This window comes from Pseudoalteromonas sp. SR44-8, assembly GCF_014163635.1.
GTDB lineage: Bacteria > Pseudomonadota > Gammaproteobacteria > Enterobacterales > Alteromonadaceae > Pseudoalteromonas > Pseudoalteromonas rhizosphaerae.
In genome coordinates this window covers 115,344-166,593 of record NZ_JACJDS010000006.1, presented here as the reverse complement: position 1 = coordinate 166,593, position 51,250 = coordinate 115,344, and the positions used below count along the sequence as shown (strand labels likewise).

Sequence of the window (51,250 nt, the reverse complement as noted above, 5' to 3'; positions counted from 1 at the left end):
GGTTCTAGGTTCTAGGTTCTAGGTTCTAGGTTCTAGGTTAAAAAATAAAACCGCACAACAATAAGTTAGTGCGGTTTTTTATTTCAATAAACGCTATTTAAATAAGATTATTTACAAACATCTGCAACAGCATTTGCAAAGTAATCGATATTAGCTTGACTGATACCCGCTACGTTAACGCGGCTTGAACCAACAATGTAGATACCGTATTCTTTTTGCAGGCGCTCAATTTGTTCTTTATTAATACCTAAGAAAGAAAACATACCGTGTTGACGGTCAATAAATGAGAAGTCTTGAGCAATCTCTTTTGCCGCTAGACTGTCTTTGATCAAAGTACGTAGGCCATTGATACGGTTACGCATTTCATCAAGTTCACTGTGCCATTGTTGTGTCAGTTCTGTACTGCTTAAAATGGTATTTACAATGTCAGCACCGTGCGCAGGTGGCATTGAATAAATGCTACGTACCACACTTAACATAACAGAGTTTGAAATGTCTGCTGTTGCACTGTCTTTAGCAATAATTGAACATGCACCAATACGCTCGCGGTATAAACCAAAGTTTTTCGAACATGAAGAACAAATGATTAACTCATCAACTGCATTGGCTAAAATACGTAAACCATTTGCATCTTCTTCAAGGCTTGAACCAAAACCTTGGTATGCAATATCAACCAGCGGTGTAAAGCCAACATCTTTTGCCAGTTCAGCAACCGTGTTCCACTGTGCTTCGTTTAAGTCCATACCACTTGGGTTATGACAACATGCGTGCAGTAATACCACATCACCTTTTGGCACTTGGGTAAGGGTTTCGATCATTTCATCAAATAATAAGTCTTTGTTTTCATAATCGTAGTACGGGTATTCTTTAACTGTTAGGCCAGCGGCTTCAAACAAGCTAATGTGGTTTGCCCAAGTAGGATTAGTAACCCATACTGTCGCACCTGGATTACAGCGAACTATAAATTCAGCTGCAACTCGCAGTGCACCTGTACCGCCAGGAGCTTGTGCTGTACGAACACGATTAGCTAATAACGCTTGGTGCTCACCTAATAATAGGTTTTCCATTTTTTGGCAGTAATCTAAGTTACCCGCCAAACCAATGTATGATTTGCTAGTTTCGTTTTCAAGACGAAACGCTTCAGCTTTTTTAACTGCTTTTAATACCGGCGTATTACCGAATTCGTCTTTATAAACACCAACCCCTAAGTCAATCTTATTTGGGTTAGTATCTTGCTTATAGGCCGCCATAAGGCCAAGAATAGGATCAGTGGGTAATGGTTTTAATACTGAGAACATTGACTATCTCTTTCATTATTTAGGGGTTAGCTGTTGCACTTAGCTTAACATAAAAGCTCACTAGATTGACTAGTGTTATTTACACTAAAAAGTGAGGAATTTTAATACAGCACGCAATTAATAGCGCTAATGTTTGCTGGTTGAAAAAATCGTTATTAAAGGCTTCGCCATCAACAATACCAACGCAGCGATTTGCACTGTCAAAAAGCGGTAAACAGGCTTCTGATTTTACTTTAGGGTCACAGGTATAATATTCACCACCCGCAGCCAAATACTGCTCAACGTTGTTGATCACTCGCCCTTTACTACTCAGTGCCACCTGCACATTATTACTACCAGCAGCAAATGCTTCAGTAAGCGGAAAAAGCGGTCGGCTTGGCGCGCCAAAGTAAGTCAGTTTAAGTAATTGCTGACCCTCAGGTGTTGCTGTACTTTGGTAAATGCCGTACCAATCAACCTTAGTTTGCGCTACAACGTAATCAACAATTAGTTGTAATTGAGCAAGCTTTTGCGTGGTGTGCTGATCTTGCGGTAAAAAATCAGTGAGTTTAAACGGCTCATCTTGTAAATAGCCAAATAAACTGCACGCCCCGCCTTCACCCAGTTCTGGTATTTGATATTGCCAGCGTACCTCAGGAAGCGACTGATTTGATAAATAGCTTTCGAGCTTAGTAAGCTCAGCAGAGACTAACTGAGCAGGCACATCTAACTGCGCAAGAGATAAATAAGAAGAAACCATTTAGCCATCCAAACATCTAAAAAACGAATCATAGCATGGCTAAACAACCACGACTAGCTTTGTTGCTGCGCTAATCGATAACACATTTCAATTTGATTACCCGATGAGTTATAAGTCACCTGCTCTGCTATTTCTTCTAATATAGATAGCCCACGACCGTGCTCGCGATTATTACTGTTAGCATTACTGTCGGTGTTTGCAAAACCATTGCCTGAATCGCAAATTGTAAAATAAAGGCTCAATGTATCAGGACAATAACGTATATCTACAATGATCAATGCATCAACGAGTTTGGCTAATGTTGCCTCTCGAAGTTGATAATACTCAATAAAACCATCCTCTTTATTTTTAATCGCTGAATCGAGCCCTAATACACCGTGATCAAGTGCATTATTATATGCCTCAGAGAGCAGTAAAAAAATATCAGAGCGGTGCTCTTTTAGCCCGCCAACTTGGGTGATCACTTCGACGATTTCAAGCACTGGATCGGTTTGTTTCATTTGCTGTGAATTAAGCGTTAAAGAAAAATTGAACGGTAATCGAGAGTAAGCGGCTTGCTCTTCAGCCGCAGCAGGAACCGCCATACAGTTAAAAAGCACTAAACTAAGGTCGTCCTGTTGTTTACTGCCATGAGCAAACTTAGTAACTTGATTGATCACATCTTTACAGCTGACTTGGGGCTTGCTTGCAAGTGCCTTTATAAAGCGTTGCTCTGAAAAAAATTCATCGTCTGCATTGGTAGTTTCTATAATACCGTCGGTGGCCAGTGCCAAACGCATACTGCTATCGACTTCAAAATGAATTAATTCACGCTCAAATTCATCGCCTTCTAAAATCCCTAAAGCCATGTGCTGTGACTCTAAGGTTTTTAATACGCTTCCTTGTTGATCAATTAAATAAGCGTCAGGCAAGCCACCAAGCCAAGCAGAAACACTTTTCCCGGAGCTACTTAACTCAATAATTGTCGCGGCACAAAACATATGCCCGGGCAATAATTGTACTAATACGGCATTAACTTCTGCGGCAATATCACTGACCGCCATGCCTTTATTAACCATAGTGTAAAACACTTTCGACGCCGGCAATGCCCCTACCGCTGCCGCTAAGCCATGGCCGGTAAAATCCCCCAGCATACAATACAAACTACCAATAGGACTTTGCCCAACCAAACACATATCACCATTAAACATAGAAGCCGGTGAAAGATGAAAATCAATGTTGTTGGTAAACTTATGTTGGTTTTCTAAGGCATTATTAAAAATATGCTCAACGATTTCGTGCTCGCGCTCGGTTTGATTGTAATGATATTCTAATAATTTATTTTGTTCGTGGGTTTTTAAACTCAGCTTGCGGGTGCGGCTATGAGCTTTTATTTTCGCGGTTAAAATTACTTTATCAAACGGTTTATGAATAAAGTCATCACCACCGACCTCTAAACAACGTTCAAAACTGTTTTGATCTTCCAAAGAGGTTATAAAAATAATTGGTAGGTGAACATCGTTGTATAACTGCTTAATTTTTGTCGCTGTTTCATAGCCATCCATTACTGGCATTATTACATCGAGTAGAACAATATCAATGCTTTGCTGTGCTAATATTGCTAATGCTTCAACACCGTTAGCGGCAGTCGATACCTCGTAATTTTGTTGCACCAGCATTACTTTCAAAAGCGTACAATTAAGTGGCTGATCATCAACAACGAGAATATGCATTAATCAATATCAAACTTTTTATCAAAACGTGATATTTGCAGGATTTTTTTCAGTTGCGGCTGACAATTACTGATTTGAATTGCATCAACTGAGGTACCCAAGGTCTTTTTCATATTCAGTAACATACCAAGGGCGGAGCTATCCATGTAATCTGTTTCTCGCAAGTCAATTACGACCTTAGCGGTTTTTTCATTGATATCGGAATACGACTGTCGAAATGACTGCACTAAATTAAAGTCGAACTTCCCTTTAATTTGAATAGTCAGTGTAGCACCATCTGCTGATGCACTCTTACTTAGACCCATTAGTTAACTCCTGCTCAGATTATCCATTCTTAATTAGTATTAAATATAACTTGTTAATGATAAATCACCAAAAATAAAACACCCTATGCACAAATTTGTTTTAGATTTGATATTATCTAGGCCATTGTTTATTTAACTTTTTAAATGCAGGTTAAGCATGAGTGATAGTAATCTCGTTTATTCAACCGAAACAGGCCGTATCAGCCAACCAAAACCAAGCACAGCAGTGGCTAGTAAAGTATTTAAAGACGGCGCCCTGCGCATCGAACGCCAAACCAAAGGCCGTAAAGGTAAAGGTGTTATGTTGGTAACTGGTATTGACAGCGAGCAACACGATTTAAAAAAACTCGCCAAAACCATTAAAAGTAAAATGGGCCAAGGCGGCGCGGTAAAAGACGGCATCATTGAAGTACAAGGCGACGACCGCGAAAAACTCAAAGCCATCCTCGAAGCACTCAAATTCAAAGTGAAAATTGCCGGAGGGTGAGCCGCTGGGTTTATAGTATTAAATAATTTACGCTGTTCTAAAAGCGACCTTAGACAGATTGTAAACTCACTTCTGTTCTTCGATACTTTTTAACTATTCTACTTTTTGGAGCCGTAATGGAAAATTTTACTGAAAGATTCAACATTTTTTGTAAAGAAGTATGTGAGGAAAATAGGTTTTTTTATTCGCAAGAAAGCAATTGCTTCTTAAATGATTTTTATGAAGCTCTAACCGCAGATTCGAAGAAATTTGTCCAGAATATTCCAAGTGGTTCTACCTTCTATCGTGCACGCTCGCATGTTTATTCAAGTATTGATAATGCCTATAAAGAAGAACCTTTTAACTGTGATGAAATGAAACCCGTACCTAATATAAGATCTTCTGGAAGGCTAAATGCATACAACGTAAATGCTCTTTATTTAGCTTCCGACAAAGGTACTGCGATTTCTGAAGTCAGAGCGAATGCAGAAGCGCCCATTAGCGTTGCTCAGTTCAAAACTAATAAAGAACTAAAAATAGCTAGATTTGACTATATTTCTGACGTTGATGATTGGTACAGCTTATACTTCCCTAAGTTTACTTACTTCTTAGCCCATCGATTTTCACTGCCCCTTGATGCACCTGAGCATCAAGCAAGAGAGTATATTCCGACTCAAATTATTTCTGAGTTTCTAAAAAGTAAAGGTATCGATGGGATAGAGTACCCTTCTCAATTCATTTCATCTGATAAAGAGCATATTGAAGGTAAATCCGCTGATGAACTATTGAAAACGGAACAGCAATTTAATCTCTGCCTTTTTGATATTACAACTGCAGATTGTATTCCTGAAAGTATAGAAGTACTGCAACTTAGTAAACGTATTAATATTATCTCTAAATTTAAGGGCTCTAATTAAATTAATTGATTGCATTTGGTTAGCACTATCGCTCCAGTGCTTTATTTACAGACGAGATATTATGATGAAAAACAAAATTGAGAAAAACAAAATTGAGAAAAACAAAATAACAAAATTGACACCCATTATAAATAAATGCTGAAGTCATCAAACTTAACCGTGCAAAAAACTGCCTGCCCGCAATTACTCTTCGAGGAAATGTTGTTTGTAATAAATAACGTGACTAATGTCCGCTGAATACTGAATGTTAGACATAGAAAGGCTGCAAATTCGCAGTTTTTGAATTGCTTTAGATGGTTTACTATATCGCTCTATTTTATGCTAATAGCTTTTCACAATTTCTCACGTTTGCTCGCCGCTTTCTATTTAAATGTTCACAGTATCCTTTCTGCGATGTTGGCCTCCCGACTGCGCCATGAAACACCCGTGTAAAGTGGCTCGTGAGTTTTAACCAATTATCTGCTGAGATATGTATCCGCTCCAATAACCGTGAATGAGTATTATCTATATAACCGCGCTTATCTTCTCGTATACAACGACCTGTTAACTCTACAAGTTCTAAATAAGATTTTAACTCAAATGGTAAGCCCTTTGGCATGTGCTGCCTTGGCATACCTGCAAAGCGTAGTAATTGTATTGGTTGTTTACCGTCGGTTGCACTTTCAATCCGTTTTTGTACGCTCGTGTAATCCGATGTTTCTGGTGTGTGAGCTACCTTCGCTCTGATTGGGTTTAAATCAACATACGCCATACATGCAGCCAATGCGGCTTCATCTAACAGTGCTTGTGATTTGAAACGGCCTTCCCAAAATCGCCCTGTACATCCATCTTCTTTATTCGCCCTGCGAGCTATATCTTCATTTAATAATCGCATAAACCAGCTAATACTTGATAAACGCTCACGGTACTCATCGACGGTCTCATTTAAAAAGAAGCATTCTGCTTTCGTTAGCTTGTCCCCTTGAACATATTTATTTGTCAGCATGGTGCCTTTACATAATTTATGCCAACGGATAATAATGGCTTTATCGTTCAGTCGTTTCGCTTTTTTATCATCAACATACAACACTAAATGCGTATGATTACTCATCACTGTATATGCGCAAACATCAATACAAAACACGTTAGAAAGAGCCAATAGCTTCTCTTCAACCCAACACCTGCGATGCTCATATGATTGGCCAGTAAAACGATCTTCGCCACATAGATATGCTCGACGTACGCACCTAGAAATACAATGATAGTACTTTGTATCAGCCAAACTTATCTGACGCTTTCTCGCAATAGCCATGTGGCAACCTGCTCATTTATTGTGCTAATAATAAAATTAGTACGTAACTGATACATTGCAAATCATAAGATGGGTGTCTTCTTAGCACCCGCTCTAAATAGTCATTGCCTAGCGCAATGTTAATTCCTTTTGTTTTTGAGCTTCTACAAGGACCTTCGCTTCCAAGCGCCTACTTTTGGTATGGTGATACCGCATGCTATGGCCAGTCGCTCACTGCCCCCCCCAATTTCATTAAACTGCGTACTTTAGTGCATGCTATTCCTTTTATAAAGAGCGCCATTGCCGCCAGTAGCACATTCTTATCCTACGGCGGATACAATGATCTAAATCCATCGTTAGCTAATTAAAATGAAGGTCAAAATAGACAGCCCAATGGCGCGAAGACAGCTTTTTCTTGAAGGAATGGTAAAAGACTCGGTTGTATTGAGCCTGCTTTCCTTATGGTAAAAAGCGGAATATTACAGTTAACAAAGGCATGAATAAATTGACCTTACGCGGTCAAACGAAAGTGAATGCCTCACTTCATTCTGTGGCAACTGTATTGCTTAGTTCATAATATAGAAAAGCAGCAAAACACGATGCATTAATAAAAGTAAGCCCTTATCACCTCAAATAAGCCACTCAAACACCTTTGATACCTTCCAAAACGCCAATTAAAGCAACAGCAAATCCTCTTTTTATATTTTACGTAAAATCGAAGTAACTAATTGAATCAAAATAGGAACTCGGCTATGGTTAATGCATCAATAAAAATAAATTAAAAACGGGTTATTCTACAGGCTCGTTAGGGTTACTTGGAGATTTGGTGGAAAATTTAAAGGCGAAGCTCATCGAATTAGAAGAGCATTTATTTAAGGCTGAGACCAGAGCTTCATACGGCGAATTGGATGAACTAATTGCGGATGAGTTCACTGAAATTGGTGGCTCTGGAGTTCGATTTGGAAAAAAGAAGCTCTGGAGCGTCTGCCATCAGAATTGCCACCTAAGATCAGTGCATCTGAATATGAATTGAGACATTTAGCGCCAAATTGTGCCCAGTTACTTTATAAAGCTGTAATGGTAAAAGGTGGTGAAACAACCGCTATTTACTCATTACGATGTTCAATATGGTCTCTGATAAATGGGAGGTGGCAAATGATCTTCCATCAGGGCACCTTATGCAAAGCATTTTAGTAGTAACCCTAAAAATTAATATGCGGTTCTTTGGGTCCGCATCATTTAACAGTTAAGCAAACAAGGATAGTCCAATGAAATTTTTAATATCGTTAATTACCTTAATTATTTTCTCACTATCTGCTCTTGCAGATGAGACACTGTCTGAAAGTGTATTAAAACAAAAGGCTGAAGCATTCATACAAGCAAAAAATGCGAGGCAACAGCCAAACACTACCGTCGAAGACATAGATCATTTCATTTCATTTTTGGCTGATGAATTTATTGATGAACATCTGAAATTTAATGTCACTATCTCGAGTAAGGAAGAGCTTCGACAAGGGATGATTGCGAAGATGAAAGACAAAGTAACATTCAGTGAAATTAAAATTGACCAGATGATGATTGGAAGCAATGTGGTATTCGTCAAATATACGGAACACGCTAAAGTCAAACCAAGCCACATGGATAAGGTCATTGAGTATACAAGTACTAATATAATGTCTCTAGAGTTTGATGATAATGGTCTTATCAAACATATTCGTAGACATCATGCGTAAGTGTTTGCCTAATAAGTTAAATCATCGAAAAAACCACTCGCTGGCTGCGCCAAAACGCTAGCGTTTTCCGCTGTTTAAAGCGTTAGCTGTACAAGGAGTTACATTGAGCATTTTTAAACAATCAAGCCTATTTACATCGTTTCTAATAGTTTTCGGTTTTGCCTTTCGTTACTACGCGGTCTATAAATCGGATGTTGATATTAATATTTTAGGTGTAGCATTAAGCGTTATAGTTGCTGGTTTAATTGGCGGTGTAGGTTTTTATTTTGGTCAGCTTAAAATACAAGAAACATTACCCGTAAAATACTTAGCATTTTCTGCGTTATTTGTTTTCTTTATGTCACATAATTTAAGTAATTTACTCGGTTTATACCAATTATCATGGTTTGCATATTTAGCAGTTGTTTGTTCTTTGGCTTTTGTAATGGCACTACGTGTACCTAAAATACTTAACAAAGAAAAGTACAACTAATCGGGTAGCCGGAGGTCTCTAACCTCCAGCCCTCACACCACCCATCATGCGCTTTTCATTAGCAAAAAGTGCAATGGGCGGTTCATCTCCCGTTATCAATATTGATCCAAATATCTTTCAATGACACTAAACCTTGTGAAGCTAAATAGTTATTGCTCAGCGCAATGTTAATTCCTTTTGTTTTTGAGCTTCGACAAGGGTCTTCGCTTCCAAACGCCTACTTTTGGTGCTGGTGATACCACATGCTACGGCGAGTCGTTCGTTTACACCCAATTTCATTAAACTGCGTACTGCGCGAGGTAAACTCGCGCCTACGAGTCACTCCCCTAACACCTAGTTACCTAGCTCCTAAAACCTTTTTGTAATTGGGCTTCGTTACCCTCACCCCAACTACAATCGCTTGATTTATCACCAAGCAATCTTACAACTTATGACTTACCGCTAAAGCTGCAATCAAAACACCATCGCCTTACCGCGCCCTGACGCTTCTGAGCCGGCATCTAGTTTGCCATCACGTTCGATGATCACATGCATATCACCAAAATGGCGCTCGTCTAAGGTGTAGCCCATTTTCTCTAGTGCTTTAACAACGCTTGCATCTAACCCTGCATGATGACGTATGACATTTTTAGGCCAAAGTTGATGATGAAAACGCGGGCTATTTACCACTTCATCGGCGCTCATATTAAATTCAACCGCGTTTAAAATAGATTCGTACACCGAGCTTATTATGGTGGTGCCGCCAGGTGAGCCGGTAACCATTTTAACTTTATTGCCTTTGAGTAAGATAGTTGGCGTCATTGAACTAAGCATACGCTTATGCGGCTGGATTTCATTGGCTTTACCACCGAGCGCGCCAAATACATTCATCACCCCTGGTTTGGCACTAAAGTCATCCATTTCATCGTTAAGCAAAAAGCCCGCGCCAGTAACGACTACACCACTGCCATAACCTAAATTAATGGTGGTGGTATTCGATACTGCATTACCCCATTTATCAACTATAGAAAAATGCGTGGTTTGTTCGCTTTCATATAACCCTGGTTTAATGTTTTCAGTCGTCGATATTTTATCGAGTGTGATGCTGCTACTGCGCTTTTTAAGATAATCCATGGCGATTAATTCGCTCTTTGGCACGTCAAAAAAGTCTGGATCACCTAAGTACTCTGCTCTATCAGCAAATACGCGTTTGCCAATTTCTGCTAATAAATGAATATATGCTGTGGAGTTGTGCTCAAGCCCTGCTTTGGGTTTAGTCAGCTCGTACATTTTTAACCATTGTATTATTGCAATACCGCCGGAGCTTGGTGGTGGTGATGTGAGTACTTGGTAACCGTTCCAAGCGGCTTTCATCGGGGTACGTGATTTTGCTTGATAGGCTTTTAAATCCGCTTGCGTAATGATCCCGCCATGTTCAGCCATAAAATCGGCAATGATTTTAGCAGTTTCTCCTTCATAAAATCCTGCCTTACCTTGCTCGCGAATACGTTTTAACGTGGCTGCAAGCTCAGGTTGCTTAAAGTTTTGCTTCGCTTTAGCGCTGGCAAAATAATCAGCAAAGTTAATTGTTACGTCTTTTTTAGCCATGCGGGCAATGTAGCGCTCAATACTGCTGGCTAATTTCGGGTGAACAATAAAACCCTGCTCGGCTAACTTTACTGCAGGCTCAACAAGGGTTTTCCAATCAAGTGTGCCGTGTTTTTGATGAGCAAGCCACATACCAGCCACACTACCGGGTACCCCACTGGCGTGAATGCCGTATATCGATTTATTTGCAACCACATTACCTTTGTCATCCAAATACATATCGCGATAGGCGGCAATTGGAGCTGTTTCGCGGTAATCTATAAAGTCGCCTTGCCCGTCTTTTTGGATCAGCATAAAACCACCACCGCCAATGTTTCCCGCTTCAGGCAAAGTTACGGCTAATACAAACTGCGCAGCAATGGCTGCATCAACCGCGTTACCGCCCTGCTCCAAAATGGCTTTTGCTACGTCACTACTGTAACTATCGGGCATAGCCACTGCTGCTTGGGCTGTTTTGCCACTAGCTGCCAATGCAGTTATATGTAACTGCATTACAATGACACTAAAAATCAGTAAATGTTTTACACCTGCAAACATATTTAATTCCTTGTTGATTTTATTTTTTGATTATTTTATTAACCCCATTAATACACATTCAGTTAACAAGGGTCAAACTACAATAAACAGCTTTACACAAATTTTCGATATAACACGGCTGGTAACTCGCCGAACTCGTCGCTATGGGTATAGTGTTCAATAAACTGCAGACCCAGCTTTTCCATCACTTTAATCGAGCCGTTATTGTCTTTTAGTGCAGTGGCGCTAAGTGCCTTGATCTCAACATTGGCGGTGATCACATCGGCAACGGCTTGCGCGGCTTCACTGGCGTAACCTTTACCCCAACTTGTGCGTTTAAAACGCCAGCCAATTTCAATATCACTAAAATCAGGCTCTGCAGTAAAAAACCCCATTGGCCGAATTAATATCCAACCAATAAAGCTGTCATTATCATTAAGGTTAACTTGCCAAAGCCCCCAGCCCTTTTGTGGATTACGGTAGGCTTGCATGCGCGGAATAAAAACGTCTTTGATGGTGCTCATGGTCGTCGTCTTGCCACGAGTAAGGTACTCCATAACTTGTGGGTCGTTATCGAGTTCAAACAGTAGCGCACTGTCATTTTCATCCATTAATTTAAAATTAAGTCGTGCTGTTCGAGGTATATTCATTTTCTAGCCTGTATATTGCTTGTTTTAAGATTGCCATCAATACTGTACCAGAGGAAATATTCCTCGGGACATCATTATTATACAAAGGAACAAATATGAACAAATTAGCAAGTTTAGTTTTATTAGGCTGTGTAGCACTAACCGGTTGTGAAGATGCCAGCGAAGCAAAAAAAGATGCCGCAGAAGCTAAAACTGAGGTTAAAAAAGCACTTAATGATGCATGGGATGACGTAAAAGAAACCAGCAATCAATTTAAAGGTGATTCACTTGATGAGCTACTACAAGAAAGTAAAAAGCTTGGCCTTGATATGTATGATGATGGCAAAGAAGTTGCCCTTGATGCCTGGATTGAAAGTAAAGAAGCAGCAGGCGAGTTAACTGAAAAAACCAAGCAAAAAGCCCAACAGCTCGTTGACGAATTACAAGCTGCACGTGAAGAACATAACAAAGAAAGTAATAACTAAGCCCTGCACTTCAAACAGCTATTTTATTTAATTAGGCTGCCCTTAAGGCAGCCTACATTCGCAGTATAATTAAAGCAGTTCGGCTGATCGTACGAGTTGTTTTAAAGTTCCCCACCACACTCCCTCCATTTTTAAACTACATATATAAAATCATAAAGATACCGTTAAATTATCGATAATTCACATATTTACTCCTATACTCCAGCTGAAATCAACATACTAAAAACTTAGGATACACAATGAAAAAACTTCCTCTCGCAATTGCCTTATGTGCTGTATGCGCATCTGCAAGTTCATTTGCAGAAGTGCGTATTAATGGTTTTGCCTCTATTGTTGGTGGCAAAACATTGGATGATGACACAACTCGATACGGGTACGACAACGACATTTCATTTAAAAATGAAAGCGTTTTTGCTTTACAATTATCGGCTGATTTACAAGATAAGCTCAGTGCAACTGCACAAATTGTAGCCCGCGGTGAGAATGATTTTGATGCCGAATTTGAATGGGCTTATTTAACATACGAATTTACCGATGAGCTGCAACTCAGTGCGGGTAAAATGCGTGTGCCTTTTTATCGCTACTCTGACTTCTTAGATGTTGGCTATGCTTATCGCTGGGTAAGACCACCACAGTCTGTTTATAGCATTCCATTTTCTACCTATGAAGGCTTGAGCCTACTGCACACTTCACAAATAGGAGATTGGGATTCAACCTTACAAGTTATTTATGGTGGCTTTGATGGTGACATTGCAGCAGTTACAAACAATGATGAAGCCAAACTAAACGACATCGCAGGAGTGAACTGGACTCTATCGTATGATTGGTTTAGTGTACGTGCCGCTTACTTAGTTGCTGAAACCTCTATTGATTTAAGCAATGGTGAAGCTGGCGGACAAGCTATTAATGGCCTTGAACAATTACTGCGCGACAACGGCCTAATAACTCAAGCTGATGATATTGCTATAAATGAAGATGACGGTACATTTATTGGTGTGGGTTTTTCGATTGACTATAACAACATATTATTTGATGCCGAATATACACAGTTTGAAGTTGAAAAAAGTATCTTAGCAAAACAATCACAATATTATGCGTCGATTGGTTATCGTATGGATGAGTGGATCGTTCATTTTACTTATGAAGATAATGACGACAAACATGACAAATCGCGCTTTGATCAAGTAACCCAAGTGCCTCCTCTCAATAATGGGATTAATCAGGCACTCAATGGTGTTCGTGCACAAAGTAATGTATACACTATCGGAACTCGTTACGACTTTCACCCGTCTGCGGCACTAAAAGTTGATTTTAGCCGTTTTAATGATGATATCTCAGATACTGAAACGGATGTTATTGCCGTTGCTGTTGATTTGGTTTTTTAAGGGGATGGTTATGAAAAAACTAATTTTAGCGGGTCTTATGTCTGCCTGTTCATTTAGTGCGTTTGCAGGCGTTACTGTGATCGTAAATACAGGTAATGCCAACGCGATAGACCAAGATGAAATCAAAAAAATCTACCTTGGCAAAAGTAAGTCATTCGCGGATGGTGTGAAAGTAAATCCAGTAAATCAAAACGGCAACAGTATTGCTGATGAATTCAATGACAAAGTGGTTGGTAAATCAAGTAGCCAACTTAATGCCTATTGGTCAAAATTGGTTTTTACTGGTAAAGGTACACCGCCAGAAAAACTAGATAATGACCAAGCGGTAATCGACTTTGTTTCGAGTAATGCCGATGCTATTGGCTATATTGATAGCAGTAAAGTGAGTGATGCAGTGAAAGTAATCGCAACTTTCTAGCTGTTATAACTTAAATAAAAAACGCCTTGTGGTATCTAACCACAAGGCGTTTTTTATTATAACCACAAGGTTATTCGACTTTAAATTTAGCCGTCGCATCCAATAGATTATCAGACAAGTAATGTAAGTTCTTCGCCACATCACGAACTGCAGTAAGCGAAGCCATAGTATCTTCGAATGATGTATGCATATTAGATACATTTTCGACCACCATTGCCGCAACTGATGTTTGCTCTTCAGTGGCTGCTGCAATTTGTGAGTTCATACCATTAATTTCAAGCATTTGCTCTGCAATTTTTTCAATTGAAATACCTGTATTTTCTGCCGCTGTTGCATTATTACTGGCCATATCACGCGCCGATGTCATAGCGCTAACCGACTCGTTTGCAGCACTGGTTAAGGTGTTTAATAATTCACGAATTTCATTGGTTGATTTAGCCGTACGCGATGCCAACTCTCTGACTTCATCAGCAACCACAGCGAAACCACGTCCTTGTTCACCCGCTCGCGCAGCTTCTATAGCAGCATTAAGTGCTAACAAGTTGGTTTGCTCTGCAATCGAAGTGATCACATTAAGTATCTGAGTTACATTTTTTGTATCATCCGCTAGCTTGTTAATTGTCGAAGCGGCACGATTAATTTCAGCGCTTAACGTCTGAGATTCAGTGACCGATGTTCGGATCTGTGAACGGCTTTGTTCCACTTCTTGCTCAGCCGTTTGCGCTGCACGTGAGGCACTTGCTGCCGAATGTGAAATGTCTCCTACACTTTGCTTCATTTCTTCCATCGACTGTTTAACTATTTCAGCATCTGCGGTTTGCTTGCTGGTCGCATTTTCTGCTTGTTCCATGCCTTGCACTAAGCGCGTTGAGTTTTCCATCAAGGGTTCACACACCGCCATTACTTCGAGTACCGACTCTCTTAACAAGGCTATAAATGTATTGAAGTTAATTGCAACTTGGCCGATTTCATCTTCACTACGAACTGTAAGCTGCGTGCTAAGAGAGCCTTTCCCCTCACCTAATAAGCGTAAATTGCCAGCCGCATCACTGGCGGCGGCAGCAATTCCACGAGCAATCCAAATAGCCATAAATAATAGTAATAACAATGAAACAGATGACACAACCAGCATTAACGTTAATGCATGATCAGAGCGTGACTTGGTATTTTTTACCAACTCAAAAAAGCGCGCATCGGCACGTTGCTGAGCAGCTTTAAGACTTTGCAACACCGAGTTATACATATTGGTTTTAGATTGTGCTTGCTGCTGGATTTTACTAAAATCAGCAGTTCCACTGATCATATCGTTAGCAATTTTTGTTGATATAGCAGCGTATTCGGTTAACTGTGTGCGTGTTTGCCTATCAATGTAGGTACTATTAATATTATTTATTGCGTCAAGATTCTCAGTTAATGCTGTCAGCGTCTCTTTTGCTTTATCAACAATATCTTGTTCGCCAAATGTAACTGCTTGTGTATAAAGCTCATCTAATTTTTCAAGTAACCCGACGTTCGCTGATGTTAGTTTTACCACTTGATAAGATGTTTTTTCAAGTTCGTCTAATGAGCCACGATTGTCCACCATCGAAATATAATTGATTAATACAATAACTACAAAAGCGATAACAGCAATACTCGTGATAGCGTGAATTTTTTTACTTATGCTTAGGTCCTGAAAAGACAAACTTGAAGCCATGCGATCTACCTTATTATTTAACTATGTGTATTATCGGCCTATTAGTTATAAGTGTTAACTATATTTTTAATTTATCTAGCTTTATTGCCATAAAAGTTCACAAAAGGCACAAAAAATAAATCAATCGCCCGATAAAAACTAGATAATTAGAGCAATCTGTTGTTTTTGTGCTTGCAAGGTTATTATTTGAGCACACAATCACTAACTAATATTAGCAATATATACTCTCTTTATTTCAATATAGCAGAACTTATCGTTAAAAGAGCTGAAATATGGCTACACTATGCTGGAAATATCAACAAATATTACATCACCTTGACTATAAAAAACGTGTTACTCAATAACTCAACAAATTAAGATGCGAAATACGCAAATATCTTAGTTCTAACTTCATTTTGAGTTACAAGGCTTAATAGATTATTTAATCAGCATTCAAGTTAAGTAATTCATAACCTGCCAGTACATCGCTTAGCTCTGCATCAATAGAGCTTTGCCTTAGCACATGAAACTCTTTACCGAGATTGTCTAATAATTCTTCTATGTTTTTTTCTGCACGCTGCATCGCCGCAAGCCGGCTAGCATTTTCACTGGCCAACGACTCGGCACAGGCGCGATAAAGCGAAATAAATATGTATTCGCGGATCAATGCCCGTAGTGTCATATCATTACTACCTAAAATTTCGGGTAATCGTTTTGTCGGCCAAGGGATTTGTGCTAACTCTCGTTGCCATTTTTGATCAAGCGGCAGTAATCGTTGTGATATTGGCTGATATTGAGCGCCCGATTGCATCTGATTATAAAATACATAAACACGTGCAGCGCTTGCATTAGCAAGGTGTGTTTCGCTATCAATTTGAATTTGCCCAACCAACGCGGTGATCTCATTTATGCTCGTGGGCACCGTAAAACTTTTTTCCATAGATAAACCGGCATCGGCGAGTCGTGAGTAGACTCGCTCACCCACCGCCCACACTTGCAGTTGTGTGGTCTGAGATTGCGCGCCTAAATCGGCCAGTGCTTTAATTGCAAAGTCAGCAATATCTTCATTGAACTGCCCAACTAAACCTTGATCGGAGCCAAACACAATAGCACTGACTATATTATCGCCCTGCTTATCTGTGTTCGATATTGCACCCACTGCAGGTAAATTAACATCAACCGCCTGTATCGTAGCGCTTAATCCTAATTCTACCGTTCGATAGTAATCAGTTAATGAGCTGACAGATTTTTCGTATTGACTAATACTCGATGCGGCAAGCGCCTTCATCGTCCGCACAACTCCTTTTAAATCGCTGGCACTGTCGATTTTATGACGCAAATTAGCAGCGGTATTACTCATGGTTGTTCAGAGCCGTCAGCCAGCAATGGCGCATTACTATCTTCAATACTCGCCAGCGCTTGTTTTGATAGGGCAATGATATTTTGATGATCCTCGTCACTTAATGATCCTGAGGTTGCTAATCGCGTTGATAATTCAGCAGGCAAACGATTGATAATACCTCGTAAAGCATTTTTTGCTGCGCTCATTTTTGCTAATGCAATGGTATCAAATAGGCCCGAAGTCAAAGCAAGTAATAATATGATTTGTTCAGCGACTGGAAGCGGAGATGATTCTGGCTGGCGTAAACTGGCGCGAATACGGCGGCCATGTTCAATTGATTTTGCGGTATCTTGATCTAAACGCGCACCAAAGCGAGCAAATGTTTCTAGCTCTTCAAATTGTGCATAAGTCAATTTTAGGTCGCCCGCTACAGCCCGAAACGCTGCCAGTTGAGCTTTGCCGCCAACACGCGAAACAGATTTACCAACATCAACAGCGGGTAAAACACCCAATTCAAATAACGATGGGGATAAATATATTTGCCCATCGGTGATCGAAATTAAGTTGGTGGGTATGTAAGCTGAGATATTTTGTGCTTCTGTTTCAATAATAGGCAGTGCAGTAAGTGAGCCACCGCCAAGTGCTTTATTTAATTGAGTGGCGCGCTCAAGTAAACGTGAGTGAATATAAAAAATGTCGCCAGGAAATGCTTCACGCCCAGGTGGACGACGAAGCAGCAACGACAGTTCACGGTATGCGCGCGCATGTTTGGTTAAATCATCAAAAACAATCAGTACATCTTGCCCCTGTTGCATATAATATTCCGCGATACTCATCGCTGCATACGGAGCAATGTACTGTAAGCCCGCCGGTTCATTGCCTTCGGTAACCACCACCACAGTATAAGCCATTGCGCCTTGTTCACGTAATGTCGCCACAGCCTTTGCCACACTCGAAGCCCGTTGCCCTATCGCGCAATAAACACAGAGCACATTTTTATCGTGTTGATTGAGAATAGTGTCGATGGCAATCGCGGTTTTTCCGGTCTGTCGATCACCCAGAATAAGCTCCCGTTGCCCTCGTCCTATTGGGATCAAGGCATCAATAACAATCAACCCCGTTTGTAACGGCACTGTCACCGCAGCGCGATCCATTATCGCCGTTGCCGTTCGTTCGATTGGTAAATGCTGCGTGGCTTGAATAGGCAATCCATCATCTAACACCTGACCAAGAGGATTAATAACGCGCCCCAATAACTCATTACCCACAGCGATATCCATAACATGACCGCTGCGTCGAACCTCATCACCAGCTTGTAAATGTGCGTAATCGCCAAGTAATACCACGCCTAACTCATCTATATCGACATTGAACACGATACCTCGCACATTGCCAGCAAAGATCAACATCTCTTCAAAACCGGCACTGGGTAATCCTGATACTTTGGCAATACCGGTTGCAATATTGGTAATTATACCCACCTCATACGATTTCATTTGAGGCGAAAATGCCTTACGAGCTTTTTCGATTAGAGCGAATGAGTTGTCGAAAATATTATCGAGTGTTTCGCTATGATAGGCTGTTGTTGCTTGGCGAATTAAAGCCGAAGATTGGCTGCTATTAGTTGTATTAGTTGTATTAGTTACATCACTCATGGTGGTTTTCAATGTTAGTAATGGGTTTGCTAGTAAGTACTTTGCCTTTATCTTGCTCTTGGTCAGGCAGCTCATCGTTTGGTTTATTATCACTACTGCGCTTGGTTTTGTTGTCAGCTGCTCCCTGCTCAACAGCTTTGCCATTTTGTTTTAGCAGCGCCACAACGTCTTGTTCAAGCGACTGCAGGTAGTCAGCAATATTCCAGCCTAATTTTTGGCCATTAGTACTCAATTCAATACCACTAATAAGCTCTGCTGAGGTGGCAAACTCTAAGTCAATGTCAGCGCCAAATGTTGCTTTAATCGCTTTATCAATAGCAGCGCGCTCTGTATCAGGCAACTCAAATGCACTCGTTAATAATGCCGGTTTTTTGCTGTCTTTGAGTGCTTTTACTAGCGTCGTTTTTGCCGCTGGCTGCAACTCACTTAATTGCGCTATAAATACCTGAGTGACTTGCTGCTCTAAACTTGCGCTTGCAAGGTCGTGTAAGGTTTTGCGGGTGATAGCAAATACTTCATCACTGGTTTTACGCCTCAGTATATTGGTCAGATGTTTAGCATTTGCGGCGATTATTGCTTGATGTTTATCATGTAATGCAGCAACGTCTTGTTGTGCCAGAGCCAGTAACTGCTGTCGTTTTGCATCAGCATCATCTTTTGCTTGCTGTAATAACGTGTCACGCTCTTGAGCAAATTGGTTATTTTTATCTTCAAATATAGCTCGCTCAGCGCTGGCCTGTTGCTGTTTAGCCGCAGCAACATCGAGCTCATCGGCAATGCGTTGCTCACGGTCGTCAATAGCATGCAAAATAGGTTGGTAAAGATAACGTTTTAACAACCATACCAAGATCAAAAAATTAACAGCCTGTGCTGCTACAGTGAACCAGTCAATTAACATGGCTTACAATCCTGTGGCTTGCGCGATGGCATAATTCCAAAACGGGTTTGCAAAAAGTAAGATCATCGATACCACAAAACAATAAATCGCTGTGGATTCAACCATCGCCAGACCAACAAACAAAGTGCGCGTGATGGTCGTTGAAGCATCAGGCTGTTGAGCTAAGGCACTCAGTGCAGCAGCTACTGCACGTCCTTCGCCAAGAGCCGGACCTATACACCCAATACTGGTAGTGATGCCCGAAATAATTATCGAGGCGATTGCAATCATTGTCATACTGTCCATGTGATCTCCAAAATCTTTCATTGTTAAAGTAAGCAAAAATGTAATGTTAAGATTAATTGATGTTCATTATTGTGGCATTCACTTGCTGTCTGATCTGTTATCCGGTTGGCGAGTTTGTGTTGCGGCCGCAATATAGACGGCTGCAAGAATAGTAAAAATATAGGCTTGCACTATGCCAGTTAGTAGCCCTAGTGCCGTCATCACGATAGGGAAAATAAAAGGGGTGATGGTCAACAAAATACCAATAATCATCGCACCACTCATCATGTTGCCAAACAAGCGCACAGCCAATGCCAATGTGCGTGACAATTCACTAATGATATTAAATGGCAACATAATCATAGTCGGCGCCATATAAGATTTGAGATAGTTAACAACGCCCTGCTGTGCAATGCCAAACATTGGCACCGCGATAAATACACTAAGTGCCAGTGCCGCTGTCGTTGATAGTGACGCTGTGGGTGGTTCATAGCCGGGAACAATAGTGAAGATACTTGCACTAACCAAAAATAAAAATAAGGTACCAAGAAAATAGAGGTATTTTTTCGCCTGTTGCAAACCAACTTCTTCTATTTGCGTTTCAATCCCCGTGACTATAATTTCTAAAAAATTTTGCCAGCGCGAACGTTGCAAGTTAGTTGATATATTTCGAGTGATCAGCATAGAGCCAAGGGTCAACAGCAGCATCAGTGCCCATGTAAAAGCAATGGTTGCATTAATTTTCACAAAGCCAAGCTGCCAATAAATCACTACATCGGGACTAAGGTGCATGTTGCGATCCTTCATGTGGATTAAGCTGCTCAATAACGGCTACTTGCTGTACTGGTGTATCCAATCTAGCCGTCATTTTCGCAACCAAGCGGGCTGTGATAAGTCGTGCGCAAATAAATCCAAACAAACAGATCAGTAAACGTAGCAATGACGCATTAGCCATTTCATGACTTACAACTAAGTAAAAGCCTGCGATAGTTACTGTCATACGCACCAGCAAACTGCTTAATAACCACCACGCCGGATGCGCTGAACGAATACTTTTTTGTACCGTCCACCAAAGACCTACGAAAAAAAAACCACCCAATGCTAAACCTAAGCACCAGATCAGCATTAAGTTCACTGTATCACTCATCATTATGTTCCTTCTCTGCGGTGACTTTGTGCTCTTCACCTATTGCCAGATCTTCTTTCTCTATCCAATGCCATGCATTAAAACAACCAAGTGCCAAACCTGCGACTAACAAGGCTAGTGTCCAAGATCTTTCACTGGGATAATGACCATCAACATAGACTCCGATACTTGCTCCCACTAAGGTAGGTATCGCGACTGACCAGCCAATTAACCCCATCATTCCTAAGCCAAACCACACTCGTTGCTGCGAATGACTGCGCGCTTTTAACTTGCGCGTGGCTTTAATGCCGACTTTTGTCGCTAATGTAGGCTTTGCTTTAGTAGCTGTTTTCAACTTACGCTCATTCATATTATTTGCCTTGCTGAGGGCGCTTTACTGTTGTTTAAAGCTAACAAACTTATGCAGAAAACCGCTTTCCAATTTTGCCATTACTGCACGCACTTGCAGGGCTTGCTCATTGATTGCGAGAAAGTCTTGCTCAACAGCGGCGCGTAACTTAGTTAAATCGCTATCAACTAGGGCATTACGCACAGACACCAAAACATCGAGTCCTGTTTTCACCAACACTCCTTCATCTACGGCTACGAATATTTCGCCCTCGGCGATGGTTGAGAAAGTCAGAATGCCCGGCGTAAGCACCGCCACACAGTCAAGCCGATGCGGTAATAAGCCGTACGACCCACTGCTCGTTTCGACAATAATGTTGCTAATATCGGTTTTATCAATAAAGATCTGTGAGGGTAAAAGCAGTTTAAGGTGCATGTTCATTGTCTGCTCCAGCCGCTTTGGCGGCGTTTTTCACTGTACTTGCGGTGTCAGTGGTACTTGATGCCTGTTTATTTGGTGTGCTCTTTAGTTTTGCTTCATCGATATTGCCTATCATATAAAGCGCGCTTTCAGGATAATCTTTAAACTCATCGTTTAGAATACGCTCGCAGCCATCTAACGACTCATCAAGACTAACAAGTTTACCTTTATGATTAGTAAACTGTTCGGTGGTAAAAAATGGCTGAGTAAGAAAGCGTTCCAGCCGACGCGCACGCCCAACGACGGAACGATCTTCCGGCGACAGTTGCTCTAAGCCAAGCATCGCAATAATATCTTTAAGCTCAGCATACTGAGCCAAAGTGCTGCGCACTTTTTGCGCCAGTTGATAATGCCGTTCACCAACAATACCTGGACTGGCCATTTTGGAGTTTGACTGTAAGGGATCAATAGCAGGAAATAGTCCTTCACTGGCGCGTTGTCGCGACAATACAATGGACGCAGATAGGTGAGAAAACGTATGTACCGCAGCCGGATCAGTAAAATCATCAGCAGGCACATATACAGCTTGAATAGAGGTAATAGCCCCATTATTGGTATTCGCAATACGTTCTTCTAAGCTGGCCAACTCGGTGCCCATCGTCGGTTGATAACCGAGTCGTGACGGCATTTGTCCCATCAAACCAGATACTTCAGAGCCTGCCTGAATAAACCGAAAAATATTATCAATCAATAACAATACATCACGGTGTTCATCATCGCGAAAATACTCAGCCATGGTTAATGCCGCTTGACCAACCCGAAAACGACTCCCTGGTGGTTCATTCATTTGACCAAACACCATCACCATATTAGGCAATACACCTGCCGCTTTCATTTCCCGATAAAGCTCTTCACCTTCTCGACAGCGCTCACCTATACCGCAAAAAATGCTCACCCCTTTATGCTTACCTACCATGTTATGGATCATTTCAGTGAGCAAAACTGTTTTACCGACCCCTGCACCGCCAAACAACCCTGCTTTGCCGCCTTTCTCGAGCGGCACGAGTACATCAATTACTTTGATACCGGTTGTGAAAATTTGCGACTGTGTAGAGCGCTCACTAAGTGTTGGTGGTGCTCGATGTACCGAGCGCCATTTAATATCTGTCAAACTGCCTTGACGGTCTATCGGTTTACCAAACACATCAAACATCCGCGATAAAATACCGCTGCCAACCGGTGCTAACAAAGGGTTACCACTGTCTTTAACTTGCATTCCGCGGGCGAGCCCTTGCGTTGGTGTTAAAGCTATACACCGTACCTGCTTGGCATTGCGTTGCTCTAACACTTCAATAACGACTTGCTCTGTATCACCTAACGCGATATCACTCAGATCTACGGTCAGTATTGAATGAATACGCGGCAATTTTGTCGCAAAACTGACGTCAATTACACTGCCACGTATTGCTATTATGCTGCCAACATTTAACTTATTATCAGCGGGTTGCAGGACAGATGTGGTCATACTGATGAAGTCCAGTGCCAATCACGAATTTCTGGCATATCAAGGCCATTTTTGTTGATATATTTTTTATGCGCAATTAACTTTTCATGTAATAACTGCTTAAGCTCGATGCCTTTAGCGCCGGTTTGCGGTAATCGTTCGAGTGCATCAATGACCAAGTGAAAACGGTCAATTTCATTTAATACCGTCATATCAAAGGCGGTCGTAATTGTGCCTTCTTCCTTATAGCCGCGAACATGAATATTGTGATGATTAGTGCGACGATAAGTAAGTTGATGGATAAGTGATGGGTAAGCATGAAAAGCAAATATTACTGGCTTGTCGGTGGTAAACAACGCATCAAAATCTTGGCAATTTAATCCATGCGGATGTTCGGTTTCTGGCTGTAAACGCATTAAATCAACCACATTAACCACCCTCACTTTAACCGTTGGCAAATATTCACGCAAAATTGATACTGCCGCCAATGTTTCGAGTGTAGGCACGTCACCACAACAAGCCATAACCACATCAGGCGTTTGCTCAATGGCATCGTCACTAAGATTGCCAGCCCAATGCCAAATACCAATTCCTTGTGCGCAATGTTTTTCAGCTTCTTCCATTGTTAACCATTGCGGAGCTGGGTGTTTGCCTGCAATCACCACATTGACGTAATGACGGCTGCGTAAACAATGATCCATCACCGACAATAAACAATTCGCATCGGGTGGTAAGTAAACGCGAACAATCTCCGCTTTTTTATTGACTACAACATCAATAAAACCCGGATCTTGATGGGTAAAACCATTATGATCCTGACGCCAAACATGAGATGCCAATAAATAATTAAGCGAGGCAATCTTAGGCCGCCACGACAATGCCGATGATACTTTTAACCATTTTGCATGTTGATTAAACATAGAATCAATAATATGAATAAACGCTTCGTAACAGTTAAACAACCCGTGACGGCCAGTCAGCAAGTAACCCTCAAGCCAGCCTTCACATTGGTGTTCACTGAGCATTTCGACCACTCGGCCGCTCGGTGCTAAATATTCATCATTCGCATACGTGGTCACATCCCATTGCCGACGGGTGGTTTCAAACAAGGCAGCCAAACCGTTGGAAATAGTTTCATCGGGACCAAACACCCGAAAGTTTTGCTCTTTATCATTTAACTTAGTGACGTCACGCAGAAATGGCGCAAGCACTCGGGTATCACCCACACCGCGTACACCAGGCGTTGTCACCTCGCAGGCGTAATCTCGGTAATCGGGCATTTTTAAATCTTGTAGTAATAAACCGCCATTAGCATGAGGATTTGCCCCCATACGGCGTTCACCTGTTGGCGCCAACGCGGCTATCTCTGGTAACAAACAACCACGTTCGTCAAACAGTTCTTGGGGTCGGTAACTACTTAACCAGTCACTTAATAACGCCAAATGTCCGGGATGATTCACCGGTGCTGAAATTGGCACTTGATGAGCGCGGAAGGTTCCTTCAATTTTATATCCATCGACTTCTTTAGGACCGGTCCAGCCCTTTGGCGAATTAAGTATGATCATCGGCCACGCTGGACGATTTAAGTCACCATTTTCACGCGCATTTTGTTGGAATTTTTTAATAAGCTGCACGGCTTTATCAAGGGCTGCCGCCATCGCTTGGTGCATCAGAGTTGGCTCATCACCCTCAACAAAAATAGGCGTCCAACCATAACCACGCATTAACTGCGTTAATTCGTCTTTAGGAATACGGGCAAGAATTGTTGGATTAGCAATTTTATAACCATTGAGATGCAGTATTGGCAATACAGCGCCGTCAGTGGCAGGGCTGAGAAACTTATTACTATGCCAAGCAGTTGCAAGCGGCCCCGTTTCAGCTTCACCATCACCAACCACACAAGCAACAATTAAATCGGGATTATCAAACGCCGCCCCAAAAGCATGGCTTAGGGAATAACCCAACTCACCACCTTCGTGGATCGAGCCCGGGCATTGGGGTGACGCATGGCTAGGGATCCCCCCTGGAAAAGAAAACTGTAAAAACAGCTTTTGTAATCCTGCTTCATCTTGACTGATGTCTGGGTAGATTTCGCTGTAGCTTCCTTCAAGGTAAGTATTCGCCAGCACAGCAGGTCCGCCGTGACCAGGACCTGAAACATAAATCATATTTAAATCGTGTTGTTTGATCACTCGATTCAAGTGCACATAAATAAAGTTCTGACCTGGAGTTGTCCCCCAGTGTCCAAGTAACATAACTTTTATATCACTGAGTTCTAAAGGACGTTTTAACAAAGGGTTGTTGGACAAATAAATTTGACCAACCGACAAATAATTAGTCGCTCGCCAATAAGCATCAATCAGATATAATTGTTCAGATGTCAGTGTTCTACTCTTATCCTTGGCTTGCATCTTTGCTGCTCCAAAGAGCGTTTGTGCTACGCTCATAAAGACATAAGGAGTCTTAAAATTATTCAATTAAAAGACTAACTTTTATTGATTTCTTCCTTCATTTTGACAAATTCTTGTTGCTCTATATCACCACGCGCATACCGCTCATTAAGAATGTCGAGCGCCGTTTTATCAGTGTTCGCAACATAACGACGATGTGTGCGATAACTGTAACCCCAATGACTAAAACTCGAAATTAACAAAAACCATATACCGATCCATAAAAACCAACCCCAACCAATATACCAATCGTTCCAATAGCCATGATCCATTTGTATTCTCCTATTGAATAATCAAAATAAGACAACAACGTTGCTGCCGCCTTCTATACCATTGTAAAACGAGATAACTTCAAGCTCTGTGCGATAGCGTACTCATCACCATTAATCTTTGCTGAAATACTATAAGGCTTAAAGGTATTGCCCTGAGCAATAAACTAAATCAAGAATATACAAGATTTTTCGCTATCGTCGTTGCTTTGGCATTTACCTTAAGTACATGTATTTAAATTACAGTTACAACAATTTAAAGATAACTAGTAGGCATTTAGGCTGTATTAAAACAAGCTTTAATACTGCAAAGATTAGCTATTGCCGAGCCAACCTTTACGCCTAAAAAATATGAGTAATCCGATAGTGATCATAATAAAAACAGCCCAAATAAGCGGGTAACCCCAACGCCACGTCAACTCCGGCATAAATTGAAAATTCATACCGTAAACTCCGGAAATAAATGTTAATGGGATAAATACCGACGCCATAATAGTCAACATTTTCATGATCTCATTCATCCGATTAGAGATAGCTGACATATACAGGTCGGTTAAACCACTTGCGATCTCTCGATACGATTCAACAATTTCAACAATTTGAATCGTGTGTTCATAAACATCGCGTAAATATGGCCGTGTGGTCTCATCAATTCTGCCGCCCTCTTCACGGTATAAGTGATCAACAACTTCCCGTAGTGGCCAAATAATACGCCGCAGCAGTATCAGCTCTCGTTTGATGCAATAAATACGATGCAGCACTGGTGGTGATGGACTTTCTAAGGTCAAAAGCTCGAGATCTTCGAGGATATCGCCGTACTTTTCTAGTACGGGAAAACAATAATCAACGACAGCATCAAGCAAGGTATAGAGCAAATATCCGCTACCATTTTTTCGAATGCGACGATTTTCGTTCTGCAGGTGATCACGGATCGGTTGCCAAACATCGTCTGGGGCTTCCTGAAAAGAAATGAGTACTTTGTCATACGCAAATATACTTACTTGTTCAATATCTGGCACCGAGTTTATTAACGTATCGTCAGACTTATGTGTTGAAGGCTTGAGCATGCGCAAAACAACAAACAAATGATCATCAAAAAACTCAATGCGGGGTCGTTGCGGAATGTGCAAAACATCTTCTGCAATCAATGTATGAAAGGCAAAATGTTGTTGAAACAAACTAATAATATACGGATGGATTGTACTGACATTAAACCATCTGACTTTAACCCATTTGGGCATCGGCTTTTTCAGGAACTCATCAAGGTTAGTAATTTCATTGGTTTCGATTCGTGTTGGTGAGTAATCCGTGTAAGTAATTAATACAGTGCCGGGGGCGGGCGGATTCTGGGCATCAGCAACATGCTCAATGCCGGGTAATTCTCCCGGCTCAATTTGATGGTTCTGTTTATTGACTGAATTAGTTCGCGATAAATCAAGTGTAGAATCAAGTAATGAAGCGACTAGCTGCTCTTTTGAAACTTGCCCTTTGATTGTTTTTTTAATCCGCTTCATGGTTATGGTGAGGTTGTGCTTTGTTTTATTGGTAAGTCGGATTCCTTACTCCAATATCCTTCCCTTGCGTAATGATCGTGCATAGCAATTTCCCAATCACGGTCCATTTTAACTAAAGGATCATAAGCAGGAGCACCTTGAATTTCTGCACGAGTGTGATTCACTTTGACGGATGACTCAGCCCACTTCAGGTCATTAAACCAATGCGGAGCCACTAAAATATCATGACCTATCCACCAATCGTTGGCTCGCACAATGACATAACGTATGGCAAAGGTGTGCTCATCAATTAATAAGCCTTGTATATGTCCTATTTCACCGTCAGAGCCATTAACGACGAATCCTTTGACCTTTTGCCAACTGCGTAAATGTGGATCATTGTTTTGAGATGTTTTATCTTGCTTGGCTTCACTGGTATTGGGTTGTTGATTAGTGGTGTCGTTTTCTAGCATCCCCGCGACAGGATAAAGACCATTGCCCCATATACTAGTGCCGCCCCAATAAATAGGGTAACTGTAGTAGCTAAAATATTTTATTTCTTGTTGTCTTGAAACCGGCTTATGGGCGCTAATGTCAGGACTATGATCGACTTGTTTTTGGCTCAAATTCACCGGCATCATTTTATTTAGCCAATCAGGTGTATCTAATGCGATGGGTGAAACTAAAACTTCGCGTTTAAAAAACCAATTATGAGTGGTAACCACAAGATAACGAATAGCCCAACCTTCATCATCAAAATATAAATCATTAATTTTACCTAAATCGCCATCAACTGATTGGATCTTACATGCCTTCAAGTCATCTGCGCTGTGCAACATAAATTTACTCCTAGTAGCATAAAGTTCGATATTCTTTACGTGATTTTACGGTAAATAATCAGATGTTCCGTTCGATAGCATACATTAGCGAAAGAGTTAGCTTTACTAGAGGTTTTAACTTTAGCTGATACCCTAAATCAGCTTATAGCGCGGCAAAATTGCAGCTTACAATTACTGAGATCCATCCAGCATAAGTAACTCACACACCATACTGGCAATCATTTGCTCTTCATCGGTATGAATAACATGGACGGTTACCGCCCCACCAGCAATGGAAATTATACTTTCGTGGTTATTATTACGAGTTTGGTCGAGTTCAATACCAAGGTACTGCATGCCTGCACAAATTTTTGCCCGTACACTTGCCACATTTTCACCAATCCCCCCACTAAATACCAAAGTATCTAGTCCATTCAAAGAGGCGCTATAAGCCCCGAGCCATTTTTTAGCCTGATAACAAAATAGTTCGATTGCCTGTGCTGCGCGTTGATCGGTATTTTCAAGTGGTAATAAATCTCGCATATCTGCGCTAATTTCAGATACCCCTAACAGACCGGATTGATGATTAAGGAGATGATTGCATTGTTGACTATTGATATTTTCATGCAGCTTAATGTAGTGGATAACCCCAGGATCTAAATCGCCACAACGTGACCCCATGACTAACCCACCACAAGGTGTAAACCCCATACTGGTGTCAATACAACGACCATCAAGTACTGCCGCCATACTCGCACCATTGCCTAAATGGGCGAGAATAATTCGTTGCGGCAATGGAGTGTTTTGATAGCTATTAGCCAATGCGGTCATTAAATATGTATAGGAGATACCATGAAAGCCATAACGCTGAATACCTAATGCATCAAACCGCCGCGGAATTGGCAGCAACTTTGCTACTGGTGGTAATGAATGGTGAAAGGCGGTATCAAAGCAAGCGACCTGCGGTAGTTTAGGAAATTGTTGCTGCAGAGTGTCAATCAGCAAGATTTCGTTCGGTAAATGCTCTGGCGCATAAGGAATAATATTTCGTAGCTCAGTCAACAGTGCGGGCGTTATAAGCTCCGGCTTTTCATGTTGCCAGCCATGAACCAATCTATGGCCTACGGCAATTATTTTTTCAAAACCGATGTGTTGCTGCAACCAATTGATTAGAAACCCGGCTGCTTCTGGATGATCACCACAATCAGGTTGAAGGCGGCCATCCAGATCACGCTGCTTATCAACAAAGGTTAACAAAGTCCCTGCCATACCAATGCGCTCAATTTTTCCACTTAACAATGGCGTTGCTAAACCCGCAGGAGTAAATACAGCAAATTTGATGCTCGATGAACCCGCATTAATAGTAAGGATCTGCATATTCACAACTGACATTATGACTCCTTAAGCATAACGGTAGTAAAGTGAACAGCATGCTCACTTTACTACCGCGTAAATTAGTGATTGGTGAATATGGCTTTTAGCTTTTTAATCTTTGCTGTCCTAGGTAAATGATATCTGGTAAATCTTTTTTAGCGGCTTTAGCTTTCGCTAACTTTTTATCACTCGGCTTGAGAGTATGAACTAATTTTTTCATAGTTACCTCTGGATTATGATTGTCTTAATCTCTTAATAACTCGGTGTAAAAACGTAAGCGTTAGAGTCCACGGTAAGTGTACTTGCTGCTGTAGTACACTTTATATATCGCTTATGTCTGAGTGTTTACGATGCTCTGCTAATGTCTTTTTGGGTTTATTAGCGGATTGTTGGAATTGTGGTTTTTGCCCGCTGTAACTGGTCTCTACTGCAGCGGCTTTTTGTTCACTTGGCACTTGTTTAACAGACTGTTCCTGAGTATTTGAAATTTTCATAATGACCTCTACCATCTTGCCCATTACGTCATTGTAAAAGGCTAACAAGATGAGTTTAAGGTGAGCTCATTTAACTATCTGTACGCTAGGGCACTTTACATGCTGAAATTTGTATCAATTGCGATTAAGGCGGTTAATAGGTGCTGAACATGTAAGATTAAAAATTATACCATGCTTGGAATTTCTCCTAATCTGTCTGTTTCCTTTTTAACCACTGCGTAACATTCACAACACAGCGTCTCAAGTTTGCATCTATCTGTCACCGTTATATGACCTCGCTTATAAGTGATCACGCCTAACTTTTGTAGTTTACCCGCAGCTTCAGTGACGCCTTCTCTTCTAACGCCTAGCATATTTGCAATTAACTCTTGAGTCATCGTTAGGTTATTGGTTCTCAGCCGATCGAGAGAGAGTAATAGCCATCGGCAAAGTTGTTGGTCAATCGAGTGATGACGATTACAAACCGCAGTTTGTGCCATTTGCGCAATTAATGTTTGGGTGTACCGTAATAGCAACATGCGAATTGTGGCATCATTATTAAATTCGCTACGTAATATCGCCGCTGGTAGGCAATACGCGTACCCTGCACTTTGTACAACCGCCCTTTTAGGAGTACTTTCTCCCCCCATAAAAACAGCAATTCCCACTAACCCTTCATTTCCGACAACTGATATTTCAGCTGATGAGCCATTTTCAGTCACATAAAGAAGCGAAACAATACAATCTATCGGAAAATACACACAAGTAAGATTTTGCCCAGACTCATATATCACCTTTCCCAAAGGCAACATGACGAGTTTAAGTTGAGGAAATACTTTATTTTTAGCTGCTAAAGGGAAGAAATTTAATAACTTGTTAGCGATTGGACTATTCATATTATTCCTTGAGCGCTTTATTATAGGCGCTCTTTATGCAGTAAACACTCAATGCAGAAGGCACTGAATGATTGCTACAACGTTATTATACTCTATCATCTTTTAGTATTTACTGATCTAGATTAGCCATTATAGTTTGCGGGTTATTTTATTTAGTGTGAACTCGCCTCAAAAGCTGATTTCTAAACATTATAAAGAATATTAATTGGACTATCGGCCATTATGTTTCCAGCTTAGCCGCTTATATAACTGATATGTGTGGAAAATGATTTGAACGTCATTTTTTAGCGTCTAACTTAAAATTAATATAACAAAATCGTTATGCCATTTTGTTAGCGAAAAGTAAATATACATCTTGCGCGCTAATCAGTGCTTTGCCAAGACAAATTATTAAATTTCGCTCATTACGTGCTGCTATTTATGGTTTCTAATTTTTATATTAAAATTTTAAATAAACTTCAATGGGTTAAGCTTGTTTAAAAATTTGATAGCCATCATGTCCTCGTGATTTTGCCTGATACATTGCTTTATCAGCATTATCGATAAGAACATCACTTAACTTTCCTTCACTAGCCAGTTGCGGATCCTCAATATCGTGATGGTAAATACGAATACCTATACTCATATGCACGGATATTTTTTTGCCATTAAGCTGATGCGGATTAATCAGCGTGTGAAGTAATTTACTGGTAAATGTTACAGCATCATCAGGGTGCTCTATTTCAGAGAGCAATATCAAAAACTCGTCACCACCTTGTCGACAGACAGTATCACTTTGTCTCACCGCATCAGTCATTCGGTTAGCAATCGAACAAAGCAACTTATCTCCTAATTCATGACCGTGTAGATCATTCACTTTTTTAAATAAATCAATATCTAAATAAAGTACCGCCAATCGCTTATTATGTCGTTTAGCTAACACGAGAGCCTGATTTAGCCGCTCCTGAAAAAGTAACCGGTTAGGTAATCCGGTTAGCGGATCATGCTGCGCTAAGTATTTCATTTTGATTGCTTTTAGTTGCGACTGCGAGATATCTCGAAATATAAAAACCACCCCAATGGTTTCACCAAGCTCATTAAAGATAGTGCGCGCAGATTCTTCAATTTGGATCTCAACACCGTCTTTACGCACTAATATACAATCGAACGGCCGTTGCTCTCGCTGACTTTGTGCAAGCGTCGACTTCGTGATAACCGCTGAAGCACACTCTTTAATCTTGAAAATATCACACAACAACAAACCAACAGCCTCACTGCAGTCCCAGCCAGTAAGTATTGATGCTGCTTGATTTAAATATAATACCTTGTCATTAATATCGGTGCTTAATATCGCATCACTCATAGCATCTAGGGTCAATTGTGCCGTAGTGGCGGGCAGTAAAACACGCCTAGTTTTAGTAACTGCAGCGGTTAACTTAGCTTTATTATCTCGTTTACTAAGCTTTTCTAGTGTAATTATGTAGCCATATGATTTTTTATTTTTTGCAATTGGCGTCGCGGTTACACGGACCTGACACAGCTGCTTACTTTGATAAATGATACACACATCAGAGCAAACAATTGTGTTATTTTTCTTAGCTGCTTGTAAATCAGTTAGTAAACGATTCTTATCATCATCATAGATTTGCGCCATCCAATGACAGCCTTGCGGTGTTGCTGCACTATATGCCGTTATGGTATTAAAAGCCTGATTGGTATAAATAATATTGCCGAACCAATCAGCAGCCATGATCCCGAGCAGTGAGCTGTCGCAAATTGCATGTAAGGTTTTAATACTGCGTTTTTGTAATTTTAAAGGCTGTGTTTGTAAAAGGCTAAAGCCCAACAACCGCATAAGCCAGTGATGCCCTAAACTATGCTTATCAATAAACCCATGTGCACCTTGAGCCATCGCTTGCGAGACAATTGCATTATCATTTGCGTTGCACAGTAACATAATAATCGTCTTCGCAGAGTTATGTCGAAGTTGATTTACAAACTCTGCGCTTTTAGCACTCGCTACTGATAAGTCTAACAACACAATATCAATCGAGCTACTATTTATTAGCTCAAGCGCTTTTGTTTGCTCTTTTGCATAAACCACTTTAAATACCCGGAGCTGTGAATAATACAAAGAGGTACGTATGCGTTTTGCTAAAGATGAATTCTGTGCAAGCAACAGCACTGTTATCGTCTTAATTATCATAGTTACCCTACGGATTGTTGGATTTTCAGTTTATCGCTCTGATGCCCTTAGGCGCTCGACTAATTAACCTGAGCTTCGGTTAATCAATCACTCTCCAGCGGCTAATGCTTATCTGACTTGACGCTCGCCGATATCGTCAAACGATGATAGCCGTCTTTGAGCTCCACACTCACCAATGACCCTTGGTTAGCTAATAAAATACCATTAAGCTCTGCATGCAATAGATTATTCGCAAGCGGTACTTGATTATTTACTGTTATATCAAGGTGGCTATTCGCGATTTTTATTGCAGCGCTAAATTCAGGCCAATGATCGGGGATACAGGGTTGAATAATTAAATTTTTACCCTCACGACGAATACCTAAAATACCTTCTAATCCCGCCTGATACATCCAACCAGCAGCACCGGTATACCAAGTCCAACCACCTCTGCCAATATAAGGTGAAATTGAATAGATATCAGCGGCTACGGCATAAGGTTCAACTTTATAACGTTGGACTTTTTCGCTATCGCTGGCGTGATTAATCGGGTTGACCATGGCAAATAAATCCACGGCTTTTTTACCTTCGCCCTGCTTAGCTAACGCTAAAATAAACCACATAGCAGCATGACTGTATTGACCACCATTCTCTCTTAAACCGGGAGGGTAACCTTTAATATATCCGGGATTATGAGTGGTTTGATCAAAAGGCGGGGTAAATAACAAGGCCAACCGTTCTTGCTGCTTGATAAGATGAGTTTCAACGGCAGACATGGCTGTCATGACTTTGTGTTGATCTGTCCCATTTGCTAATACCGCCCAAGATTGAGCAATAGAGTCGATTTGACATTCATCATTACTTTTTGACCCAAGCCAAGTACCATCATCAAATGTTGCTCGACGATACCACTGTCCATCCCATGCTTGTTCATCAATACAAATACGCACTTTTTCAGCATGTTCTTGCCAATGCTTGCCTCGTAGTCGATCCGCTTCAGTTTCTTGTTCGAGCGCATAAACGGCAAATAAGTCTATAGCACGTATCAACAGCCAGCCAAGCCATACACTCTCGCCCTTTCCAGCCACTCCTACTAAGTTCATGCCATCGTTCCAGTCGCCGGTTCCCATCAATGGCAGGCCATGCTCACCCGTTAACTGAATACTTTGATCCAGTGCGCGAGCACAATGTTCAAATAGACTGGCAGACTCTTCGCTAACATTCGGTTTAAAGTAGGCATCATGCTGCTCTTTGCCAAGCGGCTTGCCCTCTAAAAATGGGATAGCTTGCGTTAATATCGCTTTATCACCCGTTACTTTTATATAGTTTGCGGCTGCCAGTGCTAACCAAACGCGATCATCTGAGATATGAGTTCGTACCCCTTGTCCGGAATGCGGCAACCACCAATGTTGTACATCACCTTCAACAAACTGCCTACCCGCCGCACGTAAAATATGCGCTCTGGTTATTGCAGGCTGGCTTAAGGTTATGGCCATACCATCTTGCAGTTGGTCACGAAATCCATAAGCGCCACTGGCTTGATAAAAAGAAGATCTCGCCCATATTCGACACGCTATAGTTTGATACATCAGCCAGCCGTTGAGCATAATATCCATAGCGCGATCCGGGGTTTTTACCTGCACCTTATTTAATAGGGTGTGCCAATGGTTTTGTACACCGGCAAACACCTCATCCAGATCTCTTTGTCGGTAATTGCTAACCAATTCTAAGGCATGTTGCTCACAGTCGCCTTGGCCAATAAACATGATAACTTCACGGCTTTCACCATCAGCAAGCTCAATATCAGTTTGTAAAGCGCTGCAATGATCATAACCTGCACCAACAGTACCGGATAAAGATAGCTGCTGACTTAGAGCCCTTGGCGCTGCCTTAGTGCCATTGCGGCCAATAAATTCGCTCCTATCGGTTGTCCATGCGGTTTGCGCACCTGCCATATCAACAAAAGCAACACGTTTTGGAAATGCCATTCCCCACCGATTATGCAATAAAATTGTATTACTGTTTGCATCTAACGAGCTGGTAATAAAACAGTCAGAGGTACTACGCGATGTGCCAAGCACCCATTCAACATAAGCCGTTACTGACAGCCGACGTTTTCGACCTGACTCGTTGTGTATGGTTAATCGAGAGATTTTAATTGCATCGTCCAGTGGCACATAATGCAATAAATCTAATGATAGTCCGCTAACCTGATGCTTAAACCGACTAAAACCATAACCGTGATGTATTATATAACTGCCCTTGTCTTGTGAGGGCTGAGCCGTTGCAGTATAAATTTCACCACTGTCTTTATCACATACATAAGCAATCTCACCAATGGGGTCTGACACGGCATCATTTGACCAGGTGGTCAGTTGGTTTTCTCGGCTATTTTCTGACCACATATAGCCACTGCCTTCAGCCGAAACATGAAAACCAAAACTCGGGTTAGCAATAACATTGAGCCAAGGTGCAGGCGTGCATTCACCATTGTGCAAACGAATGACATATTCACGCCCATTATCAGCAAAACCGCCTAAACCGTTAAAAAACTCCAGCTCTGGTAAGTTCGCTTTTGGCAATTGTATATTCGCGTTTAACGTTCGTGGTTGATGATTTAGCATGCTAGTTACCGCGTGATTGCCCGTTTTTGCCGTACGCAGAAAAAATTGCTTATTTATAAAGCCATGGCGAGCGACTAAAACCACTCGGGCAATAGCATGCAGCATATCGCGAGTCTCGCTGTTTATCATGTCAGCACGAAATACATGCACTGCCCCAATGCTCTGCTCTGCCAAATAATCACGATTAAAAGATGGTCGAGATTGGCTACTACGCACAGCCGTCTCTATTGCATTATGTAAGTCTTGCATGTAACCCGATGGGTGTTCATTGATGATGACCAGATCGACCGCTAGACACTTCATTCGCCAGTATTCATGGGCCCGTAAAAGCTGCTTAACCTTTGCGATATCTTCAATATCATCAATTAATAACAACACGATGGGGAGATCACCAGAAATTGACTGCGCCCACAGTTCAGACTGACACTTAATCCCTTTTATGATGTCTGCTGATGACGCTTTAAAGCGCGGATCTGCATATAAAATTGGGGCTGCTAAGCGTTGAAAATCTGCCACCTCGGTATATTCAATACCTAAGTGACGAAGCTGTACTTGCGCTTGGGTCCAGGCCAGCGTTTTTGCTCTATCATAAGCATTAGCATCGTTGTGCCTGTCTATCATCGCTATTAGTTTTTCTTTGGACGGCGCCACCACGGTCCAAAATGCGATGTTCACGGCTCCTTGCGCAGGCACTTTAATACGATATCGTAAGGACAATATGGGATCCAGTACACACCCCACCGTATTTGATAGCTCCTTACTCGAAGAGCATGCGGTTAAAGTCATGGCTTGTGCACTGACTAAGTTATTACCACGCCCGATAAATTCGGCACGACTGGTTTCATATTGTGGCTCTGCCGTTATCTCCCCCTCTATAATCGCAAAATGGCCAACCCAAATATCAGCGTCATCTGCAGAGCGTTTGCGCCGCGTCGCGATAATCGCTTTATATTCTTGATTAAACTCGGTCTGCACGAACATTTTAGCAAATGCGGGATGGGCGTTATCATTCGCAGCTGTTGCAAGTACTAATTCTGCAAATGAGGTAAGCTCTATTTCATGACTGAAATGACCTTGATTGCTTATTGCTATTTTTCTTACTTCACCATCATCTTCCCCCGACACTAACACATCCATTGTGGTGGTTAAGTTTCCTTCTATTTTCATAAACCTTGCGTGATCTTCGCTAAAAACACACGGATTAAACTCACCACCAGAGCTCACAAAGGGTTGCGCAGTACTAGACCAGTGCTTGGCGGTTTCAACATCTCGTAGCAGAATAAATGAACCACTGGTATCACAGCTCGGATCGCTATGCCATCGCGTAATCGCAAAATTCCCCCAACGGCTATACCCTGTGCCGGTTGCCGTTAACATGACTGTATAGCGTCCATTTGATAATAGATGCGTGGTCGGCTCCACATCCATTGCAACCTTTATGTGCCTAACTGTATTCGCTTCACTGGCATCAACACTGGCAGATTCCCTGACTTCTTCAGCGCGAGGATGCCCTATTGCAACATCTCTGGGCATTCTTTCTTGCAACAGTAACTCACAGGCTTGAATACATGGCTCTCGATGAAAACGCGAACGCATTAAGCCATCGCGTAAACAATTTAAAATAGCGACAATGGTCATGCCCTGATGATGCGCCATAAAACTGCGAACAATGGCAACGTCGCTGCCCGACTGCACACGTGAAGGAGTAAAGTCTAACGCTTCAAAGAAACCATAACGCCCGCATGCTCCAATACTGTGTAGCCGTTGATAATTTTCTACCGCAGCAGCTGGATCAATCATACTTGCCAAGCCTGTTGCATAGGGGGCAATGACTCTATTTTCTGACAGCCCTCGCTTTAAGCCCAAACCTGGCACGCCAAAATTAGAGTATTGATAGGTAAATTCAATATCTCGGGCATTAAAACCTGACTCAGAGATCCCCCATGGGATCCCCAGTTGACTTGCGTAACTTTGTTGGCGTTCAACCACTAAGCGGTTGGTTTGTTCAAGTAAACTTCCTACTGGCGCTCGCATGATCAAAGACGGCATGAGGTATTCAAACATCGAGCCTGACCAAGAGATCAGTGCAGAGCCTTTACCTAATGGCGTTGCTGTGCGTCCTAAATGAAACCAATGTTTAGTCGCCACATCGCCTTTGGCAATAGCAAACAAGCTGGCTAATCTCGCTTCAGATGCCAGTAAATCATAACAGTTAGCGTCAAGACTATTGTCAGACTGCGAATAACCAATCGATAGCAACTTTCTTTCTTGATTAATTAAAAAAGCAAAGTTCATCCCGTTAGCCATCTCTCGCGCTGTTTTTGCTAATTTTTTCAGTTGGTGCATTAGGTTAACATCTGCTTGAGCCGAATAAACTTTCAATTGATGATCTTGTAATTGCTCACCAGCCAAGGTCGCTATAGCTTGCAGCCAAAACCTAATATCATCAAAGGTAGCATCCGCAGTTAACTCAAATATGGGGAGTTCGAAGGCGTGGTTAACTAATTTAATTATGCTAGGGCTGATATGCTCTATCGTACCCGCAGTATCAATCAGCGCGGTTATTTCGGCCACAATAGCATTCAGTACTTGGGAATCTTGTGAGTGAATTAAAGTATTCGTTGTAATGGCCTCACTCAGCAAGCGGAGATTATCTTGCATCCCCGTGTTGAAATGATGATCTGTGGTCATCTGTTGCCATTCATCTAAAGCGTTCGCCAAGGTGATCAAGTGGCCGGCAAAGTTACCACTGTCTACTGAGGAAACGTACGCTGGATTTAACGTTGCTAAGTTTTGGGTGGCATACCAATTATAAAAATGCCCTTTGCACTTAGCTAACTTATTAAGGGTGGCAAAGGTTGCTTCTAAACGACTAACGACAGCGTGCAGACCTATCCAACCAAAATCTCGCGCAGCAACGGCTGACAATAAATAAAGTCCAATATTAGTGGGAGATGTACGATGCGCGATCACCGGTTCTGGCTCTTGTTGGAAGTTGTCTGGCGGCAACATATTGTCTTCATCAGTCACAAAGGTTTCAAAATAGCGCCATGTTCGACGAGCGGTCAATCTAAGCATATCAGCATATGGTTCTGCGTGATTAAGGCCACCTGTCGCAATAGGGCGGCTACTGTAATAAGCTAATAGAGGAGCTGTTAGCCACAGTAATAGAAATGGCAACACAAGCGGCAAAGTCGCTGGCATATTGAACAGTATTGCAAAGCATATTAGCTGACTAACGAATGTGCCTTGGTACATTGTTTTATAAAAGCCAAGAATATTCAGTCGCGGATCACCATTGGATTGTGCCGAGCTGGTCCATTCTAATAGATGACTACGAGTGATAAATAAGCGGATCAATGTTCGCCCGATGGCATCCATGGCTCGCCAACTTTGATCAGGTAAAAATGCCACTTTAAAAAACACTTGTGCTGATGCTAGACGCAAATCACCAAACCACATTCGAATATGTTGACGAAATTCGACACTAGGTCTTGGTGGAATAAGTGAAAACAAACAGGGAGTAAATACTGGAATGGCAATGGTAGCTAATAATAAAACCGTACTTATTGCTGCTAATGGTAATGGCAATAGCCAGCATAACAGCAATGCCAAAAAGGTGATGGGTGCAATTAAAGAACGTCTTAGGTTGTCCAATAATTTCCAACGACCAACCCACGACACCGCATCTGCACCAGAAAATTTACCGAATATCCAAGGTAATAATTGCCAATCTCCTCTAATCCAGCGATGTTGCCGTTTTTCCAATACGTCGTAACGAGCTGGAAACTCTTCAACAACCTCAACATCCGACACCAGCGCCGCACGCGCAAATATACCTTCGAATAAATCATGGCTTAGCATTACATTTTCTTTTACGCGCCCAGCAAGGGCTGCTTCAAATGCATCAATATCATAAATGCCTTTTCCGGTATAAGAACCTTCGCCAAACAAGTCTTGATAAACATCTGAATTTGCCGCTGCGTAAGGATCCATTCCTCCCGGACTAGAAATAACACGTTGATAAAAAGACCCCTGTGCACCAATAGGCAATGAAGGCGTGACACGAGGTTGAATAATGCCATAACCGGCTTCAATCCGTTGTGTCTTAACATTAAGGCGAGGACGGTTAAGCGGATGCCCCATCCGGCTAATAAGCCGTAAGGTAGTTTCCCGCGGTAACCGCGTATCTGCATCAAGTGTGATCACATAGCGAACATTTTCTGGGACTTCTAATGTTCTGCCAGCTAAGGGGATAAAACTAGTATCAGTGGCTCCTCGCAGCAAACGGTTTAATTCATGTAATTTGCCTCGTTTGCGCTCCCACCCCATCCATTTATTTTCACTGGGGTTAAATTGTCTCCCCCGATACAGTAATAAAAATCGCTTACCCGCAGGACCGGATGGGTAAGTATGATTTAAACGGTCAATTTTTTCTGCCACTATTGTTAGCATTTGATTATCACTTTCTAACACTTGTTGATCGGCATCTAAACCATCAACTAATAATGCAAATGTTAAATCGCCGTCGACCCCACCTAAATAGTGCACTTGCAAACGCTCTACTTGTTGACAAAGATCGCTTGAATTAGTCAGTAATGTGGGCACTGCGACCAAAGTACGCAATGACGTTGGCACACCTGTTTTAAATTCAAGCCCAGGTAACGTGCCATTTCTTAGTCGCCAAGTTACCGAACGATTAATAATTGCGGTTGAAATTTCGGTGGCGGGTAAAAACCCGATAATTATTAATACTAAGAATAAATCGAGTGGCAACTGGCTAAAACCAAATAAAGAAATAGACCCAATAACTAATCCAAGTGCTAAAAGTAAAATTGATGCGGCATAACCTACTAAGCCGATTTTGATATGCAATCGGCTTAGCCAAAGCCCTAAATTAGGCCGAAATTTTAGTGATTGTTCAAACTGTGCTCTGCCTTTGTCGATTAAGTAATAACCCGGATCGCCAAGGCGCTCAGCTTCTTGCTGGTTGTGAGTATTTTTCTTTGCATCTCTGCCCGCCTGCAGTGCCAGTTTCGCGACCTTAATTTCAGAAAGCTTTGATCCACGCGACAATTGTTCAATGGCATTACGGTATAGGTTACGAGTAACCGCATCCATGTCACCAAATGCACTTGCACAACGCAATTTTTCATCAACGAGACTGACCTTTTCAAAAAGATCAGTCCAGTCCATATCGGTGATCAACCGCATACTGGTTATGATATTTCGAACCGTCACATTGGACGCACCTTCGCGTTGCTGCGAATGTTGAACTACATCATCAACGCTAAGGCCTTGTTCATTTAATTTTTGTTCTAACCATTTTAGCGCGGGAGTGATATGTGGGTCTTGATCGCGTAATCGTTTCGCAAGTTGTGCAGCAAAAACTTCCGATAAAGGGGCTGATGAACGCGCTTGGAGCTCAGCTAATAAAACAGTATCAGCGCTGCCGGACACCATAAGACGGTCAGTAAGCTGATCCGCATCATCACGGTCAATGCGCCCAACAGAAATTTGGTCAACAAGTCGACGTAAATTTTCAATTAATACTATACGCAACGTAATCGCCACGGCCCATAGTTCGCCAATGGTGAGAATATTGATGGTTTGATAGGCTTTTATAAACTTACAAAGGCTCTGCTCGTCAAAATGACTATCCGTGTGGGCAACATATGCCCACGCCAAACCAAAAACTCGTGGATACCCCGCGAAAGGGCCACTGGCTAGCTTTGGTAATTGGCGATAAAAGCCATCTGGTAGATCATCTCTGACTTCACGAATTTGTTGCTCAATTAAATGATAATTATCCAGTAGCCATTCCGCCGCCGGAACGACACTATGCCCTGCAGCCAATGCTTTGGCGTTAGCATGATAGGCTGCCAACAATACTGATGCATTTTGTTTGAGACGAACCTGTAATGATACAACTCTGGCAGTTGATTTTGACACTTCTTGTGCTTGAGCCAAACTGATTGCATGCTGCTCTAATCGCTCAACGCCGAAGAGTTCTTCGCGAACAGGCTGAACACTATTCCACGGTGGTTTTGCAAGTTGAGAGCAAAATAGTGAAGAAATGATATTTGACATAGTTGTCCCTAATTCTCTGCTGATTGGTGATCGCTAATTGAGAGTACTATTTTTAAAATGAGCTCATGTGTGTGAACAGCTTAACTTTCAGAGCCATACTTTCTGTGTTTCATTAGAGATAATGTAACTGGAAAATTTCTATGATTCGGTACGACAACGCACATAGTCACTATCTGTTGCGATATAGCGCAGAGCATTGTCTGCTATTTATAAATAGCTGATGTTTTTTGGTAACTATTCACCGCTGCAAAATAGCATTGACAGGATGACTGTTCGAGGCCAGCTCTGGACAAAATACTAATCTGTCCGCGGTTATAACTTATAATTCCCTGCTGCTGTAAATAACCTGCCGCAATCGTTACTGCACTGCGCCTTACACCCAGCATTTTCGCTAACAACTGATGTGTTAACTGCAGATGATCTGAATGAGTACGATCCTGTGTCATTAATAGCCATCGAGCAAGGCGTTGCTTCACTTCATGAGCGTTATTACATGCGCCCGTTTGAGCGAGTTGTTGCATCACCACGTAGAGATAGTTAAGTATTAATTTTCTCACTAGCGGATTGCTTTCTAACCTGTGATTAAATTTTGCGGCGTCCATTCGTAGCGCACGTCCTGAACTTTGGACGATCGACTTCATAGCAGCGTTTGAGTTTTCAAGCGCAAGCGTGGCACCTAGCATGCCCTCATTCCCAATTAATCCCATCGCAAAAGACTGTTTTTCGACAACCTCAATAAATAATGAAATACAGCCCGTTACTGGAAAATAAACATATTTTATCGCTTCATCAGCAATATTGAGTGTTTCGCCAAACAACAGCTCTACTGGCGTGCAATTTTCAACAAACCATTGGTATTCGAGTCTAGGTAAATAGTTTAATAAATGATTGCTTACAACTGGTAAGCTGCACGTTGCAGTCACTCAGGCCTCCAATGGATAAATCCATATATCAAAGAACGTAATAGTTATTGATAACTTGGACTAACCGTCGTTTTTCGTCTGTGCGCTACAGCGCTATACTTGAGGTGATGCTAATTTTAATAAACGGGGAAGCTAATCGAGGTGAGAGTCTGTGCTAATTGCAGACCACGAAAAGCAAAAAACCAGTAACATCGCTGTTACTGGTTCTTAAAAGATGGTGCGGTTGGGGGGACTTGAACCCCCACGCCCGAAAGCACTACCCCCTCAAGGTAGCGTGTCTACCAATTCCACCACAACCGCATTGTTAAAGCTTTCGCTTTAGGTGTTAAACATATGATTTATTTGAGGATGATAAATCGTTTAACGATACTTTTAATAAATATTAATTTGGTACGTCAGATTTCTCTTTCGTTGATGTTACTGGAACATCATCAGCTGCAGGAGCAATTGTTTCAACTGCTGGTGCTGCTTCTAGGTTTTCCCACTCATCAGTCTTTTTGATCTGACCTGCAGTTAAGTTACCTAGTACAATACTTAGCACAAAGAAAACACTGGCTAAGATTGTAGTTGTTTTTGTCATAAAGTTACCTGCACCTGACGAACCGAAAACGGTTGCAGAGGCACCAGCACCAAATGATGAACCCATGTCCGCGCCTTTACCTTGTTGAATTAAAACCATACCAACAAGCGCTAAAGCAACAACTAAATAAACTACTAATAAAATTTCGTACATCTTATACGGTCCCTTTTGCACTTTCGCAGATTGCAGTAAATAACTCTGCTTTTAGACTAGCGCCACCAATCAGGCCGCCGTCTATATCTGGTTGTGCAAATAATAATTCGCTATTTTTTTCATTTACGCTGCCACCATAAAGAATGGTCAGCCCTTGTGCTAAATCACTACTGTTAGCAGCAATTTTATCACGGATAAATTTGTGCACATGTTGTGCTTGTTCAGGCGATGCAGTCTTACCTGTGCCAATGGCCCAAACGGGCTCGTATGCTATCACAGAATCTTTCAGTGCTGCTATACCTAATTTATCAATTACTGCATCAATTTGTGCAGCAACGACTAATTCAGTTTGACCTTGTTCGCGTTGCTGTTCACTTTCACCAACACATAAGATAGGTGTTAAACCCACTTGTTGTGCACGAGCAAACTTAGCTGCAACAGTGTCATTGCTTTCGCCGTAGATACTACGACGTTCAGAGTGACCAACTAACGTATATTGGCAACCTAAATCTTTAATTAATTGTGCATCAACTTCACCAGTAAATGCACCCGGTTCATTTTCAGAAACCGTTTGTGCGCCAGTTGTTACACCTGTTGCTGTTAGCATAGGTAACAATGGGTAAGGTGGAAATACCACAACGTCTATCTCATCTGATTTTACGTTGTTGATAGCGTCAGATAATTGCTGTACTAACTCTTTCGAGCCGTTCATTTTCCAATTGCCTGCGACCATTGGCTTGCGTATTGCCATTTTTCCACTCCACATTAGAAAGCGGGCGAGATAGTAACTCGACTCGCCCAAAGTTACAAGAGGTTATTGTTCTTAATCAGTTTGTTTGCTCATAGATTCGACAACTGCAGCAATTTTTTGTGCACTATCAAGGACTATTTTCTCTTCTTCGGCTTCTACCATCACGCGAACAACCGGCTCAGTGCCAGATTTACGTAATAACACACGGCCTTTACCAGCAAGTTGTTTTTCAACATCAGCAACCGCAGCAATAACCTCTGGTGCAAGTGTTGGATCTGTGCCCGCTTTATAGCGCACATTAATCATCTTCATCGGGTATTTAACAAACCCTGCGCCAAGATCTTTTAGCGTACGATTTTGCGCCACCATAGCAGCCAAAACTTGTAGGCTTGAAATGATGCCATCACCGGTGCTGATCAAATCCAGATTCAATACATGCCCTGAGCTTTCACCGCCGATTTTCCAGCCTTTTTCTTGTAGTAATTCCATTACATAACGGTCACCCACTTTACTGCGAGCAAACTCAATACCTTTCGCTTTAAGCGCGTTTTCAAGACCCATATTAGACATTACCGTGCCAACAACACCACCGCCTAACATGTCATCATTGGCAGCTTGGCAGGCAATAATGTAAACAATATCATCACCATCAAAGACACGGCCATTGTGATCGACCATCATTACACGGTCGCCATCACCATCATAGGCAATGCCGACATCAGCATTATGTTCTAATACTTTGCGTTTTAATGCATCAACATGGGTAGCACCGCACTCTAGGTTGATGTTTACACCATTTGGCTCGCAAGCATGGCTGATTATCTGCGCGCCTAATTCACGCATTACTGATGGTGCGATATGATAAGTTGCACCATTGGCACAATCTAATACAATCTTTAAACCTTCTAACGACAGGCCTTGTGGGAATTGGCTTTTACAAAACTCAATATAACGGCCATCAGCGCTTTCTAAACGGCGGGCTTTACCTAGCTTATCAGATGCTACACAGGTCATTGGTTCATCAAGCATTGCTTCAATTTGTAGCTCTACTTCATCAGCTAACTTCAAACCTCGGCCACAAAAAAACTTAATGCCGTTGTCATGATATGGGTTATGAGATGCACTGATCACAATTCCAGCTTCAGCACGAAATGTTTGCGTTAAATACGCAACGGCTGGCGTCGGCATCGGGCCAAGTAACACCACATCGATACCTGCGGCGATCAAACCTGCTTCAAGTGATGTCTCTAACATATAACCAGAAATGCGAGTATCTTTACCAATAATGACTTTCTTAGTGCCATTTTTTGATAGTACCTTGCCTGCAGCCCAACCTAATTTAAGTGCAAATTCTGGTGTAATTGGGTATTCACCCACCATGCCACGTACACCATCGGTGCCAAAATACTTTCTTTCTTTCATTTTTAAATTCCTTGTTCGCAAGCTTGCCACACGCCAAGCACATCTGCGGTTTCTTTTACATCATGTACACGAATAATTTTTGCGCCATTTTGCGCTGCAATTAATGCCCCTGCTAAACTGCCAGCAAGGCGCTCGTTTGTTTGTCTATTTAATAAGTTGCCAATCATTGATTTGCGCGATAGTCCTGCTAAAACAGGTAAACCAAAGTGGTTAAATTCATTAAACCGCGCCAGTAATTGGTAGTTGTGACTGAGGGTTTTACCAAAGCCAAACCCGGGGTCTAAAATAAGTTGCTGGCGCTGAATACCCGCTGTTTTACAGGCATTGATCCGCTGTACAAAAAAATCATTTATATCACTGAATAAATCATCGTAATGTGGAGAGTTTTGCATACTTCGAGGTTGGCCTTGCATGTGCATTAAACACACCGCAACGTCAGGATACTGAGCAACTGTTACCAGTGCGTTTGGCTCTTGTAAAGCACGCACATCATTAACAATATCAGCACCAGCTAGAATAGCTTGACGCATTACTTCACTTTTACTGGTATCAATCGAAATGATGCAATCATTAACGGCGCTATCACTGTGAGCACGAATTGCCTCGATTGCGGGTATTACTCTGGCTAATTCATCCTCAAGGCTAACATCAGGCGCACCAGGACGTGTTGATTCGCCACCAATATCTAATATGGTAGCACCATCTGCGAGTAACTTTTGAGCTTGTATGACAGCGCTGTCTGTTTGATAGTAGCGCCCGCCATCTGAAAAAGAGTCAGGAGTGACATTCAAGATCCCCATTATAACTGGGGTGTCGAGGTGTAAACTGCGACCTCTAGGTAACTTAACTGTGGTCATCTATCACCTTCAATACATCCATTGCATTGATATATATACTTTATTTAACCAGTTACAAAAAAGCCCCGACAATCGGGGCTTTTCGTTTAGCTATTTTAACTGTTATTCAGCTTTATCATCAAGATTTGTTTCATCTTTTTGAGCTGGCTTGTCGTCTTTTTCAGCAACTGGCTCTGCTTTGCTCTCTTCAACTGCTGGTTTTTTATCAGCAGTATCACGGCGGTCATGCGCATCACGTGGTTCACGTACAGGCTGACGTGCCATTAGATCATCAATTTGCTTAGCATCAATCGTTTCATATTTCATTAATGCATCTTTCATTGAATGCAGAATATCAATATGATCTTTCAAGATTTGCTCAGCGCGTTGATAGTTGCGATCTGAGAACAAACGAACTTCAGCATCAATTACTTTTGCCGTTTCATCCGACATGCTCATGGCACGACCACCGCCGCCACCCATGTACATCTCATTTTGATCTTCAGCGTATAGTAATGGCCCTAATTTTTCACTTAGGCCCCACTGTGTAACCATTTTACGCGCAATGTCAGTAGCACGTTCAATATCGTTACTAGCACCAGTAGTTACTTTATCTTCACCATAAATCAGCGCTTCAGCAATTCGGCCACCATATAAGCTTGAAATCATTGATTCCAATAGCTCTTTAGAGTGACTAACACGGTCTTGCTCTGGTAAATACATCGTTACACCAAGGGCACGGCCACGTGGAATAATCGATACTTTATAAACAGGATCGTGCTCTGGTACTATGCGGCCAACAATTGCATGTCCGGCTTCATGATACGCAGTCATTTCTTTTTCTTTCTCGCTCATCACCATGGTCTTGCGCTCTGCGCCCATCATGATTTTATCTTTAGCAGCATCAAATTCAGCCATGCTAACAACACGTTTATTACCACGTGCAGCATATAGAGCCGCTTCATTGACTAAGTTTGCAAGATCAGCACCAGAAAATCCCGGTGTACCACGCGCAATAACAGAAGCTTCTACGTTATCGCCTAATGGCACTTTTCGCATATGTACTTTAAGGATCTGTTCACGGCCACGGATATCAGGTAAGCCAACCACTACTTGGCGGTCAAAACGACCAGGACGAAGTAATGCTGGATCAAGTACATCTGGGCGGTTAGTCGCGGCAATAACGATAATACCTTCATTGCCTTCAAAGCCATCCATCTCTACTAGCATTTGGTTAAGTGTTTGCTCACGCTCATCGTGACCACCACCCATACCTGCGCCACGTTTACGGCCTACGGCATCAATTTCATCGATAAAGATGATACATGGCGCTGCTTTTTTCGCTTGCTCAAACATATCACGAACACGCGAAGCACCCACACCAACGAACATCTCAACAAAGTCTGAACCTGAAATCGTAAAGAATGGTACTTTTGCTTCACCAGCAACGGCCTTAGCAAGCAAGGTTTTACCCGTACCTGGAGGACCAACCATTAATACGCCTTTAGGAATACTACCGCCAAGTTTTTGGAATTTAGATGGATCACGTAAGAAATCAACAAGCTCTGTTAGATCGTCTTTAGCTTCATCACAACCGGCAACATCTGCGAAGGTGGTTTTAATTTGGTCTTCACTCATTAAGCGTGCTTTACTCTTGCCAAACGACATAGCACCTTTGCCACCGCCGCCTTGCATTTGACGCATGAAGAAAATCCATACCCCAATTAGTAATAACATTGGGAACCATGAAATTAAGATGCTCGCTAAGAATGATTGCTCTTCTGGCTTCACACCTTTTACATTCACATCACTTTTTAATAAGTCATTAAGAATGTCTTTATCATAAATAGGCATGATCGTTTGAAAGCGATCGCCATTGGTTTTAGTGCCAGTAATTGTGCCACTGGTACTTTCGATTGCCACTTCTTGTATAGCGCCACTTCGGGCATCTTTTACAAATTGACTGTAACTAGTTTGACGGTCTGTTTGATCGCCACCATTAAAGCTCTGAAATACTGACATTAGCACAACTGCAATGACCAGCCAGAGTATTAGATTTTTCGCCATATCGCTCAAGGGGTTAACCTCTTGTATCCAATTAATTTAAATTCAACTAAACGCCTGACAACTGTACTACAGTTTGTAGCCTGTCGCTACTATATATACTTCACGTGATCGCGCACGTGAGGCGTCGGGTTTACGGATTTTTACAGTTTTAAAGCTATCACGCACTGTTTTTAAGAATTCATCAAAGCCTTCACCTTGGAATACTTTAACAACAAATGCACCATTTTTCTTTAAAACTTGGCTACACATATCTAATGCTAATTCCACTAAATACATGCTTCCAGCTTGGTCAACGGAGCTATTACCACTCATGTTTGGTGCCATATCAGAGAGCACCACATCAACATTTTTACCATTAATGCGATTTAATAACGCATCTAAAACAGCTTCTTCTCGGAAATCTCCTTGCAAAAAATCAACGCCGGCCAATGAATCCATAGGTAATATATCACAAGCGATCACCTGCCCTTTATCGCCTACTTTTTCTGCTAAATACTGTGACCAGCTTCCCGGCGCAGCTCCCAAATCAACAACAGTCATGGCTGGGCGTAGTAATTTATCTTTATTTTGGATCTCGTCGAGTTTAAAAATCGCACGAGAGCGCCAACCTTTCTTTTGTGCCTCGTGAACATAAGGATCATCAAAATGTTCCTTCAACCATCGCTGTGAACTGGCCGAAAGTTTCTTATTCGTCATAAATTAACACGCAACTAATTAGTAATATTCTCTAGATGGCGTTAGAATACCCTTAATTCAAGCCATATTCAGCAAAATTTGTAACAACATGAAATTATCGAACAAACAAAAGCAGTTTTTAAAAGGTCAAGCACACTCTCTAAAACCAGTTGTACTTCTTGGTTCTAACGGTTTAACTGAAGGTGTATTAGTTGAAATTCAAAGCGCTCTAGAAATCCACGAACTTATTAAAGTAAAAGTACCTACTGATGACCGTGAGACTAAAGCACTGATTTTTGAAGCTATTATTCGTGAAACCGGTGCTGAGAAATTACAGTCAATCGGCCACACCCTTGTGCTTTATCGCCAAAGCGAAGAAAAGAAGATCCAATTACCACGTAATTAATTTTCTATTCCGCTATAAAAAAACCAGCAATTGCTGGTTTTTTTATATCTGCGACGCAACTGCAATAAATTGTAAATAAATATATTACATTGCTCAAAAATTCATCTTCATATCACTCAACTGATAACCTTGCGCTTCGCTTTGTAAGATAAAATAGCGGTTAAATTCAGTTTCAGGCATCTTTTCAACATCTATTTGCGCTATTAATTTTGCCAATTCTGGCGTGGTATTACTATGGCCTACAATCACCACTACGCCATCTTGCGCTAAAACAGTGTGTTTAAATGCGGCTAAGTCACGAGGGTCGTAGCTTTGAATTGTAATATTAAAATGTTCAGCAATAGGAGTTGCGGTCTCGATAGTGCGATTATAGTCCGTACTAAAAACTGCTGTTGGCTGGACTTTACTAAGCAGACTCACTAACTGCTGCGCCCGTTGCTTGCCGGCATCCGTAAGATGGGGATCGTTGCCTGTTAATTTTTCACTATGGCGAAACAAAAAAATACTTTGCGGTGCTGCTGTTAAATTCGCAGTAAACAGTAATATTAAGCTCGCTAAAATATAGTTCATTTGTCTTCCTCTTTATACATTGCTAGTTGTTGTGAGCGTTTGAATAGCAACACACGATCAATAAACTCTGTCGTTAATTCATTAATGATACCGGTTTCGGCGTTAAGGATCAGACTGAAACCTATGTTTAAGTGCGGTATTACTACAAGGTCACTGCGATATCCTTGCACCCAGCCGCTATGATAGTAAATGGTTTCATTATCATATTCGTAAACCCGCCAGCCTAAGCCATAATAGGCCTCGCTAAGGTGCTTTTTCCACACTCGACGCCGTAACTCTTTTTTTGTATGCGTATAAGGACGAGTTTGACTGGCTAGCACTGCACTGGATAATACCGTTGGGTAATATCCTAACTGCGCTTTTAACCAAATAGCCATATCACTGGCACTAGCATTAACGCCGGCTGCGGGAAGTACCTTGTAATAATTTTTTTTCAATTTTGCGGTATGCCAGCGTTTGCGCCCTCTTACATGGGGATGAGCATAATTATCATCTGTTACCATCGCTGTATAACCCAGACTTGCATCATTCATATTTAATGGTGAAAATATAAATTCACTCATCCACCGAGAGTAATCCAATTTAGTACTGCTTTTGATCACTTCAGCAATTAAGCTAAACATCACATTTTGATAGCCATAGCACTGCCCTGGCTGGCAAATAGGTTCCACACTCAACAACTTTTGCACTATATCAGGGTAACTCATTCTTGATTCAATCAAGTTATCATACGCATTAGGTACTAAACCGCTGGAGTGACTGAGTAAGTGAAAAACTTTTAAATTATTTTTGTAATCCGTATTGGCGAAGGCTGGAATAAATTTACTGACAGGGTCGTCTAAAGAAAACTTCCCCTCATTGGCTAACTTTGCACTGAGTGAGCCTGCAAACGTTTTAGATACCGATGCTAAGCGAAACCGAGTATGGGCATTGACTGCTAAGCCCTTATTTAGCTTTGTTACCCCAAACCCTTGTATATGCGTATCATCAGGGCCATTAACTATCGACAACGCAGCCCCTGGGATCCCTTTGCTTTTTAATTTATGTTCGA

43 protein-coding genes, 1 tRNA gene and 1 pseudogene (1 of these 45 running past the window's edge) are annotated in these 51,250 nt (G+C 41.7%); 8 read left to right on the top strand and 37 right to left on the bottom strand.

All coding sequences use genetic code 11. The features are described 5' to 3' along the window. Positions 1-107: 107 nt before the first annotated feature. From H5183_RS04655 to H5183_RS04640, 4 genes are all read right to left on the bottom strand, one after another. Positions 108-1,298 (bottom strand): amino acid aminotransferase, encoded by a 1,191-nt coding sequence (locus tag H5183_RS04655; RefSeq protein ID WP_149983417.1) that lies wholly within the window; start codon positions 1,296-1,298, stop codon positions 108-110. A 79-nt stretch (positions 1,299-1,377) separates the two neighbouring features. Then, the gene (locus tag H5183_RS04650; RefSeq protein ID WP_182731054.1) at positions 1,378-2,037 is read right to left on the bottom strand and encodes a histidine kinase; all 660 of its coding nucleotides are present in this window, start codon (positions 2,035-2,037) and stop codon (positions 1,378-1,380) included. Positions 2,038-2,090: 53 nt separating this feature from the next. Next, the gene (locus H5183_RS04645; protein ID WP_182731053.1) at positions 2,091-3,749 is read right to left on the bottom strand and encodes a fused response regulator/phosphatase; all 1,659 of its coding nucleotides are present in this window, start codon (positions 3,747-3,749) and stop codon (positions 2,091-2,093) included. After that, on the bottom strand, positions 3,749-4,054 hold the full coding sequence (locus H5183_RS04640) for an STAS domain-containing protein (RefSeq protein ID WP_145240332.1): 306 nt from the start codon (positions 4,052-4,054) through the stop codon (positions 3,749-3,751). The genes H5183_RS04645 and H5183_RS04640 overlap by 1 nt, the downstream gene beginning before the upstream one ends. A 157-nt stretch (positions 4,055-4,211) precedes the next feature. Here H5183_RS04640 and H5183_RS04635 point away from each other — a divergent pair, with 157 nt between their 5' ends. Together H5183_RS04635 and H5183_RS04630 are read left to right on the top strand one after the other, a co-directional pair. Beyond that, positions 4,212-4,541, top strand: a complete 330-nt coding sequence (locus H5183_RS04635) for a stress response translation initiation inhibitor YciH (RefSeq protein WP_182731052.1) — start codon at positions 4,212-4,214, stop codon at positions 4,539-4,541. 116 nt (positions 4,542-4,657) lie between these two features. Then, on the top strand, positions 4,658-5,437 hold the full coding sequence (locus tag H5183_RS04630) for an RES family NAD+ phosphorylase (RefSeq protein WP_182731051.1): 780 nt from the start codon (positions 4,658-4,660) through the stop codon (positions 5,435-5,437). Positions 5,438-5,753: 316 nt separating this feature from the next. Here H5183_RS04630 and H5183_RS04625 read toward each other — a convergent pair whose 3' ends face one another. Both H5183_RS04625 and H5183_RS21940 read right to left on the bottom strand, forming a co-directional pair. After that, a complete protein-coding gene (locus tag H5183_RS04625) occupies positions 5,754-6,728 on the bottom strand; it encodes a transposase (protein WP_182731050.1) in 975 nt (324 codons plus the stop codon). A 16-nt stretch (positions 6,729-6,744) separates the two neighbouring features. After that, positions 6,745-7,061: pseudogene (locus H5183_RS21940) on the bottom strand (hypothetical protein); the annotation flags it as partial. Positions 7,062-7,975: 914 nt separating this feature from the next. Between H5183_RS21940 and H5183_RS04620 the strand changes: the two are divergent. Continuing rightward, on the top strand, positions 7,976-8,440 hold the full coding sequence (locus H5183_RS04620; RefSeq protein ID WP_182731049.1) for a nuclear transport factor 2 family protein: 465 nt from the start codon (positions 7,976-7,978) through the stop codon (positions 8,438-8,440). Between the two features lie 103 nt (positions 8,441-8,543). Beyond that, positions 8,544-8,912 carry a hypothetical protein gene (locus tag H5183_RS04615; RefSeq protein WP_182731048.1) on the top strand — a complete coding sequence of 123 codons (369 nt, stop codon included), beginning with the start codon at positions 8,544-8,546 and terminating at the stop codon, positions 8,910-8,912. A gap of 453 nt (positions 8,913-9,365) precedes the next feature. On the opposite strand, the gene ggt is transcribed toward H5183_RS04615, so the two are convergent. Continuing rightward, entirely contained in the window at positions 9,366-11,036 is a 1,671-nt protein-coding gene (gene ggt / locus H5183_RS04610; protein WP_182731047.1) for a gamma-glutamyltransferase, read from the bottom strand. Positions 11,037-11,128: 92 nt separating this feature from the next. Continuing rightward, a complete protein-coding gene (locus H5183_RS04605) occupies positions 11,129-11,665 on the bottom strand; it encodes a GNAT family N-acetyltransferase (protein ID WP_182731046.1) in 537 nt (178 codons plus the stop codon). A 95-nt stretch (positions 11,666-11,760) separates the two neighbouring features. Here H5183_RS04605 and H5183_RS04600 point away from each other — a divergent pair, with 95 nt between their 5' ends. The 3 genes from H5183_RS04600 (at position 11,761) to H5183_RS04590 (ending at position 13,932) form a co-directional block, all read left to right on the top strand. Next, on the top strand, positions 11,761-12,129 hold the full coding sequence (locus H5183_RS04600) for a hypothetical protein (RefSeq protein ID WP_182731045.1): 369 nt from the start codon (positions 11,761-11,763) through the stop codon (positions 12,127-12,129). Between the two features lie 239 nt (positions 12,130-12,368). Then, entirely contained in the window at positions 12,369-13,514 is a 1,146-nt protein-coding gene (locus H5183_RS04595) for a porin (RefSeq protein ID WP_182731044.1), read from the top strand. 10 nt (positions 13,515-13,524) lie between these two features. Next, positions 13,525-13,932 carry a phosphate ABC transporter substrate-binding protein gene (locus tag H5183_RS04590; RefSeq protein WP_145242880.1) on the top strand — a complete coding sequence of 136 codons (408 nt, stop codon included), beginning with the start codon at positions 13,525-13,527 and terminating at the stop codon, positions 13,930-13,932. Positions 13,933-14,002: 70 nt separating this feature from the next. Here the strand turns inward: H5183_RS04590 and H5183_RS04585 are convergent, their stop codons facing one another. From H5183_RS04585 to rlmE, 27 genes are all read right to left on the bottom strand, one after another. Further along, on the bottom strand, positions 14,003-15,628 hold the full coding sequence (locus tag H5183_RS04585) for a methyl-accepting chemotaxis protein (RefSeq protein WP_182731043.1): 1,626 nt from the start codon (positions 15,626-15,628) through the stop codon (positions 14,003-14,005). Between the two features lie 421 nt (positions 15,629-16,049). Then, complete coding sequence (locus H5183_RS04580; protein WP_182731042.1) at positions 16,050-16,967, bottom strand: F0F1 ATP synthase subunit gamma; 918 nt, start codon at positions 16,965-16,967, stop codon at positions 16,050-16,052. Beyond that, positions 16,964-18,604, bottom strand: coding sequence for an alternate F1F0 ATPase, F1 subunit alpha (locus H5183_RS04575; protein ID WP_182731041.1), 1,641 nt, complete (start codon positions 18,602-18,604; stop codon positions 16,964-16,966). The genes H5183_RS04580 and H5183_RS04575 overlap by 4 nt, the downstream gene beginning before the upstream one ends. Next, entirely contained in the window at positions 18,597-19,502 is a 906-nt protein-coding gene (locus H5183_RS04570; RefSeq protein WP_182731040.1) for a F0F1 ATP synthase subunit B, read from the bottom strand. Before H5183_RS04570 ends, H5183_RS04575 begins: the two co-directional genes overlap by 8 nt. A gap of 3 nt (positions 19,503-19,505) precedes the next feature. Beyond that, complete coding sequence (locus tag H5183_RS04565) at positions 19,506-19,787, bottom strand: F0F1 ATP synthase subunit C (RefSeq protein WP_145242870.1); 282 nt, start codon at positions 19,785-19,787, stop codon at positions 19,506-19,508. A 78-nt stretch (positions 19,788-19,865) separates the two neighbouring features. Continuing rightward, a complete protein-coding gene (locus H5183_RS04560) occupies positions 19,866-20,558 on the bottom strand; it encodes a F0F1 ATP synthase subunit A (protein ID WP_182731039.1) in 693 nt (230 codons plus the stop codon). After that, positions 20,548-20,916, bottom strand: coding sequence for an ATP synthase subunit I (locus H5183_RS04555; RefSeq protein WP_220496255.1), 369 nt, complete (start codon positions 20,914-20,916; stop codon positions 20,548-20,550). Before H5183_RS04555 ends, H5183_RS04560 begins: the two co-directional genes overlap by 11 nt. Continuing rightward, positions 20,906-21,262: an AtpZ/AtpI family protein gene (locus tag H5183_RS04550; RefSeq protein ID WP_182731038.1), complete on the bottom strand. Its 357-nt coding sequence runs from the start codon at positions 21,260-21,262 to the stop codon at positions 20,906-20,908. The genes H5183_RS04555 and H5183_RS04550 overlap by 11 nt, the downstream gene beginning before the upstream one ends. A 24-nt stretch (positions 21,263-21,286) precedes the next feature. Further along, the gene (locus tag H5183_RS04545; RefSeq protein WP_259397106.1) at positions 21,287-21,682 is read right to left on the bottom strand and encodes a F0F1 ATP synthase subunit epsilon; all 396 of its coding nucleotides are present in this window, start codon (positions 21,680-21,682) and stop codon (positions 21,287-21,289) included. Further along, complete coding sequence (gene atpD / locus H5183_RS04540; RefSeq protein ID WP_182731037.1) at positions 21,666-23,186, bottom strand: F0F1 ATP synthase subunit beta; 1,521 nt, start codon at positions 23,184-23,186, stop codon at positions 21,666-21,668. Before atpD ends, H5183_RS04545 begins: the two co-directional genes overlap by 17 nt. Continuing rightward, a complete protein-coding gene (locus tag H5183_RS04535) occupies positions 23,183-25,576 on the bottom strand; it encodes a phosphoketolase (RefSeq protein WP_182731036.1) in 2,394 nt (797 codons plus the stop codon). Before H5183_RS04535 ends, atpD begins: the two co-directional genes overlap by 4 nt. 74 nt (positions 25,577-25,650) lie before the next feature. Then, the gene (locus tag H5183_RS04530) at positions 25,651-25,887 is read right to left on the bottom strand and encodes an SHOCT domain-containing protein (RefSeq protein WP_182731035.1); all 237 of its coding nucleotides are present in this window, start codon (positions 25,885-25,887) and stop codon (positions 25,651-25,653) included. A gap of 311 nt (positions 25,888-26,198) precedes the next feature. Beyond that, entirely contained in the window at positions 26,199-27,398 is a 1,200-nt protein-coding gene (gene corA / locus H5183_RS04525) for a magnesium/cobalt transporter CorA (protein WP_182731034.1), read from the bottom strand. Positions 27,399-27,400: 2 nt separating this feature from the next. Next, positions 27,401-28,216, bottom strand: coding sequence for a PRC-barrel domain-containing protein (locus H5183_RS04520; protein WP_182731033.1), 816 nt, complete (start codon positions 28,214-28,216; stop codon positions 27,401-27,403). Between the two features lie 171 nt (positions 28,217-28,387). Beyond that, positions 28,388-29,587, bottom strand: coding sequence for an acetate/propionate family kinase (locus tag H5183_RS04515; protein ID WP_182731032.1), 1,200 nt, complete (start codon positions 29,585-29,587; stop codon positions 28,388-28,390). Between the two features lie 302 nt (positions 29,588-29,889). Then, positions 29,890-30,063 carry a hypothetical protein gene (locus H5183_RS04510; RefSeq protein ID WP_182731031.1) on the bottom strand — a complete coding sequence of 58 codons (174 nt, stop codon included), beginning with the start codon at positions 30,061-30,063 and terminating at the stop codon, positions 29,890-29,892. A 164-nt stretch (positions 30,064-30,227) separates the two neighbouring features. After that, positions 30,228-30,938, bottom strand: a complete 711-nt coding sequence (locus tag H5183_RS04505; protein WP_182731030.1) for a Crp/Fnr family transcriptional regulator — start codon at positions 30,936-30,938, stop codon at positions 30,228-30,230. Positions 30,939-31,404: 466 nt separating this feature from the next. Then, complete coding sequence (locus H5183_RS04500) at positions 31,405-33,123, bottom strand: diguanylate cyclase domain-containing protein (protein ID WP_182731029.1); 1,719 nt, start codon at positions 33,121-33,123, stop codon at positions 31,405-31,407. 101 nt (positions 33,124-33,224) lie between these two features. After that, positions 33,225-41,816, bottom strand: coding sequence for a GH36-type glycosyl hydrolase domain-containing protein (locus H5183_RS04495; RefSeq protein ID WP_182731028.1), 8,592 nt, complete (start codon positions 41,814-41,816; stop codon positions 33,225-33,227). A gap of 203 nt (positions 41,817-42,019) precedes the next feature. Beyond that, on the bottom strand, positions 42,020-42,739 hold the full coding sequence (locus H5183_RS21935) for a Crp/Fnr family transcriptional regulator (RefSeq protein WP_182731027.1): 720 nt from the start codon (positions 42,737-42,739) through the stop codon (positions 42,020-42,022). A gap of 215 nt (positions 42,740-42,954) precedes the next feature. Beyond that, positions 42,955-43,039, bottom strand: a tRNA-Leu gene (locus H5183_RS04485). 82 nt (positions 43,040-43,121) lie between these two features. Beyond that, positions 43,122-43,472, bottom strand: a complete 351-nt coding sequence (secG, locus tag H5183_RS04480) for a preprotein translocase subunit SecG (RefSeq protein WP_169019853.1) — start codon at positions 43,470-43,472, stop codon at positions 43,122-43,124. 1 nt (position 43,473) lies between these two features. Further along, on the bottom strand, positions 43,474-44,223 hold the full coding sequence (tpiA, locus tag H5183_RS04475) for a triose-phosphate isomerase (protein WP_182731026.1): 750 nt from the start codon (positions 44,221-44,223) through the stop codon (positions 43,474-43,476). A 72-nt stretch (positions 44,224-44,295) separates the two neighbouring features. Continuing rightward, a complete protein-coding gene (gene glmM, locus H5183_RS04470; RefSeq protein ID WP_145239192.1) occupies positions 44,296-45,645 on the bottom strand; it encodes a phosphoglucosamine mutase in 1,350 nt (449 codons plus the stop codon). 2 nt (positions 45,646-45,647) lie between these two features. Then, positions 45,648-46,502 (bottom strand): dihydropteroate synthase, encoded by an 855-nt coding sequence (folP, locus tag H5183_RS04465; protein ID WP_145239195.1) that lies wholly within the window; start codon positions 46,500-46,502, stop codon positions 45,648-45,650. Positions 46,503-46,604: 102 nt separating this feature from the next. Continuing rightward, a complete protein-coding gene (gene ftsH / locus H5183_RS04460) occupies positions 46,605-48,548 on the bottom strand; it encodes an ATP-dependent zinc metalloprotease FtsH (protein WP_145239198.1) in 1,944 nt (647 codons plus the stop codon). A 66-nt stretch (positions 48,549-48,614) separates the two neighbouring features. After that, the gene (gene rlmE / locus H5183_RS04455; RefSeq protein WP_145239201.1) at positions 48,615-49,244 is read right to left on the bottom strand and encodes a 23S rRNA (uridine(2552)-2'-O)-methyltransferase RlmE; all 630 of its coding nucleotides are present in this window, start codon (positions 49,242-49,244) and stop codon (positions 48,615-48,617) included. 88 nt (positions 49,245-49,332) lie between these two features. Between rlmE and yhbY the strand changes: the two genes are divergently transcribed. Next, on the top strand, positions 49,333-49,629 hold the full coding sequence (gene yhbY, locus H5183_RS04450; protein ID WP_016707974.1) for a ribosome assembly RNA-binding protein YhbY: 297 nt from the start codon (positions 49,333-49,335) through the stop codon (positions 49,627-49,629). Between the two features lie 93 nt (positions 49,630-49,722). On the opposite strand, the gene H5183_RS04445 is transcribed toward yhbY, so the two are convergent. Both H5183_RS04445 and H5183_RS04440 read right to left on the bottom strand, forming a co-directional pair. After that, positions 49,723-50,199: a histidine phosphatase family protein gene (locus tag H5183_RS04445; RefSeq protein WP_145239204.1), complete on the bottom strand. Its 477-nt coding sequence runs from the start codon at positions 50,197-50,199 to the stop codon at positions 49,723-49,725. Further along, a protein-coding gene (locus H5183_RS04440; protein WP_145239207.1) for a serine hydrolase crosses the window boundary here: on the bottom strand, positions 50,196-51,250 show its 3' portion. 124 nt of this gene lie beyond the right edge of the window; the window shows 1,055 of its 1,179 coding nt (coding positions 125-1,179); its start codon lies beyond the right edge, outside the window; its stop codon occupies positions 50,196-50,198. Before H5183_RS04440 ends, H5183_RS04445 begins: the two co-directional genes overlap by 4 nt.

What these genes read in the sequence shown, in the direction of transcription:
- H5183_RS04535 (WP_182731036.1), bottom strand. Translation starts at nt 25,576, where the DNA reads ATGCAAGCCAAGGATAAGAGTAGAACACTGACATCTGAACAATTATAT.
- H5183_RS04625 (WP_182731050.1), bottom strand. Translation starts at nt 6,728, where the DNA reads ATGGCTATTGCGAGAAAGCGTCAGATAAGTTTGGCTGATACAAAGTAC.
- H5183_RS04545 (WP_259397106.1), bottom strand. Translation starts at nt 21,682, where the DNA reads ATGAACATGCACCTTAAACTGCTTTTACCCTCACAGATCTTTATTGAT.
- H5183_RS04500 (WP_182731029.1), bottom strand. Translation starts at nt 33,123, where the DNA reads ATGATAATTAAGACGATAACAGTGCTGTTGCTTGCACAGAATTCATCT.
- folP (WP_145239195.1), bottom strand. Translation starts at nt 46,502, where the DNA reads ATGACCACAGTTAAGTTACCTAGAGGTCGCAGTTTACACCTCGACACC.
- H5183_RS04445 (WP_145239204.1), bottom strand. Translation starts at nt 50,199, where the DNA reads ATGAACTATATTTTAGCGAGCTTAATATTACTGTTTACTGCGAATTTA.
- H5183_RS04515 (WP_182731032.1), bottom strand. Translation starts at nt 29,587, where the DNA reads ATGTCAGTTGTGAATATGCAGATCCTTACTATTAATGCGGGTTCATCG.
- H5183_RS04580 (WP_182731042.1), bottom strand. Translation starts at nt 16,967, where the DNA reads ATGAGTAATACCGCTGCTAATTTGCGTCATAAAATCGACAGTGCCAGC.
- H5183_RS04550 (WP_182731038.1), bottom strand. Translation starts at nt 21,262, where the DNA reads ATGAATGAGCGTAAGTTGAAAACAGCTACTAAAGCAAAGCCTACATTA.
- H5183_RS04565 (WP_145242870.1), bottom strand. Translation starts at nt 19,787, where the DNA reads ATGGACAGTATGACAATGATTGCAATCGCCTCGATAATTATTTCGGGC.
- H5183_RS04635 (WP_182731052.1), top strand. Translation starts at nt 4,212, where the DNA reads ATGAGTGATAGTAATCTCGTTTATTCAACCGAAACAGGCCGTATCAGC.
- H5183_RS04555 (WP_220496255.1), bottom strand. Translation starts at nt 20,916, where the DNA reads ATGATGAGTGATACAGTGAACTTAATGCTGATCTGGTGCTTAGGTTTA.
- H5183_RS04560 (WP_182731039.1), bottom strand. Translation starts at nt 20,558, where the DNA reads ATGCACCTTAGTCCCGATGTAGTGATTTATTGGCAGCTTGGCTTTGTG.
- H5183_RS04530 (WP_182731035.1), bottom strand. Translation starts at nt 25,887, where the DNA reads ATGGATCATGGCTATTGGAACGATTGGTATATTGGTTGGGGTTGGTTT.
- H5183_RS04600 (WP_182731045.1), top strand. Translation starts at nt 11,761, where the DNA reads ATGAACAAATTAGCAAGTTTAGTTTTATTAGGCTGTGTAGCACTAACC.
- H5183_RS04650 (WP_182731054.1), bottom strand. Translation starts at nt 2,037, where the DNA reads ATGGTTTCTTCTTATTTATCTCTTGCGCAGTTAGATGTGCCTGCTCAG.
- H5183_RS04605 (WP_182731046.1), bottom strand. Translation starts at nt 11,665, where the DNA reads ATGAATATACCTCGAACAGCACGACTTAATTTTAAATTAATGGATGAA.
- glmM (WP_145239192.1), bottom strand. Translation starts at nt 45,645, where the DNA reads ATGAAAGAAAGAAAGTATTTTGGCACCGATGGTGTACGTGGCATGGTG.
- H5183_RS04505 (WP_182731030.1), bottom strand. Translation starts at nt 30,938, where the DNA reads ATGAATAGTCCAATCGCTAACAAGTTATTAAATTTCTTCCCTTTAGCA.
- ggt (WP_182731047.1), bottom strand. Translation starts at nt 11,036, where the DNA reads ATGTTTGCAGGTGTAAAACATTTACTGATTTTTAGTGTCATTGTAATG.
- tpiA (WP_182731026.1), bottom strand. Translation starts at nt 44,223, where the DNA reads ATGGCAATACGCAAGCCAATGGTCGCAGGCAATTGGAAAATGAACGGC.
- H5183_RS04510 (WP_182731031.1), bottom strand. Translation starts at nt 30,063, where the DNA reads ATGAAAATTTCAAATACTCAGGAACAGTCTGTTAAACAAGTGCCAAGT.
- H5183_RS04640 (WP_145240332.1), bottom strand. Translation starts at nt 4,054, where the DNA reads ATGGGTCTAAGTAAGAGTGCATCAGCAGATGGTGCTACACTGACTATT.
- H5183_RS04585 (WP_182731043.1), bottom strand. Translation starts at nt 15,628, where the DNA reads ATGGCTTCAAGTTTGTCTTTTCAGGACCTAAGCATAAGTAAAAAAATT.
- ftsH (WP_145239198.1), bottom strand. Translation starts at nt 48,548, where the DNA reads ATGGCGAAAAATCTAATACTCTGGCTGGTCATTGCAGTTGTGCTAATG.
- H5183_RS04520 (WP_182731033.1), bottom strand. Translation starts at nt 28,216, where the DNA reads ATGTTGCACAGCGCAGATGACTTGAAGGCATGTAAGATCCAATCAGTT.
- H5183_RS04655 (WP_149983417.1), bottom strand. Translation starts at nt 1,298, where the DNA reads ATGTTCTCAGTATTAAAACCATTACCCACTGATCCTATTCTTGGCCTT.
- H5183_RS04570 (WP_182731040.1), bottom strand. Translation starts at nt 19,502, where the DNA reads ATGTTAATTGACTGGTTCACTGTAGCAGCACAGGCTGTTAATTTTTTG.
- secG (WP_169019853.1), bottom strand. Translation starts at nt 43,472, where the DNA reads ATGTACGAAATTTTATTAGTAGTTTATTTAGTTGTTGCTTTAGCGCTT.
- H5183_RS04595 (WP_182731044.1), top strand. Translation starts at nt 12,369, where the DNA reads ATGAAAAAACTTCCTCTCGCAATTGCCTTATGTGCTGTATGCGCATCT.
- rlmE (WP_145239201.1), bottom strand. Translation starts at nt 49,244, where the DNA reads ATGACGAATAAGAAACTTTCGGCCAGTTCACAGCGATGGTTGAAGGAA.
- H5183_RS04620 (WP_182731049.1), top strand. Translation starts at nt 7,976, where the DNA reads ATGAAATTTTTAATATCGTTAATTACCTTAATTATTTTCTCACTATCT.
- H5183_RS04630 (WP_182731051.1), top strand. Translation starts at nt 4,658, where the DNA reads ATGGAAAATTTTACTGAAAGATTCAACATTTTTTGTAAAGAAGTATGT.
- atpD (WP_182731037.1), bottom strand. Translation starts at nt 23,186, where the DNA reads ATGACCACATCTGTCCTGCAACCCGCTGATAATAAGTTAAATGTTGGC.
- corA (WP_182731034.1), bottom strand. Translation starts at nt 27,398, where the DNA reads ATGAAGCGGATTAAAAAAACAATCAAAGGGCAAGTTTCAAAAGAGCAG.
- yhbY (WP_016707974.1), top strand. Translation starts at nt 49,333, where the DNA reads ATGAAATTATCGAACAAACAAAAGCAGTTTTTAAAAGGTCAAGCACAC.
- H5183_RS04495 (WP_182731028.1), bottom strand. Translation starts at nt 41,816, where the DNA reads ATGTCAAATATCATTTCTTCACTATTTTGCTCTCAACTTGCAAAACCA.
- H5183_RS04590 (WP_145242880.1), top strand. Translation starts at nt 13,525, where the DNA reads ATGAAAAAACTAATTTTAGCGGGTCTTATGTCTGCCTGTTCATTTAGT.
- H5183_RS04575 (WP_182731041.1), bottom strand. Translation starts at nt 18,604, where the DNA reads ATGAGTGATGTAACTAATACAACTAATACAACTAATAGCAGCCAATCT.
- H5183_RS04645 (WP_182731053.1), bottom strand. Translation starts at nt 3,749, where the DNA reads ATGCATATTCTCGTTGTTGATGATCAGCCACTTAATTGTACGCTTTTG.